Origin of the sequence: Streptomyces sp. NPDC005181, from assembly GCF_040608395.1 — a bacterium.
In the GTDB taxonomy this organism is placed as follows: Bacteria; Actinomycetota; Actinomycetes; order Streptomycetales; family Streptomycetaceae; genus Streptomyces.
In genome coordinates, this window is sequence record NZ_JBEXID010000016.1 from 1 (window position 1) to 57,671 (window position 57,671).

General features: G+C 70.0%; 39 protein-coding genes and 2 pseudogenes (1 of these 41 running past the window's edge). 23 read left to right on the forward strand and 18 right to left on the reverse strand.

The window, feature by feature from the left end:
* Window positions 1-142 precede the first annotated feature (142 nt).
* From ABZV38_RS13480 to ABZV38_RS13500, 5 genes are read right to left on the reverse strand one after another with little or no spacing between them, the layout of a single operon-like run.
* Window positions 143-1,453: a DUF58 domain-containing protein gene (locus tag ABZV38_RS13480; protein WP_356327043.1), complete on the reverse strand. Its 1,311-nt coding sequence runs from the start codon at window positions 1,451-1,453 to the stop codon at window positions 143-145.
* Window positions 1,454-1,463: 10 nt separating this feature from the next.
* Window positions 1,464-2,465 (reverse strand): MoxR family ATPase, encoded by a 1,002-nt coding sequence (locus ABZV38_RS13485; protein WP_356326950.1) that lies wholly within the window; start codon window positions 2,463-2,465, stop codon window positions 1,464-1,466.
* Window positions 2,462-3,679: a DUF4350 domain-containing protein gene (locus tag ABZV38_RS13490; RefSeq protein ID WP_356326951.1), complete on the reverse strand. Its 1,218-nt coding sequence runs from the start codon at window positions 3,677-3,679 to the stop codon at window positions 2,462-2,464. Before ABZV38_RS13490 ends, ABZV38_RS13485 begins: the two co-directional genes overlap by 4 nt.
* Window positions 3,676-4,365 (reverse strand): DUF4129 domain-containing protein, encoded by a 690-nt coding sequence (locus tag ABZV38_RS13495; protein ID WP_356326952.1) that lies wholly within the window; start codon window positions 4,363-4,365, stop codon window positions 3,676-3,678. Before ABZV38_RS13495 ends, ABZV38_RS13490 begins: the two co-directional genes overlap by 4 nt.
* Window positions 4,366-4,369: 4 nt before the next feature.
* Entirely contained in the window at window positions 4,370-5,569 is a 1,200-nt protein-coding gene (locus tag ABZV38_RS13500) for a hypothetical protein (RefSeq protein ID WP_356326953.1), read from the reverse strand.
* 140 nt (window positions 5,570-5,709) lie between these two features.
* Between ABZV38_RS13500 and mtnA the strand changes: the two genes are divergently transcribed.
* The 7 genes from mtnA (at window position 5,710) to ABZV38_RS13535 (ending at window position 14,208) form a co-directional block, all read left to right on the forward strand.
* Window positions 5,710-6,855: an S-methyl-5-thioribose-1-phosphate isomerase gene (gene mtnA / locus ABZV38_RS13505; RefSeq protein WP_356326955.1), complete on the forward strand. Its 1,146-nt coding sequence runs from the start codon at window positions 5,710-5,712 to the stop codon at window positions 6,853-6,855.
* 4 nt (window positions 6,856-6,859) lie between these two features.
* Entirely contained in the window at window positions 6,860-7,549 is a 690-nt protein-coding gene (gene mtrA, locus ABZV38_RS13510; protein WP_007448372.1) for a two-component system response regulator MtrA, read from the forward strand.
* 1 nt (window position 7,550) lies between these two features.
* Entirely contained in the window at window positions 7,551-9,578 is a 2,028-nt protein-coding gene (mtrB, locus tag ABZV38_RS13515; protein ID WP_356326956.1) for an MtrAB system histidine kinase MtrB, read from the forward strand.
* Entirely contained in the window at window positions 9,568-11,433 is a 1,866-nt protein-coding gene (locus tag ABZV38_RS13520) for an LpqB family beta-propeller domain-containing protein (protein WP_356326957.1), read from the forward strand. The genes mtrB and ABZV38_RS13520 overlap by 11 nt, the downstream gene beginning before the upstream one ends.
* Before the next feature lie 93 nt (window positions 11,434-11,526).
* Window positions 11,527-12,252, forward strand: a complete 726-nt coding sequence (locus ABZV38_RS13525; protein ID WP_356326958.1) for a ComF family protein — start codon at window positions 11,527-11,529, stop codon at window positions 12,250-12,252.
* A gap of 327 nt (window positions 12,253-12,579) precedes the next feature.
* Entirely contained in the window at window positions 12,580-13,269 is a 690-nt protein-coding gene (gene raiA, locus ABZV38_RS13530) for a ribosome-associated translation inhibitor RaiA (RefSeq protein WP_356326959.1), read from the forward strand.
* 183 nt (window positions 13,270-13,452) lie between these two features.
* Window positions 13,453-14,208 carry a response regulator transcription factor gene (locus ABZV38_RS13535; protein ID WP_356326960.1) on the forward strand — a complete coding sequence of 252 codons (756 nt, stop codon included), beginning with the start codon at window positions 13,453-13,455 and terminating at the stop codon, window positions 14,206-14,208.
* Between the two features lie 13 nt (window positions 14,209-14,221).
* Here ABZV38_RS13535 and ABZV38_RS13540 read toward each other — a convergent pair whose 3' ends face one another.
* A complete protein-coding gene (locus ABZV38_RS13540; protein WP_356327044.1) occupies window positions 14,222-15,397 on the reverse strand; it encodes a crosslink repair DNA glycosylase YcaQ family protein in 1,176 nt (391 codons plus the stop codon).
* 37 nt (window positions 15,398-15,434) lie between these two features.
* Window positions 15,435-16,070, reverse strand: a pseudogene (locus ABZV38_RS13545) (GNAT family N-acetyltransferase); the annotation flags it as partial.
* 240 nt (window positions 16,071-16,310) lie between these two features.
* On the opposite strand from ABZV38_RS13545, the gene secA reads away from it, so the two are divergent.
* Window positions 16,311-19,136 carry a preprotein translocase subunit SecA gene (gene secA / locus ABZV38_RS13550; protein WP_356326961.1) on the forward strand — a complete coding sequence of 942 codons (2,826 nt, stop codon included), beginning with the start codon at window positions 16,311-16,313 and terminating at the stop codon, window positions 19,134-19,136.
* Between the two features lie 143 nt (window positions 19,137-19,279).
* On the opposite strand, the gene ABZV38_RS13555 is transcribed toward secA, so the two are convergent.
* Complete coding sequence (locus ABZV38_RS13555; protein WP_356326962.1) at window positions 19,280-19,780, reverse strand: Rv3235 family protein; 501 nt, start codon at window positions 19,778-19,780, stop codon at window positions 19,280-19,282.
* A gap of 287 nt (window positions 19,781-20,067) precedes the next feature.
* Between ABZV38_RS13555 and ABZV38_RS13560 the strand changes: the two genes are divergently transcribed.
* Together ABZV38_RS13560 and ABZV38_RS13565 are read left to right on the forward strand one after the other, a co-directional pair.
* Window positions 20,068-20,574 carry a hypothetical protein gene (locus tag ABZV38_RS13560; RefSeq protein ID WP_356326963.1) on the forward strand — a complete coding sequence of 169 codons (507 nt, stop codon included), beginning with the start codon at window positions 20,068-20,070 and terminating at the stop codon, window positions 20,572-20,574.
* Window positions 20,575-20,642: 68 nt separating this feature from the next.
* Entirely contained in the window at window positions 20,643-21,314 is a 672-nt protein-coding gene (locus ABZV38_RS13565; RefSeq protein ID WP_356326964.1) for an HAD family hydrolase, read from the forward strand.
* A 62-nt stretch (window positions 21,315-21,376) separates the two neighbouring features.
* Here ABZV38_RS13565 and ABZV38_RS13570 read toward each other — a convergent pair whose 3' ends face one another.
* Window positions 21,377-21,943: a DJ-1/PfpI family protein gene (locus ABZV38_RS13570; protein WP_356326965.1), complete on the reverse strand. Its 567-nt coding sequence runs from the start codon at window positions 21,941-21,943 to the stop codon at window positions 21,377-21,379.
* 374 nt (window positions 21,944-22,317) lie between these two features.
* Here ABZV38_RS13570 and ABZV38_RS13575 point away from each other — a divergent pair, with 374 nt between their 5' ends.
* Window positions 22,318-27,348 (forward strand): NAD-glutamate dehydrogenase, encoded by a 5,031-nt coding sequence (locus ABZV38_RS13575; protein ID WP_356326967.1) that lies wholly within the window; start codon window positions 22,318-22,320, stop codon window positions 27,346-27,348.
* A 188-nt stretch (window positions 27,349-27,536) separates the two neighbouring features.
* Here ABZV38_RS13575 and ABZV38_RS13580 read toward each other — a convergent pair whose 3' ends face one another.
* Window positions 27,537-28,313 carry an ABC transporter ATP-binding protein gene (locus ABZV38_RS13580; protein WP_356327045.1) on the reverse strand — a complete coding sequence of 259 codons (777 nt, stop codon included), beginning with the start codon at window positions 28,311-28,313 and terminating at the stop codon, window positions 27,537-27,539.
* Window positions 28,314-28,317: 4 nt separating this feature from the next.
* Window positions 28,318-29,271 (reverse strand): ABC transporter permease, encoded by a 954-nt coding sequence (locus ABZV38_RS13585; protein WP_356326968.1) that lies wholly within the window; start codon window positions 29,269-29,271, stop codon window positions 28,318-28,320.
* Window positions 29,272-29,404: 133 nt separating this feature from the next.
* On the opposite strand from ABZV38_RS13585, the gene ABZV38_RS13590 reads away from it, so the two are divergent.
* The 5 genes from ABZV38_RS13590 to ABZV38_RS13610 all read left to right on the forward strand — a co-directional run bounded on the left by ABZV38_RS13590 (window position 29,405) and on the right by ABZV38_RS13610 (window position 37,365).
* Window positions 29,405-30,013 (forward strand): TetR/AcrR family transcriptional regulator, encoded by a 609-nt coding sequence (locus tag ABZV38_RS13590; RefSeq protein ID WP_356326969.1) that lies wholly within the window; start codon window positions 29,405-29,407, stop codon window positions 30,011-30,013.
* A 307-nt stretch (window positions 30,014-30,320) separates the two neighbouring features.
* Complete coding sequence (locus tag ABZV38_RS13595) at window positions 30,321-33,887, forward strand: bifunctional glycosyltransferase family 2 protein/CDP-glycerol:glycerophosphate glycerophosphotransferase (protein WP_356326970.1); 3,567 nt, start codon at window positions 30,321-30,323, stop codon at window positions 33,885-33,887.
* Between the two features lie 126 nt (window positions 33,888-34,013).
* Window positions 34,014-35,369, forward strand: coding sequence for a hypothetical protein (locus tag ABZV38_RS13600; protein ID WP_356326971.1), 1,356 nt, complete (start codon window positions 34,014-34,016; stop codon window positions 35,367-35,369).
* A 30-nt stretch (window positions 35,370-35,399) separates the two neighbouring features.
* Window positions 35,400-36,917 carry a bifunctional glycosyltransferase/class I SAM-dependent methyltransferase gene (locus ABZV38_RS13605; protein WP_356326972.1) on the forward strand — a complete coding sequence of 506 codons (1,518 nt, stop codon included), beginning with the start codon at window positions 35,400-35,402 and terminating at the stop codon, window positions 36,915-36,917.
* A 73-nt stretch (window positions 36,918-36,990) separates the two neighbouring features.
* A complete protein-coding gene (locus ABZV38_RS13610) occupies window positions 36,991-37,365 on the forward strand; it encodes a hypothetical protein (RefSeq protein ID WP_356326973.1) in 375 nt (124 codons plus the stop codon).
* A gap of 46 nt (window positions 37,366-37,411) precedes the next feature.
* Here ABZV38_RS13610 and ABZV38_RS13615 read toward each other — a convergent pair whose 3' ends face one another.
* The 6 genes and pseudogenes from ABZV38_RS13615 to ABZV38_RS13640 form a co-directional block, all read right to left on the reverse strand.
* Window positions 37,412-39,607 (reverse strand): bifunctional glycosyltransferase family 2 protein/CDP-glycerol:glycerophosphate glycerophosphotransferase, encoded by a 2,196-nt coding sequence (locus ABZV38_RS13615; RefSeq protein WP_356326974.1) that lies wholly within the window; start codon window positions 39,605-39,607, stop codon window positions 37,412-37,414.
* A 337-nt stretch (window positions 39,608-39,944) separates the two neighbouring features.
* Window positions 39,945-40,121 (reverse strand): annotated as a pseudogene (locus ABZV38_RS13620) (glycosyltransferase); the annotation flags it as partial.
* 191 nt (window positions 40,122-40,312) lie between these two features.
* Window positions 40,313-41,236, reverse strand: a complete 924-nt coding sequence (locus ABZV38_RS13625; protein ID WP_356326975.1) for a carbohydrate ABC transporter permease — start codon at window positions 41,234-41,236, stop codon at window positions 40,313-40,315.
* 97 nt (window positions 41,237-41,333) lie between these two features.
* Window positions 41,334-42,719, reverse strand: a complete 1,386-nt coding sequence (locus ABZV38_RS13630) for a sugar ABC transporter permease (protein WP_356326976.1) — start codon at window positions 42,717-42,719, stop codon at window positions 41,334-41,336.
* Between the two features lie 4 nt (window positions 42,720-42,723).
* Window positions 42,724-44,088, reverse strand: a complete 1,365-nt coding sequence (locus ABZV38_RS13635; RefSeq protein ID WP_356326977.1) for an ABC transporter substrate-binding protein — start codon at window positions 44,086-44,088, stop codon at window positions 42,724-42,726.
* Window positions 44,089-44,336: 248 nt separating this feature from the next.
* Window positions 44,337-48,074, reverse strand: coding sequence for an FHA domain-containing protein (locus ABZV38_RS13640; protein ID WP_356326978.1), 3,738 nt, complete (start codon window positions 48,072-48,074; stop codon window positions 44,337-44,339).
* A 512-nt stretch (window positions 48,075-48,586) separates the two neighbouring features.
* Between ABZV38_RS13640 and ABZV38_RS13645 the strand changes: the two genes are divergently transcribed.
* The 4 genes from ABZV38_RS13645 (at window position 48,587) to ABZV38_RS13660 (ending at window position 54,206) form a co-directional block, all read left to right on the forward strand.
* Complete coding sequence (locus ABZV38_RS13645; protein WP_356326979.1) at window positions 48,587-50,254, forward strand: serine/threonine-protein kinase; 1,668 nt, start codon at window positions 48,587-48,589, stop codon at window positions 50,252-50,254.
* A 170-nt stretch (window positions 50,255-50,424) separates the two neighbouring features.
* The gene (locus ABZV38_RS13650; protein WP_356326980.1) at window positions 50,425-51,663 is read left to right on the forward strand and encodes a serine/threonine-protein kinase; all 1,239 of its coding nucleotides are present in this window, start codon (window positions 50,425-50,427) and stop codon (window positions 51,661-51,663) included.
* Window positions 51,664-51,840: 177 nt separating this feature from the next.
* Window positions 51,841-52,947, forward strand: a complete 1,107-nt coding sequence (prfB, locus tag ABZV38_RS13655; protein WP_356326981.1) for a peptide chain release factor 2 — start codon at window positions 51,841-51,843, stop codon at window positions 52,945-52,947.
* Between the two features lie 404 nt (window positions 52,948-53,351).
* A complete protein-coding gene (locus ABZV38_RS13660) occupies window positions 53,352-54,206 on the forward strand; it encodes a hypothetical protein (RefSeq protein WP_356326982.1) in 855 nt (284 codons plus the stop codon).
* A 143-nt stretch (window positions 54,207-54,349) separates the two neighbouring features.
* On the opposite strand, the gene ABZV38_RS13665 is transcribed toward ABZV38_RS13660, so the two are convergent.
* A complete protein-coding gene (locus ABZV38_RS13665; protein WP_356326983.1) occupies window positions 54,350-54,553 on the reverse strand; it encodes a hypothetical protein in 204 nt (67 codons plus the stop codon).
* A 269-nt stretch (window positions 54,554-54,822) separates the two neighbouring features.
* Between ABZV38_RS13665 and ftsE the strand changes: the two genes are divergently transcribed.
* The 3 genes from ftsE to ABZV38_RS13680 all read left to right on the forward strand — a co-directional run.
* A complete protein-coding gene (gene ftsE, locus ABZV38_RS13670; RefSeq protein WP_014046319.1) occupies window positions 54,823-55,512 on the forward strand; it encodes a cell division ATP-binding protein FtsE in 690 nt (229 codons plus the stop codon).
* Between the two features lie 51 nt (window positions 55,513-55,563).
* Window positions 55,564-56,481, forward strand: coding sequence for a permease-like cell division protein FtsX (gene ftsX / locus ABZV38_RS13675; RefSeq protein WP_356326984.1), 918 nt, complete (start codon window positions 55,564-55,566; stop codon window positions 56,479-56,481).
* 68 nt (window positions 56,482-56,549) lie between these two features.
* On the forward strand, window positions 56,550-57,671 hold the 5' portion of the coding sequence (locus tag ABZV38_RS13680) for a S41 family peptidase (RefSeq protein WP_356326985.1). 72 nt of this gene lie beyond the right edge of the window; 1,122 of the gene's 1,194 nt are visible here — the first part of the coding sequence; its start codon is at window positions 56,550-56,552; the stop codon falls past the right edge of the window.

Genomic DNA, 57,671 nt, shown 5'->3' on the forward strand with positions numbered 1-57,671 from the left:
GGGGGGACCCTGTGGGAGAGTAGGACGCCGCCGAACAATTATTCCGGGAAAGCCCCGCACCTCTGGTGCGGGGCTTTCCTGCGTTCACGGGCAGATCGGAAACCATGGCGCCTCGGCGTGAATCCATGGTTGCCGAGTGGGATCAGAGACGGCCTGCTGCCTTGAGGGAGAGATAGGCGTCGGCGAGAGCCGGGGCGAGATTGTCCGGTGTGGCATCGACGACCACTACGCCCTGGCGTTGGAGCTGTTCCGCAGTGCGACGTCGCTGGGCTTGGGCCTGTGTCGCCGCTGCAGCTTCGTAGACCGCGTCCACTGTCCCTCGGGCGCCTGCCATCTCCTCGATGTGCGGGTCGGCCACCGCGGCCACCAGGACCGTGTGGCGCTGGGTCAGCCGGGGGAGGACAGGGAGCAGGCCCTCTTCGATGGGGGCCGCGTCCAGACTGGTGAGAAGCACGATCAGAGACCGACGAGGGGCACTTGCCAGGGCAGTGGCGCTGAGAGCCCGAGCGTCTGTTTCCACGAGCTCCGGTTCGAGGGGGGCCAGCGCCGTGACCATGGCCGACAGGACCTCTCCTGCGGCGCGACCCTGGACCTGGGCGCGGGTGCGGCGGTCGTGGGCCAGTAGGTCGACGCGGTCGCCGGCGCGTGTCGCGAGAGCGGTGAGGAGCAGAGCCGCGTCCATGGCTGCGTCGAGCCGGGGCACATCACCGACCCGGCCCGCCGAGGTACGGCCCGTATCGAGAACGATGAGGATATGGCGGTCCCGCTCAGGGCGCCACGTACGGACGGCGACAGCGGACTGACGTGCTGTTGCCCGCCAGTCGATGGATCGGGTGTCATCGCCAGGGACGTAGGCGCGCAGACTGTCGAACTCCGTGCCTTCGCCGCGGGTGAGGGCACTGGTGCGGCCGTCTAGTTCGCGGAGTCTGGCAAGGCGGGACGGCAGATGCTTGCGGCTGGTGAAGGGCGGAAGGACGCGCACCGTCCACGGGACGTGGTGATTTCCCTGCCGGGCAGCCAGGCCCAGTGGCCCGTAGGAGCGGACGGTGACGCGTTCGGCTCGGCGGTCGCCGCGACGCGTGGGGCGCAGAAGCGTGATGACGCGACGGCGTTCGCCGGCCGGGATGTCCAAGGTGTGACGGGACGCGGCCTGCTCGGTGCCGGTCAGCCAGCTGCTGGGGGGCCAGGCGTCACGGAGATGCGCGCGCAGCCGGCGACGTGAGGGATTGGTTACGGTCAGTTGTACTTCTGCGCCGTCACCGAGTCGAACGGTTGTGTCACCGGATCGGGTGAACTGGAGCGTTCGTACTGGCGTCGCCAGGGCGTAGTCGCACAGAATTGCTAGAGAGAGCGGGGCATTGACCGCGAGCATGCCTGTCCAGCTCGGGGCCAGGATGCCTACAGGGAGTGACCCCAGAGCGGCGAGCAGCGCGGTTCGTCCGGTGAGGGCCACGGTCACCGCCTCATCGGGGTACGGGGACGTGGGCGAGGACCGCGGTGATGACGGAGTCGGGGGTGACTCCTTCCATCTCCGCCTCGGGCCGCAGCTGGATGCGATGGCGGAGCGTGGGGAGTGCCAGGGCTTTCACGTCATCCGGAATGACGTAGTCACGGCCGGTGAGCCAGGCCCATGCGCGAGCCGTGGAGAGCAGGGCGGTTGCGCCTCGGGGGGAGACACCGAGGGAGAGCGAGGGGGATTCACGCGTGGCACGGCAGATATCGACGACATAGCCAGTGATCTCGGGGGAGACCGTGGTCCTGGCGACCGCGGTGCGGGCGGCCTCCAGGTCGGCGGGGCCTGCGACGGGGCGCACGCCTGCTGACGTCAGGTCGCGGGGGTTGAAGCCATCGGCATGGCGGGTCAGGACGTTGATCTCCTCGTCGCGGGACGGCAGCGGCACCGTCAGTTTGAGGAGAAAGCGGTCCAGTTGGGCCTCGGGGAGCGGGTATGTGCCCTCGTACTCGACGGGGTTCTGGGTGGCGGCGACCAGGAAAGGGTCCGGCAGAGGGCGAGGGGTTCCGTCGACGGTGACCTGGCGCTCCTCCATTGCCTCCAGGAGGGAGGACTGCGTTTTGGGGGGCGTGCGGTTGATCTCGTCGGCCAGAAGGAGGTTGGTGAAGACCGGCCCGGGCTGGAAGGAGAACTCGGCCGTGCGGGCGTCGTAGACGAGGGATCCGGTGACGTCGCTCGGCATCAGGTCGGGGGTGAACTGCACACGCTTGGTGTCGAGTTCGAGTGAGGCGGCCAGGGCGCGGACCAGGAGGGTCTTGGCTACGCCGGGAACGCCTTCGAGCAGGACGTGGCCTCGGCAGAGCAGTGCGACGACCAGCCCGGTGACGGCCGGGTCCTGGCCGACGACGGCCTTGGCGATCTCGGAGCGCAGAGCTTCCAGGGATGCGCGGGCTGTGTCGTCGTCCCCGACGGTCTCGGTTGTCCCGGCGGGCACTGGGGGCGGGGCGCTCATGAAGTGCGTACCTCTCTTTCGAGGGTGTCGAGTTGGTCTGCCAGACGGACAAGGGTGGCGTCGTCGGCCGGAGCCGGGCCGAAGAGCAGGGTGTCCAGGCCGCCTTCAGCGGTGCTGAGGCGCGCGGAGACGGCGGGGAGGAGCACGGAGGGGGAGTGTGCATCGCGTGGGGAGACCCCGATGAGGGGTGCGATACGGGTGCGGGTGGCGGAGCGCAGTGAGGAGGCGGCCCGGTCGCGGGCGTTCGCCTTGCGGTAGAGGCGGGCACGGCCCTCGGTGGATTCGGAGGCGCGAATGGCCACGGGCAGCCGTTCGGTGACCAGGGGGCCCAGTCGGCGGGCGCGCCAGATGGCGGCGAGCGCTGCGGCGACTGCGAGCTGCAGGGTGCCCCAGAGCCAGCCCGACGGGATGAGGTCGATGAAGCTGCGGTCGTCGCCCGTGCCGTCGCCAGCACTGCCGCTGTTCCGGGCGGCGGAGGGATCAGCGAGCGAGGGGAGGTACCAGACCAGATGCGGGCGGGAGCCGAGGAGTTGAAGGGCCAGGGAGGCGTTGCCCTGGCTGGCGAGCCTGTTGTTGTAGAGCAGATCGGGCGAGCCGAGGAGGACGGTGTCGGCGGCGCCCTTCTCCTGGACGAGGAGCAGGGTGGGGAGGTTGCCACTGGGGTAGCAGCCGATGGTGTCGAGTCCGTCCGCCGTGTAGCGGAAACCTCCCGTGTCGGCGTCGCCCGCTGTGCGGGCTGCGGGCAGGGAGCACTGCGGTGTGCGGGTTGTTACCGGGCCGGAGGAGTTCGCGCGGACGCCGGGGGCCAGTGCGTCCGTGGACAGAGGGTCTGCCGCGAGGAGGACGGTGCGGCCGGCCGAGTCGACGGTCGCGGCCCGGAGTTCGTTCTGCTGATGCGGCGTCAGCAGGTTCGGTGCGGTGACGAGCAGGGTGGTGTCGGGGCCGGTTGCCCCAGTGGCCTCGTCGAGCGTGGTGGCCACGCGGACGGAGACACCGCGGTCCTTGAGGAGTTCGGCGACGGCCCGACTGCCGTGCTGGTCGGCCGAGCGGGGGTCGAGTCGGCCGTGCTGGTCGCCGGAGCGTGCGGTGGCCAGCACGATTCCGGCCGCTACGAGAAGGAGGAGGGCGAACAGCAGACCGCGGGTGCGGGTCCAGACCTGGCGGGCAGAGAGGGAGGCCGAGGTGGGGGACGCGGTGGTGGCGACTGCGGTCACTCGGCGGCCCCCCGGACCGCGGTGGTCAGCAGGGGCTTGGCGTCCTCGAGGTCGAGGTCGAGGGCCTGCACGGTCAGATACGTCTGCTGGCCGGCGCTCCGGCCGCCGTATGTGACGTCGTCGAAGTCTCGGGCGGCGGCGCGGAGCGGTATCTCGTGTCCGGGCAGTGAGCGGCCCGCCTCGGCGGCGGCCTCGTCGGCCGTGCGGCCGGGGCGTGGGTCGAGGAGTGCGCGTTCCTCGAGGGAGCGCACGATGGCCCGCATGCGCTCCTGGACGGCCTCGTTCCAGTGCTGGGCGGCAGCGTGCGCCTCGGCGGCCGTGCGGTGTTCGGCTGCGCTGCGCGGGCTGTCGTCGAAGAGGGCGTCGGTGGTGCGGGAGGTGCGTTGCGGGGTGCCCAGTCGCCACCAGAGCGCGACGACCAGGCCGATGACCACCAGTACGAGGACGATCAGTCCGAGCGGTCCGCCCGGGGCGGCGTTCGAGGCCGTGGCGAAGAGGTCGCCGAGCCACCCCCACAGGCGGTCGAGGCCGCGCTGGAGGAGGTTCGGGTCGTTCTCGTGGTACATCGGATGGGACAGCTCGTGCTTCGCCGCCTCACGAGCGGGGACGCGCGGGGTGTCCACCGGTACGTCGCTGCTCGCGTGGATCAGTAGCTGTGCTGTTGTGGTGCCCCCCGCCCCCGACACGGCATCAGCTCCTGGTGTTGTAGCCGGGCAGGCCGGCGGCCCGGGCGAGTTCGAGGTCGAGTGCCTCGCGGCGGATGCGCTGGTCCACGTAGAGCAGAGCCATCACACCGGCGGACAGCGGGTAGGTGATCGTCGAGATGATGACCTCGCCGATGCCCGAGATGATCAGGAACGGCCAGCCGAATTCGGTGGACTCGCCGGTGAGGAAGGTGCTCAGTCCGTCGCCGTCCACGATCATCGCGATGATGCCGAACGGGACCGCGATGATCAGGGTCACGATGAGCGTCAGGAGCCAGGTGAGGAGCAGGATGCCGAACATCCGCCACCAGGCGCCCCGGACCAGCTTTGCGGACCGGCGCATCGAGACGATGATCGACTGCCGTTCCAGCATCAGCGCGGGCGAGGCGAGGCAGAAGCGGACCATCAGCCAGATGACGACGGCACAGGCGGCCATGAAGCCGATGAGGACGAGGCCGACGCCTGCGGTGGAGCCCATCAGCGCACCGGGCAGCACACCCACTGCCATGATTCCGGCGGCCATCAGGGCCAGCAGCAGGGTCAGGCCCAGCAGCTGGAGCAGGCGGGGCCGGGCCTCGGCCCATGCCTCGGAGAGCGTCACGGAGCGGCCCAGCACCGAGCGGCTGATCACCACGGTGAGCATGGATGTGGTGAAGAGTGTCGCGATCAGGGTGATGAGCGTGGATGGGGCGCTGTAGATCACGGTGGACTGGGCGGAGTCGGCGGCCTGGCGGAGTGCTTCCGCGCCGGTCGCGTTCGGGTCGACCGACGCCGGCTTCGGCAGCAGGTAGCGCTGCACGAGGATGATGGCGATCTGGGCGATCACGGAGACGGTGAGCGTGATGCCGAGGACTGTGCGCCAGTGGGCGCGCATGGCGGACACCGCACCGTCGAGGATCTCGCCGACGCCGAGCGGACGGAGCGGGATGACACCGGGCTTTGCCGCGGGTGGCCGACCCCAGCCGGATCCCTGCGGCCTGCTGCCCCAGCCGGGGACGGGTGGTGGTGCGCCGTGGCCGGTGCCGTGGCTGCTCGGTGGGGACCACTGCCCTGTGGGCGGCTGCGTGGGAGACCAGTTCCCGGCGTGGCCGCTGCCGTCCACGGGCGCGGAAGGCCGGGGGACGCCCGCCTCCTGGCCGTCGGAGGGGGCAGATCCGGGCGAGGCCCAGCCCGGAGTGTCGTTCATTCTCGCTCCTTCACGGTCCTGTCCGCTCATCGGGGCGGCAGGTTGGCAGCCATCGTGCCACGCGTTGGTCCGGTACGGGCCGGGTGCTCGATCTCCTTCGCACCTTCATTTGTGGGCGGCTCACCGGGCAGACTGGGCGGATGGCTGATCAGGACGCGCAATCGCCGGTGGGCATCGAGCCTTCCGCGCTTCCCTCCATCCGTTGGGACGAGCCTGCGGAAGGCGCTGCACTGGTGCTCCTCGACCAGACGCGGCTGCCCGTCGAGGAGGTCGGGCTGGTGTGTGCGGATGTGCCCGCGCTGGTGCGGGCGATTCAGACGCTGGCTGTGCGCGGGGCGCCGTTGCTGGGCATCGCCGGGGCCTACGGGGTGGCGTTGGCTGCTGTCCGGGGCGATGACGTCGGGGAGGCTGCGGGGCTGCTGGAGCGGGCGCGACCCACCGCCGTGAACCTCGGATACGGGGTGCGCCGTGTGGCGGGGGCGTACTGGGCGGCCCTCGACAAGGGCGCGGATTCGCAGCGGGCGGCCGCGGTGGCGCTGGCGGAGGCCAAGGCACTTCACCGGGAGGACGCCGAGGCCAGTCGGCGCATGGCGCAGTACGGACTCGCGCTGCTCGACGAGCTGCTGCCGGGCAGTGGGCATCAGCTGCTGACCCACTGCAATTCGGGAGCGCTCGTCTCGGGCGGTGAGGGCACGGCCTTCGCGGTGGCGCTCCGCGCGCACCGGGAGGGGCGGCTGCGAAGGCTCTGGGTGGACGAGACGCGTCCGCTGTTGCAGGGGGCTCGGCTGACCGCTTATGAGGCGGCGCGCAACGGGATGGCGTACAGCCTGCTCACGGACAACGCGGCGGGTTCGCTGTTTGCCGCGGGGGAGGTCGATGCCGTGCTCATCGGCGCCGACCGCATCGCGGCGGACGGGTCCGTGGCGAACAAGGTCGGGAGTTATCCGCTGGCGGTGCTTGCCAAATACCACCATGTGCCGTTCATTGTGGTGGCGCCGACCACGACCGTGGATCTGGGGACCGCGGACGGGGCGTCGATCATTGTGGAGCAGCGTCCCGGCCGGGAGGTGACGGAGTTCACATCTCCGCAGCTCGGGTCGGGCGGCGGCGAGGCGGGCGGACTGCTCGTGGCACCGCTGGGAACCCAGGCGTACAACCCAGCATTCGACATCACGCCGCCGGAACTGATCACGGCGATCGTCACGGAGGAGGGCGCAGTTTCCCCGGTCACGGGGGTCGGACTGGCAGAGCTGTGTGCCAGGTCATCGCAGATAACGATTAGCTAATGGGATGATGTCGATTATGAAGGGACGCGTCCTTGTCGTCGACGACGACACCGCACTGGCCGAGATGCTCGGGATTGTGCTGCGTGGTGAAGGGTTCGAGCCGTCGTTCGTAGCGGACGGCGACAAGGCACTTGCCGCATTTCGTGAGGCCAAGCCGGACCTGGTTCTCCTGGATCTCATGCTGCCCGGACGGGACGGCATCGAGGTCTGCAGGCTGATCAGGGCCGAGTCGGGTGTGCCGATCGTCATGCTCACGGCTAAGAGCGACACGGTCGATGTGGTGGTGGGCCTGGAGTCCGGGGCCGACGACTACATCGTCAAGCCGTTCAAACCTAAGGAGTTGGTTGCCCGGATCAGGGCACGTTTGCGCAGGTCGGAGGAGCCGGCACCGGAACAGCTGACCATCGGGGACCTGGTCATCGATGTCGCTGGTCACTCGGTGAAGCGGGAGGGGCAGTCCATCGCCCTGACCCCGCTGGAGTTCGACCTGCTGGTCGCGCTCGCCCGCAAGCCGTGGCAGGTCTTCACCCGTGAAGTACTGCTCGAGCAGGTGTGGGGATACCGCCATGCCGCCGACACCCGCCTGGTGAATGTGCATGTCCAGCGGCTGCGTTCCAAGGTCGAGAAGGACCCGGAGCGGCCGGAGATCGTGGTGACCGTCCGAGGTGTCGGTTACAAGGCCGGACCGAGCTGACATGTCCCTGGGTAGCGCTGCTCCGAAGCCCGGGGAGCCGGGAGTCCGTACGGGGCGGGCTGCCGGTTCGGGACGTGGACCTTCGCCGTTGGGGAGGTTTCTGCAGGGCGGCCGGTTGTTCCACGACCGGGCGCCCGGCGGTCCCGTGCCGCGACTGCTGATGCGCTGGGTGCGGCGTCCGCTGCTGCCCGCCGTCCGGCTGTGGCGGCGCAACCTCCAGCTGCGGGTCGTCGCGGGCACGCTGCTCATGTCGCTCGGTGTGGTGCTGCTGCTCGGCCTGGTCGTGATCGGGCAGGTGCGCAACGGCCTGCTCGACGCGAAGGGCAAGGCTGCCCAGACACAGGCCGCGGGTGGTTTCGCGGCGGCCCAGGACAAGGCGAACGCTCCGCTCACCACCCCCGGCGGGCAGGGCGGCGATGCCGGTGACGGGGCGACCGCCAACAACTCGTGGCGGACCGAGCTCGTCGATCAACTTGCCAGTGGCGGCAAGAACGCCTTCAACGTGGTGGCGCTCAGCGCCGACGACGGCACCCGTGCGCCGCGCGGCTCGGGCAGCGTGGAAGCGGCCAGCGTCCCGCAGAGCCTGCGGGAGGCCGTGGACAAGGGGCCGGGTGCGTTCCAGACGTACTCACTGATCCGGTACGCGAACGGGCAGGAGTCGCAGCCCGGGCTCGTTGTGGGCAAGCGCCTGTACGACATCGACCACAATCCGTACCAGCTCTACTACCTCTTCCCGCTCACGCAGGAGGAGAAGTCACTGACCCTGGTCAAGGGCACCCTGGCGACCGCGGGACTGTTCGTGGTCGTGTTGCTCGGGGCCATCGCCTGGTTCGTGGTGCGGCAGGTCGTCACACCCGTGCGGATGGCGGCGGGGATCGCCGAGCGGCTTTCCGCGGGCCGGCTCCAGGAGCGGATGAAGGTCACCGGCGAGGACGACATCGCCCGGCTGGGTGAGGCCTTCAACAAGATGGCGCAGAACCTCCAGCTGAAGATCCAGCAGCTGGAGGAGCTCTCCCGGATGCAGCGGCGCTTCGTCTCGGACGTCTCGCACGAGCTGCGGACACCGCTGACGACCGTACGGATGGCCGCCGATGTCATCCATGAGGCGCGCGTCGACTTCGACCCCGTGACGGCGCGCTCCGCCGAGCTGCTCGGGGACCAGCTCGACCGGTTCGAGTCGCTGCTCTCCGATCTGCTGGAGATCAGCCGGTTCGACGCGGGCGCCGCAGCGCTGGAGGCCGAGCCGATAGACCTGCGGCAGGTCGTACGACGGGTGATCGGCGGCGCCGAGCCGCTCGCCGAGCGCAAGGGCACCCGGATCCGGGTGGTCGGGGACGAGCAGCCGGTGATCGCGGAGGCCGACGCGCGGCGGGTCGAGCGTGTGCTGCGCAACCTGGTCGTCAACGCCGTCGAGCACGGCGAGGGCAGGGATGTCGTGGTGCGGATGGGGGTGGCCGGAGGAGCGGTCGCCGTCGCCGTCCGGGACTACGGCGTGGGTCTCAAGCCGGGGGAGGCGACCCGGGTCTTCAACCGTTTTTGGCGCGCCGACCCGGCGCGGGCCCGGACGACGGGCGGCACCGGTCTCGGGCTGTCGATCGCCGTCGAGGACGCCCGGCTGCACGGCGGCTGGCTGCAGGCGTGGGGCGAGCCGGGCGGCGGCTCGCAGTTCCGCCTGACCCTGCCGCGCACGGCGGACGAGCCGCTGCGCGGATCGCCGATACCACTGGAGCCCGAGGACTCGCGCCGCAACCGGGAGAACCGGGAGCGGGCCGCGGACGGCGTCACGACCGGCAGTGAGCACCGGCTGGCCGCTGTACCGGCCCAGCAGTCCGGCCCCGACCGGTCGCCACTGCCCGTACCGGCGCGTGCCCCCTTGGCTCCCCTTACGGCGCCCGCTTCGGTGCATCCGGCGGCTCTGCCGGGCAGCGGCGCCCGGGTGGTCGCACGCCCCGCCGACGAGCGGCCGGGTGGCGACATCGAATCTGCTGCGCACCACCCGGAGCGGGAGGACACGACTCGTGGGCACTGACCGTCGTCAGGACGGCCGTGGACGGGCGGTGGGGCTGACCGCGTTGCTGGGGTGCGGCATCGTGCTGCTGTCCGCGTGCGGCTCGATGCCCGTCACCGGGGACGTCAAGGCGGTCGACGCCTCACAGCTGGGTGACTCCCAGGTCCAGGTGTACGCAGTGGCGCCGCGCGACAACGCCACCCCCAACGAGGTGGTCGACGGCTTCCTGGAGTCCATGACCAGCGATGACCCCGGATTCAGGACCACCCGCAAGTACCTGACGAAGAAGGCGGCCGGCATCTGGAAGCCGAGCGCATTCACCACAGTGCTCTCCAAGGCGCCGAACCGCAGCGACCGCACGGTCCGCGACAGCGACCGCAGCAGTACGGAGCTCAGCTACACCCTGACCGGCGAGAAGGTGGCGACGGTCGACGCGCAGAGCGCCTACCAGCCGGTCGCGCCCACGGAGTTCAACCGGACCCTGCACCTTGTGCGGCAGAACGGGCCGGACGGCAAGGAGTGGCGCATCGACCTCGTGCCGGACGGTCTGCTGCTCGGCCAGTCCGACTTCAAGCGTCTCTACCGCTCCGTCAACAAGTACTACTTCGCCGCGGGGCGGGCGGCTGGACAGTCCACGCTGGTTGCCGACCCCGTCTACGTACGCAACCGCACGGATCCCGTCACGGGAATGGACACCGTGACGCAGACGGTCCGCAGTCTTGTCGAGGGGCCGACCGACTGGCTGCGGCCGGTGGTCGACACCCGTTTCCCCACCGGTACGGCGCTGCGCAGGGGCGTCACCTCGCTGGCGCCCGACGACCGCAGTGTCCTGAAGGTTCCGCTGAACAAGAAGGCGGACAACGTCGGGCAGCGCTCCTGCCGCATGATGGCCTCTCAGGTGCTGTTCACCGTGCGGGACCTGACGTCCGCCCGGGTCGAGCAGGTGGAGCTCCAGCGGTCCGACAACTCCCCGCTGTGTGTGCTGGGCGCCGATCAGGCGGAGGAGTTCGCTCCGGACGGTTCGTCGGGCGGGCCCGACAGCCAGTACTTCGTCGATGCCAAGGGGCATGTCCAGAGCATCCCGGGATCCAACAGGGGCAGCGGCGATCCGGTGCCGGTGACCGGCCCCTTGGGTGACGGGCCGGTGCAGATGAGCACGGTCGGCGTGGCCCGTGACGAGCAGCTGGCGGCGGCGGTCTCGCAGAACAACGAGTCTCTGTACGTGTCCTCCATCGTCGCGGAGGGCGAGCTGCCCGCGCCCGCGGTGACCAGCAACGGCAAGAATCTGAACGACCGTCTGTCGGCGCCCAGCTGGGACGGCCGGGGCGATCTCTGGGTGGCCGACCGGGACCCGGACAACTCCCGGCTGCTGCGGCTGGCCGGCGGTGCCGGTAAGCCGTCGGAGGTCACGGTGCCGAGCCTGGACGGCGCGCGACTGGAGGCGTTGCGGCTGTCGGCGGACGGGGTGCGGATCGCGCTGCTGCTGACCAAGGACGGGCACACCACGCTGAAGATCGGCCGGATCGAGCGTCAGGCACCGGCCTCGAAGCAGGAGGTCTCCGTCGTGGAGTTGCGGCAGGCCGCGCCGCAGCTGGCGGACGTGACCGCGATGTCCTGGTCGGGCCGGAGCCGTCTCGTGGTGGTCGGTAAGGAGCAGGGCGGCGTGCAGCAGGTGCGCTATGTGCAGGCGGACGGTTCGGCACCGGCCTCGGGGGTGCTGCCCGGGGTGAACCAGGTGTCGGCGGTCGCGGCGGCGGACGACGAGCAGTTGCCGCTGATGGCGGACACCGAGGGTGACGGGATAGTGAAGCTGTCGCCGGGTGACAACTGGCAGACGGTGCTCAAGGAAGGCTCGTCGCTGGTCTACCCGGGCTGAGGCCTGCGCGCGTCGGTGAACGGGCCTTGCGCAAGGGCGCCTGCGTTTTCCACAGGGGTGGCCGGGTTCGTGAGCCGGGGGCACAGTGGAGATATGCGGGGGTGGTGGCGGGAGATTGCCGGGCTGGTGCTGCCGGTGGCCTGTGGTGGCTGCGGCAGGCCGCGCAGCGAGCTGTGCGAGGAGTGCAGGGCGGCGCTGTACGGCGTGGTGCCGCAACGGGTGAGACCCACGCCGGAGCCCGCCGGACTGCCGGTGGTGCATGCCGCCGCCGCGTACGAGAACGCCGTACGGGCGGTACTCCTGGCACACAAGGAGCGTGGCGCGCTTCCTCTGTCGAGGGCGCTCGGCAAGGCGCTGGCGGGTGCCGTGCGGGACGGGACGGGGCACGTGGGCGGTCCGGGGCCGCTGTTGCTCGTACCCGTGCCGTCGGCGCGGCGGGCCGTTGCGGCGCGCGGGCACGATCCGGCGCGCCGGATCGCGTTGGCCGCGGCGGGGGAGCTGAGGCGTGGCGGGGTGCCGGCCAGGGTGGTTCCGGTGCTGCGGCAACGGCGCCCGGTGGCCGATCAGTCGGGGCTCGACGCCCGGCAGCGGCAGGCGAATCTGGCGGGTGCGCTGGAGGTGGTGGCCGGTGGTGAGCGGCTGCTTGCGGCCGAACGGGTAGTGCTCGTGGACGACCTTCTGACGACCGGGGCCTCGCTGACGGAGGCTGCACGGGCGGTCGAAACCGCGGGCGGGCGCAGAGGACCGGGTTCCGGATCGGGGCTGGCGGCCGTTGTCGCAGCGTCGCCGTCTGCCTTCGAAATAAACCGGAACTGCTAGTCAGCCTGCATCGTTGCAGGTAGTGAGTGGGTAAAGGGCCCTGAACGGAGGTACGTGCGAGTAGCGGGTGCCGACATCCGGCCGATCAGGCTATGTTCGGTTGTGAGGAATGGTGAATGCCAGACCTCGACGAGTGCACCACGAGGTTTCGGGCAGGCGACTCACCGGTAGTCCAGGCGTTCAAAAAGATCGGTGGGGTGGAGACCTCCCCGACGGGGGAGGAGGAGGTGGAAGTCACCGAGTCCGCGGCTCCGGCGACCACCGGGGCCTGGTGCAAAAGGGAGATGCTCCGCCGCTGAGCGGAGCGATCCGGGAACGGAGTTCTGCGTGGACATCGTCGTCAAGGGCCGCAAGACCGAGGTGCCCGAGCGGTTCCGCAAGCACGTGGCCGAGAAGCTGAAGCTGGACAAGATCCAGAAGTTCGACGGCAAGGTGATCAGCCTCGACGTCGAGGTGTCCAAGGAGCCAAACCCCCGTCAGGCAGACCGCTCCGACCGGGTGGAGATCACGCTCCGCTCGCGTGGGCCGGTCATCCGCGCTGAAGCGGCCGCAGGCGACCCGTACGCAGCGCTGGACCTGGCCACCGGGAAGCTGGAGGCGCGGCTGCGCAAGCAGCACGACAAGCGCTTCAGCCGCCGTGGCAACGGCCGGATTCCCGCTGCCGAAGTCGCCGAGACCGTGCCGGGTACGGCGTCCTTCAACAGCGAGGGCGACCTGGCCGGCGACGGCGCCGGCCCGTCTGTACCCATCACCAGGATCGGCTCGCTCGAGGTACAGGGCGAAGGACCGCTGGTGATGCGCGAGAAGACGCACGTCGCGGCACCGATGACGCTCGACCAGGCGTTGTACGAGATGGAGCTGGTCGGGCACGACTTCTATCTGTTCGTCGACTCCGAGACGAAGGAGCCCAGTGTCGTCTACCGGCGGCATGCTTACGACTACGGTGTCATTCATCTGAGGACCGACCCGCTGGCCGCTGACGAGGCGGGCGGCGCGGGCGGTGCGCTCGGCGGCTGACGCCCCGCATCGGCGGTGCCCCTGGGGCGTAAATCGCGCCAGGGGCACCCGCGTGCGACGACAGGACCACCGTTCTGACGTCCAGGCATGAAATCATGGCGTCCCAAGCCAATCGGTGTTCTGTGAAATGCCGTTGGCGGAGTGTTTGTGAACTTCAGGCCATGGCCTTCAGGGGGAGGAACGATGGCGGACACCTTCGGGCCCGTGCGCGATGCGAATGACGGAGACGACGCTGCCGGTGCCGATACCGGCGCGGACACGGACAGCGGTTCCCACAAGGAGCCGATCCGCGTTCTGGTGGTGGACGACCATGCGCTCTTCCGCCGAGGCCTGGAGATCGTCCTCGCCCAGGAGGAGGACATCCAGGTCGTCGGCGAGGCGGGTGACGGGGCGGAGGCGGTCGACAAGGCGGCCGATCTGCTGCCCGACATCGTGCTGATGGATGTGCGCATGCCCAAGCGGGGCGGCATCGAGGCCTGCACGTCCATCAAGGAGGTGGCCCCCAGCGCGAAGATCATCATGTTGACGATCAGCGACGAGGAGGCCGACCTCTACGACGCGATCAAGGCGGGCGCCACCGGCTATCTCCTCAAGGAGATCTCCACGGACGAGGTGGCCACGGCAATCCGTGCGGTAGCCGACGGACAGTCCCAGATCAGCCCGTCCATGGCGTCCAAATTGCTCACCGAGTTCAAGTCGATGATCCAGCGGACCGACGAGCGCCGACTGGTGCCGGCGCCGCGGCTGACCGACCGGGAGCTCGAAGTCCTCAAACTGGTTGCCACGGGCATGAACAATCGCGATATCGCGAAGGAGCTGTTCATTTCCGAGAACACCGTGAAGAACCACGTCCGCAACATTCTGGAGAAGCTGCAGCTGCACTCCAGGATGGAAGCAGTGGTCTATGCCATGCGGGAGAAGATCCTCGAGATCAGGTAAAGCAACGGCATGGTCAATTGAGGGCGCGGGCGATTTCCTGGGCGAGCGGCTCGCGCAGCTCCGGTGCGTCGACCCGCTCCAGCCGTACGTCCGTACAGCCGACCCAGGACGCCGCCTCCACCAGGGCCTCGGCCATCGGCGCCACGGCCTTCCTGCCCGCCAGGGAGACCTGCCGGGCGACCAGCGTCGTGCCCTCGCGCGCTGGATCGACCCGGCCCTGCAGCTTGCCGCCGGCCAGCAGCGGCATCGCGAAGTAGCCGTGGATCCGTTTGGGCTTGGGGACGTACGCCTCCAGGCGGTGCGTGAAGCCGAATATCCGCTCCGTCCGGGCCCGCTCCCAGATCAGTGAGTCGAACGGCGACAGCAGCGTCGTACGGTGCCGTCCGCGGGGCTCCGATGCCAGCGCCGCCGGGTCGGCCCAGGCGGGCTTCGCCCAGCCCTCCACCGTCACCGGCACCAGACCGGAGTCCGCCACCACCGCGTCGAACTGCTCGCCCTTGAGCCGGTGGTAGTCCGCGATGTCCGCGCGGGTGCCGACCCCCAGCGACTGCCCCGCGAGCGCGACCAGCCGGCGCAGGCACTCCGTGTCGTCCAGATCGTCGTGCAGTACGGCATCGGGCAGGGCGCGCTCCGCGAGGTCGTACACCCGCTTCCAGCTGCGCCGCTCGGTGCACACCACCTCGCCGTACATCAGGGCCCGCTCGACGGCGACCTTCGACGCCGACCAGTCCCACCACTCTCCGCCATTCTTCGCGCCGCCCAGCTCCGTCGCCGTCAGCGGACCCTCGGCGCGCAACTGCTTGATCACCGCGTCGTAGGCCCCGTCCGGCAGGTCGTGGTGCCAGTGCGGGCGCGAGCGGTAGGCGCGGCGGCGGAACGCGAAGTGCGGCCACTCCTCGACCGGCAGGATGCACGCCGCATGCGACCAGTACTCGAAGCTGCGGCCGGCCGACCAGTACGCGTCCTCGACCGTGCGTCGGCCGACGGCGCCGAGGCGCGCGTACGGAATCAGTTCGTGCGACCGGGCCAGCACCGAGATCGTGTCGAGCTGTACGGCACCGAGGTGCCGCAGCACGCCCGGCACCCCGGCCCGGCGGTCCGGCGCGCCGAGGAAGCCCTGGGCGCGCAGGGCGATTCTGCGGGCCTGGTCGGCGGAGAGTTCGGCGGCGGGAGGCGGCACTGGCGTCATGCCTCGCACCCTAGAGGGCGGCACTGACATCCGTTCACGGAGCGGTGGACAGATCTGTGGGGAGCCCGGGGGCCATGCCGGAGGAGAGGCCGGCCGAGGTGGCCGTGGCCGGGAGATACGGGTGCGCGCCCGGCAGGCCCAGGTCGGACGGGAGCAGCGCGCCGACCCAGATGTCCCGCCGTACTCCCTTGTTCAGCAGCCCCGACCGCTGGTCGCCCTCCATGCGGAAGCCCGCCCGCCGCGCCACGGCCCGCGAGGGTTCGTTGCCGACCTCGGCCCGCCACTCCAGCCGGTCCCCGCCGAGCGAGGTGAAGGTCCAGTGGGCCGCGGTCCGTACCGCCTCCGTCATGTAGCCGAGACCGCGGTGCTCCTTCGCGGTCCAGAACCCCACCTCGTACGTGCCGTGCAGGTTGCGGCGGTTGATGCCGAGCGCGCCTGTCATGGCCCCGCCGTCGCGCAGGACCACCGCGAAGTTGTACATCGAGTCGTCCTGCCAGCCGCCGGGGGACAGCTTCAGGGCGAAGAGTTCAGCGTCGGCGTGGGTGTACGGGGACGGGACAACCGTCCAGCGCTGGATGTCCGGGTCCTGACAGGCGGCATGCACCTCGTCCGCGTCGCCCGCGTGGAAGGGGCGCAGCAGCAGACGCTCGGTGGTGAGAGTGATCGGCTCCATGTACGGATTCTGGTCAGGCGCCGACGGTGATGCGAACACTTTTCGGGGTTCTCGGCACCTTCGGGGCCCTCTGTCCGTTGACTCGGAAGGGCACAGTGGTGGCAACGCGGCGGCAGCCCTCCCGACGAGGCGGGGTCCTCGCTTACGATGGCCGTTGCGGTGGGGCCCACCTGCCGTGCCCGCGCCAGCGTCCGTAACACGACCCAGTGCCAGGCCCGACCGGCAAGGAGACCAGCCTCAGTGTCCGTCTTCAACAAGCTCATGCGTGCAGGCGAAGGCAAGATCCTGCGCAAACTGCACCGCATCGCGGACCAGGTCAGCTCCATCGAAGAGGACTTCGTCAACCTCTCCGACGCCGAGCTGCGGGCGCTCACCGACGAGTACAAGGAACGGTACGCGGACGGCGAGAGCCTGGATGACCTGCTTCCCGAGGCATTCGCAACGGTCCGAGAGGCCGCGAAGCGTGTCCTCGGACAGCGCCACTACGACGTCCAGATGATGGGCGGCGCGGCCCTGCACCTCGGCTATGTGGCCGAGATGAAGACCGGTGAGGGCAAGACCCTCGTCGGCACCCTGCCTACGTACCTCAATGCGCTCTCCGGCAAGGGCGTGCACCTGATCACGGTCAATGACTATCTGGCCGAGCGCGACTCCGAAATGATGGGCCGGGTCCACAAGTTCCTGGGCCTGACCGTCGGCTGCATCCTGGCCAACATGACTCCGGCCCAGCGCCGCGAGCAGTACGCCTGCGACATCACGTACGGCACGAACAACGAGTTCGGTTTCGACTACCTCCGCGACAACATGGCGTGGTCCGCGGACGAGCTCGTCCAGCGCGGCCACAACTTCGCCGTGGTCGACGAGGTCGACTCGATCCTCGTCGACGAGGCCCGTACGCCGCTGATCATCTCCGGCCCGGCCGACCAGGCCACCAAGTGGTACGGCGACTTCGCCAAGCTGGTCACCCGCCTGACCAAGGGCGAGGCCGGCAACCCGCTCAAGGGTATCGAGGAGACCGGCGACTACGAGGTCGACGAGAAGAAGCGGACCGTCGCCATCCATGAGCCCGGTGTCGCGAAGGTCGAGGACTGGCTCGGCATCGAGAACCTCTACGAGTCGGTGAACACCCCCCTCGTCGGGTACCTCAACAACGCCATCAAGGCCAAGGAACTCTTCAAGAAGGACAAGGACTACGTCGTCATCGACGGCGAAGTCATGATCGTCGACGAGCACACCGGCCGTATCCTCGCCGGCCGCCGCTACAACGAGGGCATGCACCAGGCGATCGAGGCGAAGGAAGGGGTGGACATCAAGGACGAGAACCAGACGCTCGCCACGATCACCCTGCAGAACTTCTTCCGCCTATACGGCAAGCTCTCCGGCATGACCGGTACGGCGATGACCGAGGCCGCCGAGTTCCACCAGATCTACAAGCTGGGCGTCGTGCCGATCCCGACGAACCGGCCGATGGTCCGCCAGGACCAGTCCGACCTGATCTACCGCACCGAGGTCGCGAAGTTCGCCGCGGTCGTCGACGACATCGCGGAGAAGCACGAGAAGGGCCAGCCGATTCTGGTCGGCACCACCTCGGTCGAGAAGTCCGAGTACCTCTCGCAGCAGCTCTCCAAGCGCGGTGTGCAGCACGAGGTCCTCAACGCCAAGCAGCACGACCGTGAGGCGACGATCGTCGCCCAGGCCGGCCGTAAGGGTGCGGTCACGGTCGCGACGAACATGGCCGGCCGCGGTACGGACATCAAGCTCGGCGGCAACCCCGACGACCTCGCCGAGGCGGAGCTGCGCCAGCGCGGTCTCGACCCCGTCGAGCACGTCGAGGAGTGGGCGGCCGCGCTGCCCGCCGCGCTGGAGAAGGCCGAGCAGGCCGTGAAGGCGGAGTTCGAAGAGGTCAAGGAGCTCGGCGGGCTGTACGTGCTCGGTACCGAGCGGCACGAGTCGCGGCGTATCGACAACCAGCTGCGCGGTCGTTCCGGCCGTCAGGGCGACCCGGGCGAGTCCCGCTTCTACCTGTCGCTGGGCGACGACCTGATGCGGCTGTTCAAGGCGCAGATGGTCGAGCGCGTCATGTCGATGGCGAATGTGCCGGACGACGTCCCGATCGAGAACAAGATGGTGACGCGGGCCATCGCGTCCGCGCAGTCGCAGGTCGAGCAGCAGAACTTCGAGACGCGTAAGAACGTCCTGAAGTACGACGAGGTGCTCAACCGGCAGCGTGAGGTCATCTACGGCGAGCGCCGTCGCGTCCTGCAGGGTGAGGACCTGCAGGAGCAGATCCGCCACTTCATGGACGACACCATCGACGACTACATCCGGCAGGAGACCGCCGACGGCTTCGCCGAGGAGTGGGACCTCGACCGGCTGTGGGGTGCGTTCAAGCAGCTCTACCCGGTGAAGGTCACCACCGACGAGCTGGAGGACGCGGCCGGGGACCGGGCCGGGATCACCGCCGAGTTCATCGGCGAGTCCATCAAGGACGACATCCACGAGCAGTACGACGAGCGCGAGAAGCAGCTCGGCTCGGACATCATGCGTGAGCTCGAGCGGCGTGTGGTGCTGTCCGTCCTGGACCGCAAGTGGCGTGAGCACCTCTACGAGATGGACTACCTCCAGGAGGGCATCGGCCTGCGGGCCATGGCGCAGAAGGACCCGCTGGTCGAGTACCAGCGCGAGGGCTTCGACATGTTCAACGCCATGATGGAGGGCATCAAGGAGGAGTCCGTCGGCTACCTGTTCAACCTGGAGGTCCAGGTCGAGCAGCAGGTCGAGGAGGTTCCGGTGCAGGATGCGGCCGCGCGGCCGTCGCTGTCCAAGGAGGACGCCGCGGTTCCGGCCGGGGCGCGTCCGGAGATCCGCGCCAAGGGGCTGGACGCTCCGCAGCGTCCTGACCGGCTGCACTTCTCCGCTCCCACGGTGGACGGGGAGGGCGGCATCGTCGAGGGCGACTTCTCCAACGGTGACGGTGGAGCGGTGTCGGAGTCGGACGGGCTGACCCGGGCGGAGCGGCGCAGGGCGCAGAAGAGCGGTGGGGGCGGGCGGCGCCGCAAGAAGTAGTTCACGGTTGCGGTAGCGCCTGCGGCTTTTCGGCGTGGGTTTGTCTTGCAGGGCGGCTGGGGCCGGACACCGAGGGGTGTCCGGCCCCAGCCGTGTGTGGGGGGCGGGACGGGGGCCGGGGGCGCCCGGCGGGCGCTTTGCCCTCAATCGCCGGACGGGCTCGGAGTGGCGGACGGGGTTACTCCGGGGGAGCGGCTCGGCGTGCTGGACGGGTGTGTGCGGGGTGCGGTGGGATGTGGTGTGGTGCCGAGTTCTACCGCCGCGCAGCGCCAGCGCAGGTCGGGGCCCTGTTCCAGGCGGAAGGCCATGGCTCGTACCTGTTCGCCCGCCGCGATGCTCGCGCAGGCCTCCACCACGCCCGGGGCAGGCTGCGCGCCGTGGCACTGGCGTACCACCGGGCGGGCGCCGCGTGCCCTCAGTGGGGTGGTCGGGGCCAGTTCGGCGAGCTGGTCGTACGCCTCGCCGATCGTGTGGCCGAGCATCCAGTGCACCGGGCGCTGGCCGCTGAGTACCGCCAGGAGGCGCTCCGCGAACCAGTGGTGCGGGCGCAGCATCCGCTGAGGGGCCCGGCGGCGCTGCGACGGTACGGTCTCGGGCCTGCGCTGGTCGTGGCGTCCGGCGGGCCGGGTCCTGTTCACGCTCATTGTTGATCGCCCCCGTGATCCGAGGCCCGGCTTCATACCGGGCGGTAACTTCTGCTGTGGATCTTCTACGGCGGTGGCGGATGCGGCCGCAAGTGCCGAAGGGCCGCCGGCCGCGGTGCGTGAAGTTCACCTATCCGGGTGACGGGCCCGGTGCCACAAGGCTCTGGGAGGGCGTGGGGAGGGTGACAGGCGGTTGCCGGGTGGACGAGTCGGGGGCCGTACTCGTAACCCCGAAGGGGGACGCGCACGTATCCTGAGGGCGTCTCCGACTACGAAAGCGGCCAGCCATGCGCGTGTACGTCCCCCTGACCCTCTCCGGTCTCGCAGCGGCGCACCGGGCGGGCGAAGTCGGCCCCGGTCCGCTGACCGCGTACGCGGTGACTCCCGCACTGCGTGAGTGGTACGTCTCCGACGACATCGAGGAGCTGGAGTACGCGGCGCTCAACCGGGCCGCGGCCGCCTCGCTGCGTCTGATCGCGGGGGATCCCGGTGCGGTGCGCAGGCGGGTGGTCGTCGCCGTCGACGTGCCGGACGGGCAAGCAGTCGCCGACCCCGACCACAGCCTGGACCCGTCGTCGCTCGGCGAGGTGCGCATCGGTTCCGCGGTGGCGCTGGTGAAGGCGGCCGCGGTGCATGTCGACGCGGACGACGCGGAGAAGGACGTGGCGGCGGCCGCGTCGGTGCTCGGCGCTGCGGACCTCGGCGACGACGACGCGCAGTTCGTCGTGGACGGCGCCGAGGATCATGAGCTGCTCTGGTTCGGGGTGCAGGAGATTCCCAACCTGATCGGCTGACGGCGCAGGTCGAGCGCGCAGGCGCAGGGCGCGGGCCCGTTGTCGTACCCGGCGGGTATTTTCATTCCATGGGGACGAACGGGAAGCACCGCACGCATCTGGTCTGGGACTGGAACGGCACACTGCTCGACGACAACGCCGCGGTCGTCGGTGCGACGAACGCCGCGTTCGCCGAGGTCGGCATGGAGCCGATCACGCTTGAGCAGTACCGCGAGATGTACTGCATCCCGATCCCGCGCTTCTACGAGCGGCTGATGGGCCGGCTGCCCACCGAGGCCGAGTGGGAGCGGATGGACGGGATCTTCCACCGGTACTACATGGAGCAGCGGGCCGCCTGCGGGCTCACCACGGGTGCCGAGGAGCTGCTCGCGCAGTGGCAGCTGGCCGGCCGCAGTCAGTCGCTGCTGAGCATGTACGTCCACGAGCAGCTGGTCCCGGTGGTGCGGGGGTACGGAATCGAGCGGCACTTCACGCGGGTCGACGGCCGCACCGGGCCGTCCGGCGGCAGCAAGGCGCAGCACATGGAGCGGCACTTTGCCGCGCTGGACGGAGTGTCTCCCGATTGCACGGTGGTGATCGGTGATGCGGTGGACGACGCGGTGGCCGCGGCGCATGTCGGTGCGCGCGCAGTGCTCTACACCGGGGGGTCGCACAGCCGGAGCAGCCTGGAGGCGGCCGGGGTGCCGGTGGTGGACAGCCTGGGCGAGGCTGTGGCGCTCGCCGAGCGGATGGCCGGCTGAGGGATGGGGCTGCCGGGCCCGGCAGGATCCGAAACGGCCCGGAACGATCCGTGTGGGAGGGCCTAGTCCGCGGGAGCCTTGGTACGCAGGACCTTCAGGAACTCGCGCATCCAGGCCGAGTGGTCCGGCCAGGCGCGGGACGAGATCAGGGTGCCGTCGACCACCGCTTCGTGGTCCTCGAAGGTGGCGCCCGCCGTCTGCATGTCGAGTTCCAGCGCGGGGTACGCGGTGACACGGCGGCCGCCCAGCTCGCCGATCGCCGCCGTCAGCAAGGGGCCGTGGCAGATCTGCGCCACCGGCTTGTCCGTGTCGAAGAAGGCCTTGATGATCTTGCGGAGTTCGGCGTCGTTGCGCAGGTACTCGGGGGCGCGTCCGCCGGGGATGACCAGGGCTACGTAGTCACCGGCGTCCACCTCGGAGAATGCCAGGTCGGCCGGCCAGGTGTAGCCGGGCTTCTCGGTGTACGTGTCGAAGCCGGGCTCGAAGTCGTGGACCACGAAGCGGAGTGTCTTGCGGGCGGGGGCCGCGATGTGGACGTCGTACCCCTCCTCGCGCAGCCGCTGGTACGGGTAGAGGACCTCCAGGGATTCGGCAGCGTCGCCGGTGACGATCAGGATCTTCGGTGCCATGGTGCGGCTCCCCTCGCGCGGACGTCTCCCATAAGCGTGCATCTGTCCGTCGCGCGCTGTCCAGAGTGTCAAAGTTCGGGACCATCTTTTGTACACATACGGCTCATGACGGTTCCGGGTGCGGGCGAGATAGCCTGGACCCGTGATCAGCGCGATACGCCTCGGGGGCAGTGAAGCCCCCGGCCTGCGCCCGGAGTGCCAACGTGCCCGGGCTGATCCCCTCGTCCCGGACCCACTGCCAAAAATGGCCAATAAGGTCCCGGGCATCTCTCATAGCGGCATAGCGTCGTCTCAGACCGGAAACCCCGTGTCGTGGCGGTACGTCGCCTTTTTCACCTACGTCACGCAACGGCGCGCGACAGGAGCCAGAGGACATGCAGACCAAGCTGGACGAAGCCAAGGCCGAGCTGCTCGCACGGGCCGCCAAGGTAGCTGACAACAGCCCGGGCGGTGGTGTCGGCGGCCCGGGCGGTACCACCCGGGTGCACGTGGCAGGCACCGGGGCCGGTGGCTCCAAGGCCGGGCAGGACGAGCGTCCCGGCCAGGACGTGCTGCTCTCCTACCTCCAGCGCTACTACCTGCACACCGCTCCGGAGGACCTCGCCGGCCGCGACCCGGTCGATGTCTTCGGCGCCGCTTCCTCCCATTACCGGCTCGCGGAGATCCGCCCGCAGGGCACCGCGAACGTGCGGGTGCACACCCCGACCGTCGAAGAGAACGGCTGGACGTCCAGCCACTCCGTCGTCGAGGTCGTCACGGACGACATGCCGTTCCTGGTCGACTCCGTCACCAATGAGCTGTCCCGGCAGGGGCGCGGCATCCATGTCGTGATCCACCCGCAGATCGTTGTCCGGCGCGATGTCACCGGCAAGCTCATCGAGGTCCTCGCCGAGGGCAACGGCCTCTCGGTGGGCCCGCAGGCCCGCAAGGGCGCCGACGGGGCCAAGGACACCAGGACCGCACTGCCGCACGACGCGCTCGTCGAGTCCTGGATCCACGTCGAGATCGACCGCGAGACCGACCGCTCCGACCTCAAGCAGATCGCCGAGAACCTGCTGCGGGTGCTGTCCGACGTACGGGAGACCGTCGAGGACTGGGAGAAGATGCGCGACGCAGCGCTGCGCATCGCCGACGACCTGCCCGGCGAGCCGCTCGATGCCCTCGCCGACGAAGAGGTGAACGAGGCGCGGGAGCTGCTGCGCTGGCTCGCCGCCGACCACTTCACCTTCCTCGGGTACCGCGAGTACGAGCTGAAGGAGACCGACGCGCTGGCCGCCGTCCCCGGCACCGGCCTCGGCATCCTGCGCTCCGACCCGCACCACAGCGAGGACGAGGCGCACCCGGTCAGCCCGTCCTTCGGCCGGCTGCCCGCCGACGCCCGCGCCAAGGCCCGTGAGCGCAAGCTGCTCATCCTGACCAAGGCGAACAGCCGGTCGACCGTGCACCGCCCCAGCTACCTCGACTACGTCGGGGTGAAGAAGTTCGACGCCGACGGCAACGTCATCGGTGAGCGCCGCTTCCTCGGACTGTTCTCGTCCGCCGCCTACACCGAGTCCGTGCGCCGGGTGCCCGTCATCCGCCGCAAGGTCGCCGAGGTGCTGGAGGGCGCGGGCTTCTCGCCCAACAGCCACGACGGCCGCGACCTGCTGCAGATCCTGGAGACGTACCCGCGCGACGAGCTCTTCCAGACGCCCGTCGACCAGCTGCGCTCCATCGTCACCTCCGTGCTCTACCTCCAGGAGCGGCGCCGGCTGCGGCTGTACCTGCGCCAGGACGAGTACGGGCGCTACTACTCCGCGATCGTCTACCTGCCGCGCGACCGCTACACCACCGGTGTGCGGCTCCGGCTGGTCGACATCCTGAAGGAGGAGCTCGGCGGCACCAGCGTCGACTTCACCGCCTGGAACACCGAGTCGATCCTGTCCCGGCTGCACTTCGTCGTCCGTGTCGCGCCCGGCACCGAGCTGCCCGACCTCACCGACACCGAGACCGACCGCGTCGAGGCCCGCCTCGTCGAGGCCGCCCGCTCCTGGGCCGACGGCTTCCAGGAGGCGCTGAACGCCGAGTGCGGTGAGGAGCGCGCCGCCGAGCTGATGCGGCAGTACGGTCACTCGTTCCCCGAGGGCTACAAGGCCGACCACTCGCCGCGCTCCGCCGTCGCCGACCTGGTCCACCTCGAAGCGCTCAAGCACGACGGGAAGGACTTCGCGCTCAGCCTGTACGAGCCGGTCGGCGCCGCCCCCGGCGAGCGCCGCTTCAAGATCTACCGGACCGGCGAGCAGGTCTCCCTCTCCGCCGTCCTCCCGGCGCTCCAGCGGCTCGGTGTCGAGGTCGTCGACGAGCGTCCGTACGAGCTGCGCTGCGCAGACCGTACGCACGCCTGGATCTACGACTTCGGTCTGCGGATGCCGGAGGTCAACGGCAGTGGCAACTACCTCGCCGACGACGCCCGCGACCGCTTCCAGGACGCGTTCGCAGCGGTGTGGACCGGTGGGGCCGAGAACGACGGCTTCAACACCCTGGTGCTCGGCGCCGGTCTGAACTGGCGGCAGGCGATGGTGCTGCGCGCCTACGCGAAGTACATGCGTCAGGCCGGTTCGACCTTCAGCCAGGACTACATGGAGGACACCCTCCGTAACAACGTCCACACCACCCGGCTGCTGATCTCCCTCTTCGAGGCACGGATGTCGCCGGGCCGGCAGAGCGCCGGCACCGAGCTGACCGACGGTCTCCTCGAGGAGCTCGACGGGGCGCTCGACCAGGTCGCCTCGCTCGACGAGGACCGGATCCTGCGGTCCTTCCTCACTGTCATCAAGGCCACCCTGCGCACCAACTTCTTCCAGGAGGCGGACGACGGGAAGCCGCACTCGTACATCTCGATGAAGTTCGACCCGCAGGCCATCCCGGACCTGCCGGCGCCCCGCCCGGCGTTCGAGATCTGGGTGTACTCGCCGCGAGTCGAGGGCGTCCACCTGCGCTTCGGCAAGGTCGCCCGTGGTGGCCTGCGGTGGTCGGACCGGCGGGAGGACTTCCGTACGGAGATCCTCGGCCTGGTCAAGGCGCAGATGGTGAAGAACACCGTCATCGTGCCGGTCGGAGCCAAGGGCGGCTTCGTCGCCAAGCAGCTGCCGGACCCGGCCGTCGACCGTGACGCCTGGCTGGCCGAGGGCATCGCCTCGTACCGGACGTTCATCTCGGCGCTGCTCGACATCACCGACAACCTGGTGGCCGGCGAGGTCGTGCCGCCCGTCGGCGTCGTCCGCCACGACGAGGACGACACGTATCTCGTCGTCGCCGCCGACAAGGGCACCGCGAGCTTCTCCGACATCGCCAACGAGGTCGCCGTCGCGTACGGCTTCTGGCTCGGCGACGCGTTCGCCTCCGGCGGCTCCGCCGGGTACGACCACAAGGGCATGGGCATCACCGCCCGCGGCGCCTGGGAGTCCGTCAAGCGGCACTTCCGCGAGCTCGGCCACGACACCCAGACCGAGGACTTCACGGTCGTCGGCGTCGGCGACATGTCCGGTGACGTGTTCGGCAACGGCATGCTGCTCTCCGAGCACATCCGGCTCGTCGCAGCCTTCGACCACCGGCACATCTTCCTCGACCCGACCCCGGACGCCGCCACCTCGTACGCCGAGCGGCGTCGCCTCTTCGACCTGCCGCGCAGCTCCTGGGCCGACTACAACAAGGAACTGCTCTCCGCGGGCGGCGGCATCCACCCCCGTACCGCGAAGTCGATCCCGGTCAACGCGCACGTCCGCGAGGCGCTCGGCATCGAGTCCGGTATCACCAAGATGACGCCTGCCGACCTGATGAAGACCATCCTCAAGTCCCGCGTCGACCTGCTGTGGAACGGCGGCATCGGTACGTACATCAAGTCCTCCGCCGAGTCGAACGCCGACGTCGGCGACAAGGCCAACGACGCGATCCGCGTCAACGGCGAGGACCTGCGTGCCAAGGTCGTCGGCGAGGGCGGCAATCTCGGCGCCACCCAGTTCGGCCGGATCGAATTCGCCCGGGGCGGCGGCCGGATCAACACCGACGCGATCGACAACAGCGCCGGTGTGGACACCTCCGACCACGAGGTGAACATCAAGATCCTGCTCAACAGCCTGGTCCGGGACGGCGACATGACCGTCAAGCAGCGCAACAAGCTGCTCGCCGAGATGACCGACGAGATCGGGCGTCTGGTGCTGCGCAACAACTACGCGCAGAACACCGCGCTCGCCAATTCCGTCGCCCAGTCCGCCTCCCTGCTCCACGCCCAGCAGCGCTTCATGCGCCGTCTCGGCCGCGACGGACACCTCGACCGGGCGCTGGAGTTCCTGCCCACCGACCGGCAGATCCGCGAGCTGCTGAACGGCGGTAAGGGGCTCAGCCAGCCCGAGCTAGCAGTACTGCTCGCCTACACGAAGATCACCGCGTCCGACGAGCTGATCAAGACCAGCCTGCCGGACGACCCGTACCTGCAGAAGCTGCTGTACGCCTACTTCCCCGCGCAGCTGCGCGCGCAGTTCCCCGAGGCGGTCGACGGGCACGCGCTGCGCCGCGAGATCATCACCACGGTGCTGGTCAACGACACGGTGAACACCGGTGGTTCGACCTTCCTGCACCGGCTGCGGGAAGAGACCGGCGCGTCGATCGCGGAGATCGTGCGGGCCCAGACCGCGGCCCGCGAGATCTTCGGCCTCGGCCAGGTGTGGGACGCCGTCGAGGCGCTCGACAACAAGGTCGCCGCCGATGTGCAGACCCGGATCCGGCTGCACTCGCGCCGGCTCGTCGAGCGCGGCTCGCGCTGGCTGCTCGGCAACCGGCCGCAGCCGCTGGAGATCGCCGAGACGATCGGCTTCTTCAAGGACGGCGTCGACCAGGTCTGGGCCGAACTGCCCAAGATGCTGAGGGGCGCCGACCAGGAGTGGTACCAGTCGATCCTGGACGAGCTGACCGAGGTGGGCGTCCCGGACGAACTGGCGCAGCGCGTCGCAGGATTCTCGTCCGCCTTCCCGGCGCTCGACATCGTGGCGATCGCCGAGCGCATCGGCAAGGACCCCCTTGCCGTCGCCGAGGTCTACTACGACCTCGGCGACCGGCTGGGCGTCACCCAGCTGATGGACCGGATCATCGAACTGCCGCGGAACGACCGCTGGCAGTCCATGGCCCGCGCCTCCATCCGCGAGGACCTGTACGCAGCGCATGCCGCGCTCACCGGGGATGTGCTGAGTGTGGGCAACGGGACGTCGACGCCGGAGGAGCGGTATGCGGCCTGGGAGGAGAAGAACGCGGCGATCCTGACGCGTTCGCGCTCCACGCTGGAGGAGATCCAGGGGTCGGACTCGTTCGATCTGGCGAACCTGTCGGTGGCTATGCGCACGATGCGGACGCTGCTGCGTACGCACGGGTAGTGGTCCGAGGACGAAGCGGCTGCCGGGTGCGTCCGGCAGCCGCTTCGTCCTCAGATGCCGGACGGGCCGGAACGGGTGCCTGACCGTCCGGCGACGGAGGTGTCCTCCATCGCCGGACGGGCTTGACGGTGCCGGCCGGGCTCGGCCCGGCCGGAGTGATCAGAGCAGGCGGGTCTCGGCGGCGGACTTCACTTCTTGGTGGTGAACTTCTCGTACGCGGCGACGACTTCCTCCGCCGGACCGTCCATCCGCAGCGTTCCCGACTCCAGCCAGAGCGCCCGGTCGCAGGTCTCGGTGATCGACTTGTTGCTGTGGCTGACCAGGAACACGGTGCCCGCCTCCTTGCGCAGCTCGATGATCCGCTCCTTGCTGCGCCGCTGGAACTTGGCGTCGCCCGTGGACAGCGCCTCGTCGATCAGCAGGACGTCATGGCTCTTGGCGGCGGCGATGGAGAAACGCAGCCTGGCACCCATGCCCGACGAGTACGTACGCATCGGCAGCGTGATGAAGTCGCCCTTCTCGTTGATGCCGGAGAAGTCGACGATCCGCTGGTAGCGCTCGCGGATCTCGTCGCGCGTCATGCCCATCGCCAGCCCACCGAGGATGACGTTCCGCTCGCCGGTCAGATCGCTCATCAGCGCCGCGTTCACGCCGAGCAGCGACGGCTGCCCCTGGGTGTGCACCCGGCCCTTCGACGGCGGTAGCAGACCGGCGATGGCTTTCAGCAGCGTCGACTTCCCCGAGCCGTTGGAACCGATCAGGCCGATCGCCTCGCCCTTGTACGCGGCGAAGCTGACGCCCTTCACGGCGTGCACCTCGCGCACGCCGGGGGTCTGCCGCCGGGAAGCGATCCTGCTGAGGGCCGAGGTGGCGCTGCCCTTCCCGGTGCGCGCGCCGTTGACCTTGTAGGTGATGTGAACGTCGTCCACGACGACGGTCGGCACCCGCTCCTTGTTGTCCGTCATGTTCTCAGCCACGTCCGTACAGCTCCTCGGCCTTCCAGAAATACACGAAGCCGCCCACCCCGCACACGAGCGCCCAGCCCGTGGCGACGGCCCACACATGCGGGGGCAGCTGCGCCCCGCTGAAGCTGTCGATGAGTGCGAACCGCATCAGGTCGATGAAGACGGCGGCCGGATTGCACTCCAGCGCCACTTTCACGAAGTGCGGAACCCTGTCGTCCCCCTTCAGGTGGTCGTCGATGCTGAACATGACACCCGACGCGTACATCCAGGTGCGCAGGACGAACGGCGTCAGTTGCGCGATGTCCGGGGTCCGGGCGGCCAGCCGCGCCACGACCATCGAGACGCCGGTGTTGAAGACGGCCTGAAGAGTCAGCGCCGGGATCGCCAGCAGCCACGACGGCCGGGGGAACTGCCCGAACCCGATCAGGATCAGGACCAGTGCACCCATTGAGAACAGCAGCTGCTGGAGCTGCTGCAGCGCCAGTGCGATGGGCAGCGAGGCGCGCGGGAAGTGCAGGGCCCGGACGAGGCCGAGGTTGCCGCTGATCGCGCGGGTGCCCGCGGTGATCGAGCTGCTGGTGAAGGTCCAGATGAACACGCCCGTGACGAGGAACGGAACGAAGTCCTCGACGTTCTTCTTCGTGTTCATCAGGATGCCGAAGATGAAGTAGTAGACCGTCGCGTTGAGCAGCGGGGTCATGATCTGCCAGATCTGGCCGAGCTTCGCCTGGCTGTACTGGGCGGTGAGCTTGGCGGTGGCGAATGCCGTGATGAAGTGCCGGCGGCCCCACAGCTGCCGGACGTACGCGCCGAGCGTCGGCCGGGCCCCGCTCACGGTCAGCCCGTGCCGGGCCGCGAGCGCGGCGAGCTCGCCCGGTCCGTGGACCGGGAGGAGGTAGGCGGGGGCTGCGTCGGTCACCGCCGGGGTGGTCGGCGGGGCTGTTGTCTGGCTCACCACGATCGCTTTCGACGGGAGGACAGGAACCATCGTCGCGGACGCCGGAACGGAACCGTATCGTCGCAACGCCGAGAGTAGGACGTGACCACGTCGCAACGCAACCGTTTCGTCGTTACGGACTATCATTCGGACCATGACCACCGACCCGGGAACCCGCCGCCGCGTCCCCGCCGGAGCCGCTGTGCTGCGCGAGGACGTCACCGATGCCATCCGCAGCGCCGTCTTCGAGGAGCTGGCGGCGGTCGGCTTCGCCCGGATGTCGATCGAGGGCATCGCCCGGCGCGCGGGGGTCGGCAAGACCGCCGTCTACCGCCGCTGGAAGTCCAAGCTGGCCCTCGTCCTCGACCTGGTCTCCGCCGTCGCGGTCCAGGGCATGCCGGCGCCGGCCACCGGTTCGCTGTACGGGGATGTCCGCGCTGTGCTCCAGCTGGCCGCCTACGCGCTGCGCCACCCCGTCGCCTCGCAGGTCATCCCGGATCTGCTGGTCGAGGCGGCGCGCAACCCGGAGATCTCCGACACGATCAAGTCGGCCCTGCTGGACCCGCAGCAGGGCATCGCCGCCGTGGTCGTCCGGGACGCCGTCGCCCGCGGCGAGCTGCCCGAGGACAGCGACCCGGACCGCGCCCTGGACCTGATCGTCGGCCCGCTGTACTGGCGGCTCGCCGTGGTCCGCGGCGCGCTGCCCAAGGGCTATCTGGACGATCTGGCCGAGTCGGCCGTCGCCGCCCTCAACAAGAACTGACCGCCTGCCCAGGGGGTGGATGTGACCCGTTATCCGTCCATCGGGTAACTCCGCACCGAGCACGAGATGCCGGAGATCGTCCTGCGGATCGGGGGGCGGAGGTCGCAGCGGGCGGCCCGGCTGAGGGTCGTGTTCCGGGAGCGGTTCTGTCCGTACGATGTCGGGCACGCCGCCGACCGTGTGATGCGATGGTGTTCCTGAACGGCTTGTGATGTCACTCATTCGAGGCCGTAACCGGTGACCCCCGGTCGTTCACGCGGTTGAGCCATACGGACAACCAGGCCCCCGATGAACGGACGTGCTCAACATGCCGCCACGGCTCAGTGTCGTCGTCCCCGTCTACAACGTGGAGCTCTACCTGACGGACTGCCTGAAGTCCCTCGCGGAGCAGACCATGGCCGACCTCGAGGTGGTGATGGTCGACGACGGGTCCACCGACGACAGTGCCGCCCTGGCCACTGCCTTCGCAGAACAGGACAGCCGGTTCCGGCTGGTGAGGCAGAAGAACGGCGGCCTCGGGCACGCCCGCAACACCGGTGTCCGCAACTGCGACCCGGGCAGCGGCTACGTCGCCTTCGTCGACAGCGACGACATCCTGCCGCCCCGGGCGTACGAACTCCTCGTCGGCGCACTCGACGAGACGGGATCGGACATCGCAACCGGCAATGTGCTCCGGCTGCGGGCCTCCGGCAAGCTCCAGCAGTCGCCCAACTTCCGCAAGCCCATGGCGACCACCCGGCTGCGCACCCACATCTCCCGCGACTGGGACCTCGCCGCCGACCGGATTGCCTGCAACAAGGTCTTCCGCCGGTCCTTCTGGGACGAGCACGCCTTCGCCTTCCCGGTCGGCACCCTCTACGAGGACATCCCCGTCGTCCTCCCCGCTCACTTCTTGGCCCGCTCCGTCGACGTCGTCAAGGACGCCGTCTACCACTGGCGGGACCGCGTCGGCTCGATCACCGCCCGCCGTGCCGTCGTCCGCGGCATCCAGGACCGGGCCTCGCACGTACTGGGCGTCTCCACCTTCCTCGAACAGCACCGCAGCGCCGCCGACAAACGCCACTACGAGGCGCATGTCCTCGCCAACGACCTCTGGTACTTCATGGAGGCCCTGCCCGACGGCGACGACGAGTACCGCCGCGCCTTCCTCACGTACGCCAACGAGTTCACCGACCAGGTCGACCCGGCCGTCCTCGACGGGCTGCCGCTGCGGCTGCGGGTGATGTGGCATCTCGTACGCGAGCGGCGCACCGACGAACTCCTGGAGCTGCTCGCCCACGACAAGGCCGAACCCGGCGCCTTCGCCGTGCGGGGCGTGCGGCGCCGCAGCGCCTCGTACCCGGCCCTCACCCAGCCGGTACCGCGCTCGGTGCTGCGGATCGGCGACCGGGACCTGCCGCTCACCGCCCGGCTGCGCGAGGCGCACTGGCAGGGCGGCAAGCTGCACCTCAAGGGGTACGCGTACATCCACAACCTGCCCGCCGGCTCGCGGCACAGCGAGTTCCGGGCCGGCTGGCTGCGGGCCGGGCGCCGGCATGTGGTGCCGCTGCGGCTGCGTACGGCCGATGAACCGGAGGCCACCGCCCGCTCCCGGCAGAGCCTGCACGACTACGACCGGTCCGGTTTCGAGACGGTCATCGACCCGGCCCGGCTCCGGATCTCCGCCGACGGCGACACCGAACGGCTCACCTGGCGCCTCGAAGTCGGCATCGCCGGACACGGGATGCTGCGCCGCTCCGACGTCTCCACCGACGAGTCCGCGGCGGCGCCGCCCGTGCACCGGCCGGACGGCGACCACCGGATCGTGCCCGCCTTCGAGGGCGGCAAGCTGGTGGTGCACGCGGAGCGGATCGACGCCCGGTTCGAGACGCACCGGGCGGGCGACGCGGGAGACGGGACCGCCACCGTGGTGATCGGCGGCATGATCCGCGACCGCCTTGGCAAGGAGCCGCTGCGGATCGGCCTCACCCACCGTCCCTCCGGCACCTCCTTCGACTGCCCGGCGACCGTCCACGAGGGCGCTGTGCCGTCGGCGTCGGGCTGGCGGCGCTTCTCCGCCGTGATCCCGCTCGCAGCGGTCACCGACGCGCGGCCGACGACGGGAGCGGGCGCCGTCGCGTACAGCCTGCATCTGGTCGGACCGGACGGCCGCAGGACACCGATCGACGTGCCGGGCCCTGTTCCGCCGGGCCGCTACCCGATCGGTTCGTCCGCACCCGAAGGGCGCGACGACGAGCGGCGCGAGCTCGCGCTCACCGCCACCTCGCGAGGCAATCTGCTGATCAGCGACCGGCCTGTGCAGCCCGCCTGCGAGCTGGCGACCTGGACGGAGGACGGGCTGCTGCTCCTGGAGGGCTCCTTCCCCGACGACCCCGACCACCCCGTCGAGCTGGTGGCCCGGCACAGCGGTCACCACGAGGAGGCCGTCTTCCCGGTGGCGTTCTCCGGGCCGGCGCAGGCCCGGAGGTTCCGGGCCGAGCTGCGGCCCGACGCCGTAGAAGCGCCCGGCGGCCCGCTGCCCCTGGGTGAGGGCCACTGGTACTTCTTCCTCCGCCCGAAGGGCGCCGCCGACGACACGGGCGACATGCCGCTGCGTATCCCGGCCGCCGCCCACCGCACCCTCCCCGCCGCCCGTACGCTCGCGGGCCGCACCTACGTCATCGAGCGGCGCTACCACGACCAGCTGCTCGTCAACTGCGCGTCCATGCTCACCGCGGCGGAGCGCGGCGCCCGCGGCAAGCGGCTGCTGCGCGAGGCGTACGCCGGACAGCGCACCGCCCCGCTGCGTGACACCGTCCTGCACAGCAGCTTCGACGGGCGCCAGTACTCCGACTCGCCGCGCGCGATCTACGAGGAACTGGCCGCCCGCACCACCGCGTTCGAGCATCTGTGGGTCGTACGCGATCAGCAGGCCCGGATCCCCGCGGGCGCCACCGCCGTGGTCCACGGCTCCGCCGCCTGGCACGAAGCGCTGGCCCGCAGCCGCCACATCGTCACCAACACCCAGCTGCCCGAGTGGTTCGAACGGCGCGACGGCCAGACCGTCGTCCAGACCTGGCACGGCACTCCGCTCAAGCGCATCGGCCTCGACCTCGCGGGCACCGCCCAGGCCAACGCCGCCTACATCGCCACCATCGAACAGCGCGCAAGCCAGTGGAGCGTCCTGGTCTCCCCGAACAGCTTCTCCACCCCCGTTCTGCGGCGCTCCTTCGGCTACCGGGGGGAGATGCTGGAGTGCGGCTATCCCCGCAACGACCTCTTCCACGCCTCGGACCGGACCAAGGTCGCCGCCGCGGTACGGGAGCGGCTGGGGATCCCCAGAGGCAAGCGGGTCGTGCTGTACGCGCCGACCTGGCGCGAGGACCGGCCGCAGGGCGGCGGCAGATTCGCCCTCGACCTCCAGCTCGACCTGGCCGCGGCCGAACGCGAACTCGGCTCCGATACAGTGCTGTTGGTGCGCCGTCACTATCTGGTCGCCGACCGGCTCCCGGACTCCGGCAGCGGCGTCGTGCGGGACGTCTCGCGCTACGGGGACGTCGGCGAGCTGATGCTGATCAGCGATGCGCTGGTCACCGACTACTCCTCGCTGATGTTCGACTTCGCCCAGACCGGTCGTCCGATGCTGTTCCACACGTACGACCTCGCCCACTACCGCGACACCCTGCGCGGCTTCTGTTTCGACTTCGAGAACCGCGCCCCCGGCCCGCTGATCCCCGACTCCGCCGCTCTCATCGAGGCGCTGCGCGACCCGGTTCGGGCCACCGCGGGACACGCGCAGGCGTACGAGGCATTTCGGCGGGACTTCTGCGACCTCGACGACGGGCATGCGGCGGAGCGGGTGGTCGACCGGATGGTGCAGGCCGCGCCCCGGTAGTCCACGCCGGTGTGTTCCCCGGTTCCGGTCCCCGTGCCCGCGCGGGACCGGGGACCGGAACCCGGGGTGAAGCGGTGGTGAACGAGAAGGGTCACACCGGCAATGCGGGATGTGTGAACCGTTCGAGTGATTTGTGCCTCCGGTGTACGTGCAGATGGGCAGGGAATCGATTCCCTCGTGCGCTTAAGTGTGTTGATCGGTGCACTGAATAGCGGCTGCGGGTTGCTACGTTCTGTTTTCATGGGTATCCGAATGTGGTGCGACGCCTGGAACGTGCGACGCGCAAGAGCTGTCGTGCTCGTCGCCGCGACCATCGGGCTGCTTGTCAGAATGCTGGTAGCGGTGAACACGCCGGGCCCTGCCGACGTGCGCATTTTCCAAGGTTTCGCAAAGGCCGTCACCGTTTACGGTCCCGTTCGCATTTATGAACAGCCGTTGCCGGGTCTGCCCGTCTACAACCATCCACCGCTGGCCGGCTGGATGCTCCTGGGGCTGAATGAGCTCGCCGAAATCGGAATTCCGTTCGGGGTGCTGATTCGATCACCTGCCTCGATCGCCGACTTTTTCTGCACACTCATCGTGTTCGAAATTGCCCGGCGGCGCCGCAGCCTGCGTACCGCGGTCGCCTGCGGGATCGGCGTGGCCCTCTGCCCGGTCCTGATCGCCACCTCGGGCTACCACGGCAACACCGACGCGGTTGCCATCGCCTTTGCGTTCGCCGCCGCGTATCTGCTGGCCGACCGGAGGTCGCCGCTGGCCGCCGGGGTGGCCGCCGCGCTGTCGATCAGCGTCAAGTTCATCCCGGTCGTGGTGATTCCGGCGCTGTTCGTCGTCGCACTGCGGGGCGGCAGGCCGGTGTTCGTCCGCTTCACCGCGGGGTTCACCGCGCTGGTCGCGCTCGTCTGGGGACCCGTCCTGGTGGCCGTGCCGGAGAACCTCAAGGAGAACGTCCTGGAGTACGCGGGCGGCGGCTATCGCCTCTGGGGGCTCGTCCGGTTCGCCGATGCGCTGGGTCTGCCGGAGGCGTTCATCGCCTTCATCCGCGGCGAGGGCCACTACATCTCCGTCGTGATCTGCGTGGCCGTCGGCGTCTGGCTGGCCCTGGTCCGGCCCGCGCAGCTGCCCGGCGCCGTCGCCGTGACGATGGGCCTGCTGCTGCTCCTCACCACCGCATCCGGCCTGCAGTACCTGACCTGGGCCGCGGCCGGGATGTTCGTCATCGGGTTCTGGGAGGGGCTCGCATACAGCTGCGTACTCGGCTGGACGGCCGTCCTCGGCTACCAGGGACGCTCTGCCGTGCGCTGGAGCGAAACGGTGCTGCAGCTGGGCACTGCCGGCTGGTTCGTGCTCGCGATCTGTCTGGTCACCGGCGTCCGCAAGATCCTCGCCACCCCGCCGGACTGGCCTTCGTCGTCCCCCGCCGAACCGGCATCGGTCACGGCGCCCCGTACCTCGCATCCGTCCGGTTCCGCCGTCAACTGACCACACCCGAGCACAACTGGAGAACCTTCCGTGAAGGAAAGCACGAACCCCAGGATCGGCATCCTGGTGGTCGCGTACAACGCCGAGTCGACGCTGGAGAACACCCTCGACCGGATTCCGGAGGATTTCCGGTCCCGGCTCTCCGAGATCCTCATTCTCGACGACGCGAGTCATGACGCGACCTTCACCGCAGGATGCCGCTGGTCACTGGCGGAGGGAATGCCGCGGACCGTCGTGATGCGGCACACCAAGAATCTCGGATACGGCGGAAACCAGAAGGCCGGATACGCGCTGGCCGCCGAACACGGACTGGACATCATCGTGCTGCTGCACGGTGACGGGCAGTACGCCCCCGAACTGCTGCCCGAGATGGTCGGACCGATCGAACGCGGTGAATGCGAAGCCGTGTTCGGTTCGCGGATGATGAAGTCCGGCGGCGCCCTCAAGGGCGGCATGCCGATGTACAAGTGGCTCGGCAATCGCATTCTCACCCGCCTGGAGAACGGGCTCCTCGGCTCGCAGCTCACCGAATTCCACTCCGGCTACCGCGCCTACAGCGTCGAGGCGCTCAAGAAGCTGCCCATTGCCCGGAACACCGACGCGTTCGACTTCGACACCCAGATCATCGTCCAGTTGCTCAACGCAGGGATGCGGATCAAGGAGATCCCCGTCCCGACGTACTACGGCGACGAGATCTGCTACGTCAACGGCATGAAGTACGCGAAGGACGTCGTCAAGGACGTCCTCGAATACCGCCTCGCCATCAAGGGGTTCGGCACCTGCGCCTGGATCCCCAAGCCCGTCGAGTACGCCTTCAAGGAAGGCGACGGCTCCTCGCACGCCGTCATCCTGGAGAAGATGCGAGCACTGCCGCCCGGCCGCGTCCTCGATCTCGGCTGCTCCGGCGGCCTGTTCGCGCAGCGCCTGGAAGCGCTCGGCCACGAAGTGACCGGCGTCGACTACATCGAGGTCCCGGGCGTCCGCGAGAGTTGCACGCACTTCTACCTCGCCGACCTGGAGGAGGGGCTGCCCGACGAGATCGGTACCGACTTCGACTATGTGGTCGCCGGAGATGTCATCGAGCACCTCTCCCGTCCCGAACGCGTCCTCGCCGAGGCCGCGACCGTGCTCCGGCCGGGTGGCCATGTGCTGCTGTCCGTGCCGAACTTCAGCCACTGGTATTCACGGCTGCGGGTCGCGTTCGGAGTCTTCGACTACGACCGGCGCGGCATCCTCGACGAGACGCATCTGCGTTTCTTCACCCGGGCCAGCCTGCGCCGCACCGTCCGGAACGCCGGCTACGACGTGCTCGACATCGCGTCCACCGGGGCGCCGTTCTGGTCGCTGCTCGGCGGCCGCGGACCGCTCGCCACGATTCTCGGCGGCCTGTCGAAGCTGCTGACCAGGGTCCGGCCGACGCTGTTCGGCTATCAGCACGTCGCACTGCTCACCCCGCATGCGGCCGAGACGATCATCGCTGGAGAGCACGTCGATGTACAGGACATCCTCAACCGACAGTACGCCCCTGCCGGCCAGGTCGGGGTCTGAGACCGCGGGCTCCGTGCCCACCCTCACACGCGCCCCCGGGCCCGTGCCCGCCGCCGCAGTCAGGAGCAAGACCTTGACCCTGCCCAGTCTGACGCTGCTCCTGTTCGCCGTGTTCGCGTCGGCGGGCGGCCAGATCATGCTCAAGCACGGGATGAAGGGCGCCGCGGCGGCCGCCGGGCGCGAGGGCGGATCCCTGGCGATGCGTGCAGCGACCAGCCCGTGGGTCGTCCTCGGGCTGGTCGTCTTCGCGGTGTCCGCGCTCGCCTGGATGGCGACGCTGGCCAAGGTGCCGCTGAGCATCGCGTACCCGTTCAATGCGCTCGGCTACCTGCTGATCGTGCTGGCCGGATCGACGGTGCTGCACGAGCGGACCTCGATGTGGACCTGGGGCGGCTCGCTGCTCGTGGTCATCGGGCTCGCCACGGTCATGGCGGGCCAGCAACGCTGAGGAGCTTCGTGGGAGCGGGTGCGCGATCGATCGCCGGGCGGGAAGATCAAGCCCGTCCGGCGGTTGAGGACAAACGCCCGCCGGGTGCCTCCGCTTCCCCCAGCAGGACCGCCCGAACCACTCGCTCCGACGCCCGCCCGTCGTCGTGCGGACAGAACCTCGCCCGGAACGCGGCCCGCAGCGCCTCGCTCTCCGGGCTGTTCCAGCTGCCGTCGAGGAAGATCCGGGCCAGCTCGCCCGTGCTGGTGGAGACGGCCCCCGGGGTGTCGCCCGGCTCCCCGGACACCAGGTCGAAGCAGACCCCGCGCACCGTGCGGTACGTCTCCCAGTCCGGGGCGTGCACCACGATGGGCCGGTCCAGCGCCGCATAGTCGAACATCACCGACGAGTAGTCCGTCACCAGTGCGTCGGCCGCCAGGCACAGCTCCTCGATCCGCGGATGGTCGCAGACATCGAGGATCGACGGACGGTCCGGCAGCCCGGCGCCGTCGTAGAAGTAGTGCGCCCGGACCATGATCACGGTGTCGGGGCCGAGCGCCTCGGCGAGCCGTTCCAGATCGATCCTGCTGGTGAACGATGCCTCGTAGTCGCGGTGGGTCGGCGCGTACAGTACGCTCCGCTGACCGGGGCGGATGCCCAGCCCGGCCCGGATCTCGGCGATCTGGCCGGCCGTCGCCGTGGTGAAGATGTCATTGCGCGGGTAGCCAGTTTCGAGCGAGCGCGCGGCGGTCGGGTAGGCGCGGGCCCACACCTCCGTGGAGTGCGGGTTGGCGGAGATGCTCCAGTCCCACCGGTCGATGCGCTGCAGCAGCCGGTCGAAGTTCAGCCCCTGTGCCGCCGCCGGATACTCCTGCTGGTCCAGACCCATGATCTTCAAGGGAGTGCCGTGGTGGGTCATCACATGGACCTGACCGGGGCGTTTGACCAGGTGGTCGGGGAAGTTGACGTTGTTGATGAAGTACGTGGCACGGGCCAGCGTCGCCCAGTAGCGGCGGGTGCCCGGCACCACATGGTCGATGCCGGGCGGCACCGTGTCCACCTGGTTCTTCGACACCACCCACACCCCGCGTACCTGCGGGGCCAGCTCCTGGGCCTTGCGGAAGATCGCCTCCGGGTTGCAGCTGACCCCGCGGTTCCAGTACGCGGCGTAGACGGCGAGCCCGCGGTCCAGCGAGCGCCTGCGCTGCCACCAGTAGTAGCGCGCGGACAGCGTGCGCTTCGCCTGTGCCCGGAGTGCGGCGGGCACGGAGCGCATCCTCCGACGCAGGGCGAGGGCGGTGTCGAGGGCGCCGAGTGCGGCGAACCGGCCGTCGCCGATCAGCCGCGGCCGCAGCCCCTTTGCGCCGCTGGGAAACCGGTGCCCCTCGGGCCGGTGCGTACGGTGGAACGCGGCCACGGACCGCACGTACCGCCTGCGCCGCCGCTCCACCGACGGGTATCCGGCCAGGAGTTCCTGGACTGCCCGCTCGAAGAGCATCGGCAGCAGCGGATGCAGGGCCGGCCGGTCCTGGAGGAACGTCATCAGCCCCGCGTACGCCTCGACGAGCTGGAGCGGTGTCGTGCCGTCGGTCGGCTCCGACTCGTCTGCGAGGCCGGGCAGATAGCGCTGCTGGCGGTGCTCGACGCAGGCGACCGGCAGGACGGCGACGGATTCGGCGACGGCCAGCGTCTGGAGCGCGTACATCCGCTCGCCGTGCGGTCCGGGGCCGAAGGTCAGCTTCTCGGACTCGTGGAGGGTGCGGCGTACGGCCCGGTTCCAGGAGACCGGTGCGATGTCGAGGAGCTCGGGGTGTCCGGCGAGAGTGAGGGGACCCGCGGGCAGTTCGTGCAGCAGCTCCAGCGACCGGGTCGGCCGTGGCCTGCCGCGGAACGACCGCTTGTGATGGCCGAACAGCAGCAGTTCCGGGTCGCCCGCCCCGTCCAGCGCGTCGGCGACGGCCTGCAGTGCGCCCGGCAGCAGGACGAAGTTCCCCTCCAGGAAGAGGAGATGGTTCCCGAGGGCCCGCTGGGCCCCGGCGTTGCGCCGTCCGGCGGGGCCCTCGCCCGCCGGGAGACGGATGGCCTGCACTCGCTCGTCCCGGGCTGCGAACTCGTCCAGCAGCAGGCCCGAGCCGTCCGGCGCCCCGTCGTCGACACCGATCACCTCGATATCCGTGAACGACTGCGAGAGCACCGACTCCAGGCACTCGCGCAGGTGTCCTCGGGCGCTGCGGACGGGGATGATGACACTCAGGCGGGGCATACACGCTCTTTCTCGGTCACTGGCGCACGTGGGCGCGGACAGCGGGGGCGACGGGGGACACATGGAAGTCGGAAGGCCGGGAAGTCAGGTGGTCGGGCAGTCAGGTCCGGTTGACGGACTGCGTCCCGGCGAGGTCCCGCCCGACAGCGCCGGTAGGGGGACGGACGCAGGGGCCGGCACGGGTTCCGGCTGCCGCTTTGCGAGGGACACCGCAGGCACCGCGGGCCTGCACGGTCGTGTCGCCCAGGAACCCCCGGCGCACCACTCGCCCCGCCGCGTGCCCGTCGTCGTACGGGCAGAACCGCGCCCGGAACGCCGCCCGCCGCAGCTCCTGGCCGACCCGGCTGCCGCGGGCGGCGAACCCCTCGGTGATCGCGCCGCAGGAATCGGGGGAACAGTCATCGACCGCGATGATCTCGAAGTCCTCGAAGGACTGGCTCAGCACCGAGTCCAGGCTCTCGTGCAGATACGCCTGAACCCGGTACGCGGGCACGATGACACTGAACCTGGGCACAACACATCCATGGGTCGTTCGCTGGTGCGGGCGGGTGGTCCGCAAACGGCCGATGGGGTGCATTGGTTACGCCGAAACGTGGCATTCGCGCGTAGTGCCAGGTGGGGCGCACCCGTTGGGAGTAACGGGATGCGCCCCAGGTTGACGTACATCTGGTCGACGTACAGCTGATGGATTTCTGTGTGGTGCTGCTACTTGACCGCGCCCGCCATCACGCCGGAGACGAACTGGCGCTGGAAGGCGAAGAACACGGCGAGGGGAATCACCATCGACACGAAGGCGCCGGGCGCCAGCACATCGATGTTGTTGCCGAACTGCCGTACCTGCTGCTGCAACGCCACGGTGATCGGCGGCGAGTCGGAGTCCGCGAAGATCAGCGCGACCAGCATGTCGTTCCACACCCAGAGGAACTGGAAGATTCCGAGCGAGGCGATCGCCGGACCGCCCAGCGGCATCACGACCCGGGTGAAGAGCCGGATCTCGCCCGCCCCGTCGAGCCGGGCCGCCTCCAGGAGTTCGCGCGGGATCTCCGCGAAGAAGTTCCGCAGCAGGAAGATCGCGAAGGGCAGTCCGAACGCCGTGTGGAAGAGGACCACACCGAACGTCGTCTCGAAGATCCCGATCTCGCCGAAAAGCTTGGAGACCGGGACGAGAGCGACCTGCACCGGGACCACCAGCAACCCGACGACCAGCAGGAACCACCAGTCGCGGCCCGGGAAGTCCATCCAGGCGAAGGCGTACCCGGCGAGCGAGCCGATCACCACGACCAGGACCGTCGCCGGGACGGTGATCATCACCGTGCTCAGGAGGGAGTGGGTGATGGTCGAATTGTCCAGCAGCCGGGAGTAGTTGTCGAAGGTGAGCTGGGACGGGGCGGTGAAGACCTTCCACCAGCCGGTCGCCGCGATCTCCTCGCCGCTGCGCAGCGAGGAGAGCAGCAGTCCGATGGTCGGCATCAGCCAGAACAGGCCCACCAGGATGAGGAAGACCCGCATCACGCCGCCGCCGGCGCGGGCCGCGATCCGTGAACCGAGGGACTGCTTCGCCCGCACCGCGCCGGTCCCGGAAGCCGGGGCCGTGCGGGTGGCCGCGGCCGTCGTCGACGGGGTTGTCATCGGCGCCCCTCCTTCCGTGTCCGGCGGACATTGCTGTGCTTTCCCGGGGGACAACCCCCGGACCCCCGGCTGGAGGTGAACATGGCCGACGGAGTGGTCATCGGCGCCCCTCCCTCCGTATCCGGCGGACATTGAAGATCATCACCGGGATCACCAGCAGCAGCAGGAGTACGGCGATGGCGCTGCCGATCCCGAGGTCCGCGTCCGTGCCGAACGAGGACCGGTACAGCTGGAGGGCCAGGACGTTCGCATCGTCCTGGGAGGAGCCCGGGGCGATGATGAAGACCAGGTCGAAGATCTTCAGGACGTTGATCATCAGCGTGACCAGCACGACCGCGAGCACGGGCGCGAGCATCGGCACCGTGATCCGGCGGAACACCTGCCACTCGTTCGCGCCGTCCACCCGGGCCGCTTCGAGGAGTTCACGCGGCAGCCCGGCAAGTCCCGCCGCGATCAGCACCATGGCGAAGCCTGCCCACATCCAGACGTAACTGCCGATGATCCCGGGTGTCACCAGAGTCGGGCCGAGCCAGTCGACCCCGTTGTACGGCTCCTTGAAGTTCGATGCGGGGAGCCGGAGCAGGGCGCCGTCGGCCGAGGCGGGCAGGGTGAACGTACCGTCCGCGGCGGCCTTCGCCGACGCGACCACCTTGCCTTTCCTGACCGCCTCGACCTCGATGCCCTTGAGCCCGAGCTCCTTGGTGTCGATGACATTGGGCTTGCCGCCGCCGCCCCTGGTGAAGTCCAGCCACGCCGTGCCGGTGATCTTCCCGGCCTCCGTCGGGGCGGCCTTCGCGGGCTTCGCATCGGTCGGCATCTTTGCGGGCGCCACACCCACCAGCGGCAATTGGACGGGTTCGCCGGTCCGTACCGGCACCTTTGTGACGAACGATCCGCCGCCGCCCGCCCTGAGCGGATGGACGGGCAGCGGATGCGCCTTCGGGAAGCCGGCCGACTCGGCGAACGTGTCGTGCACACCCACCCATACGGCGTTGGCGACCCCGCGCTCCGGGGCCTGGTCGTACACCAGCCGGAAGATGATGCCCGCGGCCAGCATCGAGATCGCCATCGGCATGAAGACGATCAGCTTGAACGCCGTACCCCAGCGGATCCGCTCGGTCAGCACCGCGAAGATCAGCCCGAGCGCGGTCGAGATCGTCGGCGCGAAGACGACCCAGATCGCGTTGTTCTTGACCGCTGTACGGATGGTGTCGTCCGTGAACAGCGCCTTGTAGTTGTCGAGACCGGCGAAGCCCGTACCCGACTGGTCGAAGAACGACCGGTAGACGGAGTACCCGATCGGATAGAGCACGAGCGCGCCGAGCAGCACCAGCGCGGGCAGCAGGAACGCCGTCGCGACGATCTTCCGGGTGCCGGTCACGCTCCTGCGGGGGCGTGGCTGCTCAGGGCGCTCGGAGCGCTCAGGGGGACGCTTGTCGGCGGGGGGCACCGCGTCGGCGCCCCCCGCTGTCGCTGTCGTCATCCCGTCAGCTCTTGTACGCCTTGGCCGCGTCGGACTCCAGTTTCGCCTGGGTCCCCGCGATGTCCTTCGGGTTCTTCAGGAAGTCCTGGAGGGTCTTCCACTCGCCCTTCCCGGGCGTCCCGCCGAACGACTGCGGGGCCTGGTCGGACATGTCGAAGCGGACGGCGTCACCGGCCGCGATCAGCGCCTTCGCCATCGTGCGCTGCACCTCGTTCGGATACGCGGCGGTGTCCAGGGACTTGTTCGGCGAGATGAACCCGCCCTGCTCGGCCCAGATTTTCGCCGCGTCCGTCGAGGCCAGCCAGGTCAGCAGGGCCTGGGCGCCCTTGCTGTCCTTCAGGGCCACCGCCGCGTCACCGCCCGTCACCACGGGGGACTCGGCGCCGACCGCCGGGAACGGGAACACCTTGGCATCCGTACCGATCTTCGCCTTGGTCTGCGCGATGTTGACGCCGACGAAGTCGCCCTCGAAGACCATGGCGCCCTTGGGCTGGTCGCCGCCGGTGAACGTCTGGGTGACCGAGACCGGGAACTCCGTCTGCAGCGCACCGTCGGCGCCGCCCGCGATCAGGGACGGCTTGCCGAAGAGCTCGGCGAGCGTGGTCAGCGCATCCTTGACGGACGGGTCCGTCCACTTGATCTTGTGCTGGGCCAGCTGGTCGTACTTCTCCGGGCCCGCCTGGGAGAGGTAGATGTTCTCGAACCAGTCGGTGAGGGTCCAGCCGTCCGCCCCGCCGACCGAGACCGGGGTGACACCCGAGGCGGAGACCGTCTCGGCCGTGGCCAGGAAGTCCTTCCAGGTCTTCGGTTCGCTCGCCCCCGCGTTCTCGAATGCCTTGGCGTTGTACCAGATCAGGGACTTGTTGGCGGCCTTGAAGTAGACGCCGTACTGGGTGCCGTCCACCGCGCCGAGGTCCTGCCAGACCTTCGAGTAGTTCTTGTCCAGCTGGGCCTTGGCGTCGGCGCCCACCGGCTTGGCCCACTTCTTCTCCACGGCCTGCTTGATCGCGCCGACCTGCGGGATCATCGCGACATCCGGCGGCTGACCGCCCGCGATCTTCGTACCGAGGAAGTTGACGATCGGGTCCTGCGCAGGGACGAAGGTGACCGTGGCGCCCGTGCGCTTCTCGAACTCCTTGAGGACCTTGACGAAGTTGGCCTGCTCGGGGCCGGTCCAAACGGCCGCGACCGAGATCTTCTCGCCGTCCAGCTTGGGCAGTGCGACGCCCGAAGGCGTCTTCTCGGAGCTGCTGGAGCCTCCGCCCGCCTTTCCCTTTCCGCTACCGCCGTCACCGCAGCCGGTGAGGGCCAATGCGCCGATGGCGGTGAACACCATGGCGGCCCTGCGAATCCGAAGCGTTGTGCGCATCCGTGCCCCGTCTCTCCTGTGCGCCTGCCTGTACATGCGGGTGTCTGCTCCTGTGCGCACAGTCCTACGCCGGGTGCACGGGCGCCGCAATACCGCTTTCGGTGTCAACTTGTTGATCGTGATGGGCTCGTGACGTGATGTCAGTCGTCTTCGGTCGCCGGAGGGCCCGATGTCCCAGCCCGTCCGGTGATCGAGGGCGAAATAACGAAATAGCCGAACAAGGCAAGGGCGACCGGGGTGAGAACGCCTCAGGATTGGTGGGCCACGAGCGGAGCTATTCGCTCGGCGTTCACCGAACGGGCCGCCCGCTCCAGCGCACTGGCCAGCAGCGCCAGGTCCGTCGGCCCGTTGCCCAGCTCGCGGACCGGGCGCCGGGTGGGCGGATCTCCCATCCGCTCCCACTCCAGCGGGACGACGGTGGGCCGCAGGGTCGCGGTACGCGGAATGCGGCCCGTCACCCGGCCGCCCTGGAACGGCGTCACCCGCCCGTCCGGATGCCCCAGCCTTCCCCGGCCGGGCAGCGGGTCCTCCGGCGACGGCGGCACGACGGGTGCGTCGAGCACCACCCGCAGCCGCGCGCCACGGGCCAGCTCCGTGTCCTCCGTACGGTCGGCGCGGGCGGACGTCGCGACCAGATGGACACCCAGCCGGCCGCCGTCCCTCGCGACGGCCTCCAGCGCCCGGACGACCGAACCGGCGGCGGGCCGGCCCGGGCTGCCGAGGGCGGGTGCGACCAGCGCATCGAAGTCGTCGACCAGGACGACGAGCCGGGGCAGGGGAGACGGGCCGGGATCCACGGACCGCGCGGCGGCGGGCCGCAACCGGAGCGTGCCGCTCATGGCCGGGTCCAGATCGCCGCGCTGCTCGGCGGTGCTCGGGGCCCGCTGGCCGACCATCCGCTGCGCCACCTCGTGGCGGACGTGCCAGTCGTCGAAGTCGAGCCGCCCGAGCAGCTCGGACCGCCGCTTCAGCTCGCCGCCCAGGGCCTGGGCGAACTCACGCATCCGCAGTGGATCGGAGGCCGCCAAGTACATGAATGCATGCGGGAGTTCGGTGCAGGGCCGCAGGCTCTCGCCGCGCTCGCCACCGGCGCCGTCGACGAGCAGGATGCCGAGCCGGTCGGGCCGCGCCGCGGCGGCGAGCGAGGCGGCGACGGCGCGCAGCAGCTCGGTACGTCCACTGCCGGCCGGGCCCTCGATGAGGAGGTGGGGCCCTTCGTCCGCAAGATCGACGCTGAGCGCACCCCGGGGTCCGGCGCCGAGAACGACGACGGGCCGGGCGGCGACTGCGGCGGCGGTCGCCTCGGGGGCCGGGGCCGTGGAAGCTGCAGCAGCCCGGGCCGAGCTCGCGCCCTCGGCCACCCGGGCAGCAATCTGCGGCGCATCGCCGCCACGGAGCCCACTCACTCGGCTCGCGGCACGCTCGGCGGACTCGGCACCAGGACCGGTCCGAGAGCTGGAGGAGTCGCCGATCGCACCGTCATGGCGCTGCGCGCCGATGCGGGGGGTGGCGGGGTACGGGGTACGGCCCGAGCTGGGGGTGTCCGTGCCCGGGTACGGGGTGCGGCCCGAGCCCGGGTTGTCGGTGCCCGGGTACGGGGTGCGGCCCGAACCGGACGCATCCGCTCCCGGGTACAGGGTGCGTCCCGACCCGGTGCCCGACAGGGTGCCGTCACCGCGAACCGACGTATGCCGTGGTGTGCCCGCATGGGTGTCGTTGCTCGTGCCGGGGTACGGCGTACGCCCCGACCCGGATCCGTACACGTCATCCGTCCCCGGGAAACCGGCGGCACTCGCACGAGTCGGGCGCGAGGACGGCAAGGGGGCGCCTTGCCCGCCGCCGGCCGTGCGCTGCGCGCCCACGCGGGGGCCCGCGCTGCCCGGGTACTCCGTGCGGCCCGAACCGTGGGTGTCGACGGCCGGCACCGCCATGCTGCCGAGCCCATACACCGTCGCCCCCGGCTGGCCGTCCGACGCCGACGCCCAGCGGGCCATCAGCGAGGCCGGGGTGGCCCTGGCCAGGCCCAGTTCGTCCAGCAGGCGGGCGGACGGCGGAAGGGACGCAGCTGTCGGGCGGCCCGGCGCCGTCGCCGAACCCTCCGTACGCAACGGGGTCAGCGCCCGCCCGAACCGCTCCGCCCAGGCCGCCGACACCGCGTCCACCGCGGCCACCGTGCCGTGGCCCGCGGCCTGTCCGCCCGCCGTGCGCAGCAGCCGCAGTGCCGTCGCCACATCGCCGCTCAGCATCGCCACCACCCCGCACTCGCGGAACGCGATCGACGCATGGCAGGCCGCCTCGTACGTCGCCGCGACCGGCGAGGTGGGCGTCGCGGCCGGCGTCTCGGCCAGACAGATCAGGTGGATCCCGGCGGCCGCACCCGCGGCGGCCAGCCGGGCCGTGCTCTCGCGCAGCACCGCGGAACCGGGGTCGCCGTCGACGATCACCACGGTGTGCGGCCCCTCGTACCGCCGGGCGGCCTCGGCGACCGTGCCCCGGTCGACGCTGGCCCAGCCGGTGCCGAGCGGCCCGTCGTCCAGTCGGCGCACCAATTCCGTCGTACGGGCGGTTGCCTGCTCCCGGTCGTAGGCGAGCAGCAGCCGGCAGTCCTGGCCGTGCATCGGCCGCAGATGGGGGAGCCAGCCGAGCCACGCCCACTGACGCCTGCGCTCGTCCGCGCTGCGGGCGCGGTCGGTACTGATGAGCACGATCTCCAGGTCGGCCGGGGAGTGCAGCGCGGCGAGCTGCGCGACCGTCGAGCGGGCGAGCCCGGCCAGCCGCTCCCGCGGCCCGGCGAGCCCGAGCGAACCGGCCTCCCGCAGCCCCACGGTCACCGGCACGGCGGGCAGCTCGGCCCGCTCGGTGGTGCCGAGCCGGACCACCAGCGCCTCCGGGTGCGCGGCGTCGCGCTCCCACAGCCGGGGGCCCGGTCCGAGGGCGGTCAGCAGCACGGTCGCCGGATCGGGCCATGTCTCCTCGACCGACGAACCCGGCGGGCGTGAAGCCGCGACGGAGGACGGCGCGGCGGGGACCGGTCGGCCCACCGGCCCCGCCTCGTCGGGTGCGGCCTCGTGCACGGGCTCGCCCTTGTTGCCCGCCAGTCTGCGGGCCCAGGCCCCTATCCCGCCGCGCCGCGGCGCCTCGTCGTCCGTGAACCGGCCCGTCGAGCCCCGCCCGCCCCGGTCACCGGCCTCGGCCGGTGCGCCACTCCCATACGCATACGCGACACCCTCGCCGGACCCGGAGCCGGGCGAGACACCCGCGCTGTACGCATGACCGGAGTCGTACTCTTCCGGCCCCGACTTCTCCGGGAAGGCCCCGTCCTCGCCGAGTCGGCCCGCCGCCCGCGCCACCCGCAGGTGACCCTCGCCGTCCGGCGCCGTGGCCAGCGTCGGCGTACGCGCCCCCGACGCCAGCCGGAGCGTCGATTCGCCGAGCCGCAGCAGCGCACCCGGCTTCAGCCGGACCGGGTGGCCGTGGACCTCTCTACCGTCGACCGAGGTGCCGTTCGTGGAGCCCAGGTCGGCGACCGAGACCCGGCCGTCCTCGGAGACCGTCACCGTGCAGTGCAGCCGGGACACATCGGGGTCGTCGAGAGGGACATCCGCGTCGGCGGAGCGGCCGATGCGGATCTGCCCGCCGTGCAGCAGATGGACACCGCCCGCGTCGGGCCCCGCCACCACATGGAGCTGCGCCGGAACGGCATCGTCCACCGCCTCGTCCTCGCCCGGGACCTGGAGCGACAGCACCGCCCCGTCGACCAGGGGCGGCTCACCCATCGCGCACCGCTGCGCGTCGAGCCTCTCTCGCCCGGCGAACAGCACCACTGCACCGCTGCCGAGTGAGCCGTCCGGCCCGGTGACGGCGGCGGCGAGGTTGGAGGCCACGGTGGCGAGCGCCGTCCCTGCGGGGGCGGTGACGAGCACGTCACAGGCGCGCGCGGGGGTCTGGCCGCTGGGCGGCGCGAGGACGGTCAGCCGGATCTGCATCGCCGTCAGCGGTCCCTTCTGCGCGGGGTGCCCGGCAGGGGAAACGCCCTGTGATTCCCCCCACCCGGCACGGACGCGTCGTCCGGTACAGGTCGTCACGTACTGCGAGGCTCCCGACCCCACAGTTCCGTGCTGGAGGCATCCTCGCACCTGCCACTGACAACACGCCCGGGGGCCACCTGAAATTGATCTTGGAGCGTCGGCTGTGGTCCCAAAAGTGCCTGCTTGGGGCGTTCCTCGGAGCTGGGCGTTGGAGGAGGGCGCTTTCCCTGAACCAGCCATGGGCACGTTTGTGCGGCTCCTGTGCGGCAACCATCCGCCCGGCGCACGCGTCTTCTTCCGGACACGACGAATCGCACGTTCCGGACACGACGGCTCACTCGCCGTCCACGGCCGGAGGATGACCGGCCGGTGTCCCGTTCGAAGGCCACGGAGCGGCACTAGAGTGGGCCGGAAACTCCCGGGCGACCCCGGGAGACCGCAAGCACCACGATCAGCAGGGAGCGCATGACGTGCGGCCGGTAGGCAGCAAGTACCTGCTCGAGGAGCCGCTGGGACGCGGCGCCACGGGCACCGTCTGGCGTGCCCGCCAGCGGGAGACCGCAGGTTCCGAGGCGGCCGTCGCGGGTCAGCCCGGCGAGACCGTGGCGATCAAGGTCCTCAAGGAGGAGCTCGCCAACGACGCGGACGTCGTCATGCGGTTCCTGCGCGAGCGCTCTGTGCTGCTGCGGCTCACCCACGAGAACATCGTCCGCACCCGAGACCTGGTCGTGGAGGGTGACCTCCTCGCCCTCGTGATGGACCTGGTCGATGGCCCCGACCTGCACCGCTACCTCCGCGAGAACGGCCCGCTCACCCCGGTCGCCGCCTCGCTCCTCACCGCCCAGATCGCGGACGCGCTCGCGGCCAGCCATGCCGACGGTGTCGTCCACCGCGACCTGAAGCCGGCCAACGTCCTGCTCTCCGAGCGTGACGGCCAGATGCATCCGATGCTCACCGACTTCGGCATCGCGCGGCTCGCCGACTCCCCGGGGCTGACCCGGACCCATGAGTTCGTCGGCACGCCCGCCTATGTGGCGCCGGAGTCCGCCGAGGGCCGCCCACAGACGTCCGCGGTCGACATCTACGGTGCGGGCATCCTTCTGTACGAGCTGGTCACCGGGCGACCGCCGTTCTCCGGCGGCAGCGCCCTCGAAGTGCTGCAACGACACCTCAGCGAGGAGCCCCGCCGCCCCACCACCGTCCCGGCGCCGCTGTGGACAGTCATAGAGCGCTGCCTGAGCAAGGACCCGGACCACCGGCCCAGCGCCGAGAACCTGGCCCGTGGACTGCGTACCGTCGCGGCCGGCATCGGCGTGCACGCCAACTCGGCCCAGATCGCGGCCGCCGACGGGGTGGGCGCCCTGCTCGCCCCCGACCCGGCGCCCGCGGCGGTCCCGGGGACCCAGGGTGCGGCCGACCCGACACAGGTGCTGCCGAGCAATGCGGGTGCGTACGACCCGAACGCGGCGACCAGCGTCATGCAGCACCCCCCCGGCCAGGGATACGGGCAGGGCCAGGGCGGGTACGCCGACCCGACCGCGGTCATGCCGCCCGTCCCGACGCGCCCGGAAGGCCCGCCGCAGCCCGAGGGCCCGCACCCGTGGCAGTCCCAGCTGCAGGCGGCCCGCGACCGCAACGAGCAGACGCAGGTCCAGTACCTCGACCCGAGCCAGGACCCGCTGCGCCGCCGCCCCCAGCGCCAGCAGCCGCGGCCCCAACAGCCCCAACAGCCCCAGCAGCAGCGGCCGCAGCACCAGCAGTACGCGCAGCAGCCCCAGCAGCAGCAGTACCCCCAACACCGGCAGCAGCAGCACTACCCGCAGCAGCAACCCCAGCAGCAGCCGCAGCGCCAGCAGTACGCACCTCCGCAGCAGCAGCCGCCCCAGCAGCCGGCCCCGCGCCAGCCCCGTGAGCCGAGGCAGCGCAGCGCCAGCCCGATGAAGATCCCGGGCCTCGGCTGCCTCAAGGGCTGTCTGTTCACCGTGGTGCTGCTGTTCGTCGCGGGCTGGCTGATCTGGGAACTGACGCCGCTGCAGGACTGGGTGGCCCAGGGCAAGAGCTACTGGCAGGCGATCGGTGACGGGATCTCGGCCGCCACGGACTGGCTCTCCAAACTGGGCGGCAGCAGCACCAACTGAGCGAGCGCGCACCACCGACTTCGTGGCTTTGTCGACTTCTGCGGGGCTATTTCGACCGCAGAAGTGAAGGTTGGCGCCATCCAGGGCACGCAGCACCCCGATCGACGCGTAACTTTGGCGACCGGGGGTTAGTGAGCGACGGTCCATCGCCAGCCGCTGAGGGAGCAGTCTTGGCACGGAATATCGGCAGCCGGTACACCGCCCACCAGATCCTGGGGCGCGGCAGCGCCGGCACGGTGTGGCTCGGCGAGGGTCCTGAGGGCCCCGTAGCCATAAAGCTCCTCCGTGAGGACCTCGCGTCCGACCAGGAGCTGGTCGGACGCTTCGTCCAGGAGCGCGCCGCTCTGCTCAAGCTCGATCATCCGCACATCGTCGGCGTCCGCGACCTCGTCGTGGACGGCAACGACCTGGCGCTGGTGATGAACCTGGTGCGCGGCACGGATCTGCGCACCCGCCTCGACCGCGAGCGCCGGCTCGCCCCCGAGGCGGCGGTCGCGATCATCGCGGACGTGGCCGACGGCCTCGCCGCCGCGCATGCCGCCGGCGTGGTGCACCGTGACGTCAAGCCGGAGAACATCCTGCTCGACATGGAGGGCCCGCTCGGCCCCGGCGGCTCGCATCCGGCGCTGCTCACGGACTTCGGCGTCGCGAAGCTGATCGACACCCCGCGTCGCACCAAGGCCACGAAGATCATCGGTACGCCGGACTATCTGGCCCCCGAGATCGTCGAGGGTCTCCCGCCGCGCGCTGCCGTGGACATCTACGCCCTCGCGACGGTGCTGTACGAGCTCCTCGCGGGCTTCACGCCGTTCGGCGGCGGCCACCCCGGCGCGGTGCTGCGCCGCCATGTCACGGAGACGGTGGTGCCGCTCCCCGGCATTCCCGAGGAACTCTGGCAGCTCCTGGTCCAGTGCCTGGCCAAGGCCCCGGCCTCCCGGCTGCGCGCCTCCGAGCTCGCGGCCCGCCTGCGCGAACAGCTTCCGCACCTGGCCGGCATCCCGCCTCTCGACGTCGACGAGCCGGACGCCGAACCGGAACCGCAGCTCTACGACGAGCAGCAGTACACCCCCAACCCCGACGAACCCCGCCGCCGCGGCGCGGTCCCGCTGGTCCCCGGCGCGTCCCCCGACTCCAACCGTGACACCCACACGAGCATGCGCGTCCCGGCGCCGGACGAACTCTCCGGCGGCCCCAGGGGCACGGCCCGGGCCCCACGGGCCCCCGGCCAGCCCCGCCCCGGCTCGGCCCGCAACAATTCGGCGGCCATCCGCAAACGCCGCATCACGCTCGGCGCGGTGGCGATAGTGCTGTGCGCGGCACTGGGCGTCGGCGGCTGGCTGGCCCTGAGCGGCAACGACGCGGACGCGACACCACAGGACTCGGGGAGCTCGGCACCGGCGGTGCCATAGGCCCCTGGAAGATCGAACGGGTCCGGCCACTGTGGTCCCGGACACCCTGAGTCCGTCCGCCGGGCGGCCCTGTACACAAGGATGCCGGGCGGCCCGGCGGCCCCGTACCCAAGGATTCCGGACCCGTGATCAAGCAGCCCGGGGCAGGTCCGCGCCGACAGCCGTTACGCTGGACCCGTGGCAGTCGTCGATATTTCCGAAGAGCTGAAGTCCCTCTCCTCGACCATGGGGTCGATCGAGGCCGTCCTGGACCTGGATGCGCTGAGGGCGGACATCGCCGCGCTCGAGGAGCAGGCGGCGGCGCCGTCCCTCTGGGACGACCCGGACGCGGCACAGAAGATCACCAGCAAGCTTTCGCACCTCCAGGCCGAGGTGCGCAAGACCGAGGCCCTGCGCGGCCGCATCGACGATCTTGCGATTCTCTTCGAGCTCGCCGAGGACGAAGGCGACGCCGACACCCTTGCCGAGGCCGAGACGGAGCTGGAATCCGTCAGGAAGGCGCTCGACGAGATGGAGGTCCGTACCCTCCTCTCCGGCGAGTACGATTCCCGTGAGGCGCTGGTCAACATCCGGGCCGAGGCCGGTGGCGTCGACGCCGCCGACTTCGCCGAGAAGCTCCAGCGCATGTACATCCGCTGGGCCGAGCGGCACGGTTACAAGACCGAGGTCTACGAGACGTCGTACGCGGAAGAGGCCGGCATCAAGTCGACCACCTTCGCCGTCCAGATTCCCTACGCCTACGGCACGCTCTCCGTCGAGCAGGGCACCCACCGGCTCGTCCGGATCTCGCCCTTCGACAACCAGGGCCGCCGTCAGACGTCCTTCGCGGGTGTCGAGGTGCTGCCCGTGGTCGAGACGACCGACCACATCGAGATCGACGAGTCCGAGCTGCGCGTCGACGTGTACCGCTCCTCCGGCCCCGGTGGCCAGGGCGTCAACACGACCGACTCCGCGGTGCGCCTGACCCACCTGCCGACCGGCATCGTCGTCTCCTGCCAGAACGAGCGCTCGCAGATCCAGAACAAGGCGTCCGCGATGAACGTCCTCCAGGCGAAGCTCCTTGAGCGCCGCCGCCGGGAGGAGCAGGCCAAGATGGACGCGCTCAAGGGCGACGGCGGCAACTCCTGGGGCAACCAGATGCGTTCGTACGTCCTGCACCCGTACCAGATGGTCAAGGACCTGCGTACGGAGTTCGAGATCGGCAACCCGGAAGCGGTCTTCAACGGCGAGATCGACGGCTTCCTGGAGGCGGGCATCCGCTGGCGCAAGCAGCGGGAGAAGTAGCAGCCAGTTCGCGCGTACGGCGGTGCCGGGCCCCACGGGGTTCCGGCACCGCCGTTTTCGTACCCGGCGACGGCCGTGGCGCGTGCGGAATCCCGTCGCCCGAAAGGGAGTTGGGGCCGTGAGTTGCGTAGGCCCCGTGGTGGGTGCGTCACAGTCGTGATTCTGAATGACGGTCAACTGCTCGCAAAACGGTGCACATTGCACGGAACAGGCTTGACGTAGTCCTTAACTGTGGACAGGGTGCTAGTGCAGCATGCGTATGTCTGGGACGGGTGTGGGCGGGGGAGGGCGGCTTGGCTACGGCACTACGTGGCCCGGCAGGCCGAGAGCGCAACCCCCGGCAGAGCCGTGAGCCCGCATATGGCTGCTCCATTGACGAGAACAGCTACTGGGGGTAGCAGCAGATGACCAAGAAGACGCGAGTCCGCGTCGCGCGGATAGCCGCGGGTGCGGTAATCGCCGCGGGTGCTTCGCTGACCGCTGCCGGTGCGGCGCAGGCCGTCGGCATCGGCGTCAACATCGGCGGGCTCTCGGCCACGGCCGAGGCCAACGAGGACGGTCTCGATGTCGGCCTGGGTATCCAGGGAGACAACGAGGGCGGCGACCCGGGCGGTGTCGACGCCGGCACGGATGCGGGTACGGATGCCGGTACGGACGCGGGCACGGATGCGGGTACGGACGCGGGCACGGATGCGGGTACGGACGCCGGTACCGATGCGGGCACGGACGCGGGCACGGACGCCGGTACGGACGCGGGCACGGATGCCGGTACCGATGCGGGCACGGATGCCGGTACCGATGCCGGTACGGACGCGGGCACCGATGCCGGTACGGACGCGGGCACGGACGCCGGTACCGATGCGGGCACGGACGCGGGCACGGACGCCGGTACCGATGCGGGCACGGACGCGGGCACGGACGCCGGTACCGATGCGGGCGCCAACGGCAACGGCGGTGGCAACGGCAACAACGGCGGCAATGGCGGCGCCTCCGGCGACGTCACCGGTGGCGGCGACGGTGGCGACGACGGTGGTGCCAACACCTGCACCGTCGACCTCGACGGTGCCGAGTGCGCGGACAACACCGACACCGACAGCGTCGGCAACCAGCCGGTCGAGCAGGGCAAGGGCAAGGACGAGCTCGCCGAGACCGGTGCGGCCGAGACCACGTTCCTGCTGCTCGGCGCCGCGACGATGATCGCCGGCGGCATCGGCTTCCGGATCCTGCCGCGTCTGGTGAACGGCCGTACGGTCGCCTAAGGCCCCTGTGGCCGGTATGCGCGCCTGCGTACACAGAAGGGCCCGGGACGGCCGATCCGATCGGCCGTCCCGGGCCCTTCTACGTACGCACACGGTCACGTACTCACTCCGCCATGCGGGGGCGGCTACAGACAGCTACACGGTCATACGGTCTGGTGCGCCAGCAGTGCCAGCGCCGCCAGCAGTACCACCAGCAGCGCGATCAGCATCGCCGGGCTCAGGCCCGCGAAGGGTCCCTGCTGCTGTTCCTGCTGCTGCAGCCGTGCGCGGCTGGCCCGGCATACGGGGCACCGGCCCTCGTTCACAGGCGCCGCGCAGTTTGCGCACACCAATCGGTCATAGGTCATGCGCTTTCCTCCTCCCGCGCGGCGGAGCCGCATACGCGTTCTCTCCGCACAACGCTCATGGAAACGCATCCGTTCCCCCTCCACTGTGCCAGCTCGCGCGGATTTCGGCGCGGCCCGCCGGACAACACCCGGTCCATTCCGGGTCCGGTTGCGCTCCGGCACAGTTCCGTTCCGCCATAAATCGCCCATCAGCGGACGCGCGCCTGCACGCCTCAGCCCGGTTCGCGTATGGTCACGCACACCTACTCCCGGCCGACCGTGGTGCATCCGTGATCCGATTCGACAACGTCTCCAAGACCTACCCGAAGCAGAGCCGTCCCGCTCTACGGGATGTGTCTCTCGATATCGAGAAGGGCGAGTTCGTCTTCCTGGTGGGCTCCTCCGGCTCCGGCAAGTCCACCTTCATGCGACTCATCCTCCGCGAGGAGCGTGCCAGCCAGGGCATGGTCCATGTCCTCGGCAAGGACCTCGCGCGCCTGTCCAACTGGAAGGTGCCGCAGATGCGCCGCCAGCTGGGCACGGTCTTCCAGGACTTCCGGCTGCTCCCCAACAAGACTGTTGCGGAGAACGTGGCGTTCGCCCAGGAAGTCATCGGCAAGCCGCGCGGCGAGATCCGCAAGGCCGTACCGCAGGTCCTCGACCTCGTCGGTCTCGGCGGCAAGGAGGACCGGATGCCCGGTGAGCTCTCCGGTGGTGAGCAGCAGCGCGTGGCGATCGCGCGGGCGTTCGTGAACCGTCCCATGCTGCTGATCGCGGACGAGCCGACGGGCAACCTCGACCCGCAGACCTCCGTGGGCATCATGAAGCTGCTGGACCGGATCAACCGGACCGGGACCACCGTCATCATGGCGACCCACGACCAGAACATCGTCGACCAGATGCGCAAGCGCGTCATCGAGCTCGAGCAGGGCCGTCTCGTACGCGACCAGGCCCGCGGCGTCTACGGCTACCAGCACTGAGCGGATCCGGCCGCGCCGGACCCGCTGAGCATCGAGTACTGAAAGGACGCCATGCGCGCCCAGTTCGTCCTGTCGGAGATCGGCGTCGGTCTCCGTCGCAATCTCACGATGACCTTCGCCGTCGTCGTCTCCGTCGCCCTCTCGCTCGCCCTGTTCGGCGGCGCGCTGCTGATGCGCGAGCAGGTCAGCACGATGAAGGACTACTGGTACGACAAGGTCAACGTCTCGATCTTCCTCTGCAGCAAGAACGACGCGGAGTCGGCGGCCAACTGCTCCAAGGGCGCCGTCACCGCTGAGCAGAAGAAGGAGATCGAGACCGACCTCGGGAAGATGAGCGCCGTCGAGAAGGTCGAATACGAGTCGGCCGACCAGGCGTACAAGCACTACCAGGAGCAGTTCGGCGACTCGCCGATGGCCGGCAACATCACGCCGGACCAGATGCAGGAGTCGTTCCGTGTCAAGCTGCACGACCCGAAGAAGTACAAGGTCGTCGCCACCGCCTTCGCGGGCCGCGCCGGGGTGCAGTCCGTCCAGGACCAGAGATCCATCCTGGACAACCTCTTCGGGCTGATGAACGGCATGAATGTGGCCGCGCTCTTCGTGATGGCGCTGATGCTGGTCATTGCGCTGATGCTGATCGTGAACACCGTGCGGGTATCGGCGTTCAGCCGGCGCCGCGAGACGGGCATCATGCGGCTCGTCGGCGCGTCCGGGTTCTACATTCAGATGCCGTTCATCATGGAGGCCGCGTTCGCCGGGCTCATCGGTGGCGTGCTTGCCTGCGTCATGCTGCTGGCCGGGCGGTACTTCCTGATCGACGGCGGCCTGGCCCTCCAGTCGAAGCTGAATCTGATCGACTTCATCGGCTGGGACGCGGTCTTCACCAAGCTGCCGCTGGTCCTTGCGATCGGCCTCCTGATGCCCGCCGTTGCCGCGCTCTTCGCGCTCCGCAAGTATCTGAAGGTGTGACAAGCGCCCCGTGGGGCGTGCGGTGAACCAGCCGTGCGCCCTCGGAGTGTTGTCCTAGACTCATCGCCATGTCGGGCCCTACGCACGGTTTCGGGCCCCGCGGTCTCTGCCGCGGGGCGGCGCTGACATTGGTCTTCGCTAGCGTCCTGGCCACCGCGGCGGCCACGGGATCGCTGCCGCACGGGGACGGAGCGAGCGCCGCGATAAAAGCCCGCGCCGTCGCCTCCACCGCCGACCGCGACGAGGTCGCCCACGCCGCCGCCGAGGCGCTGGCCGACGGCAAGTCCGCCACGGCGGCGGCCGAGGAGGTCGTCAGTCGCAGCGGGGACCGCTGGGGCGCGGTGTACGACGAGCGGGAGTACGAGGAGTTCGAGCAGGCCCTCGACGGCTCGTACACGGGCGTCGGACTGGCCGCGAGGCGCTCGGCCGACGGGCTGGTCGCCGTGGCTCGGGTCCAGCCGGGCGGCCCCGCCGACCGGGCCGGTATCGAGCGGGACGACCTGCTCCGTACGATCGACGGCCACCGGGTCGACAGACGCCCCGTCTCCGAGGTCGTCGCCCTGCTGCGCGGGGACCGTACGAGCGCTGCCGCGGGTACCACCGTCGTACTGGGCGTCCAGCGCGGCGCCACCGGCCCGACGAGGGCGCTGACGCTGACCCGGGCCCGGCTCACCACCGAGGCCGTCACCGTCCAGAAGCTCGGACCGGACCGTTCCGATTCCTCCGCAGCTGTACTGATCAAGGTCGACTCGTTCACCAAGGGTTCCGGCGCCAAGGTGCGCGACGCCGTCCGGAGCGCACCCGCGGGCGCCGGGGTGCTGCTCGATCTCCGCGGGAATCCGGGCGGCCTGGTCACCGAGGCCGTGGTCGCCGCCTCCGCGTTCCTCGACGGCGGGCTTGTCGCCACGTACGACGTGCACGGCGAGCAGCGCGCCCTCTACGCCGAGCCGGGCGGCGACACCGTACGGCCCCTCGTCGTCCTCGTCGACGGCGGCACCATGAGCGCGGCCGAGCTGCTCACCGGCGCCCTCCAGGACCGGGGCCGCGCTGTCACCGTCGGCTCGCGGACCTTCGGCAAGGGCTCGGTCCAGATGCCCAGCAAGCTCGCGGGCGGCTCGGTCGCCGAGCTGACCGTCGGCCACTACCGCACCCCGGCGGGGCGCAGCGTCGACGGGCACGGCATCACGCCG

What these genes read in the sequence shown, in the direction of transcription:
- ABZV38_RS13485 (WP_356326950.1), bottom strand. Translation starts at nt 2,465, where the DNA reads ATGAGCGCCCCGCCCCCAGTGCCCGCCGGGACAACCGAGACCGTCGGG.
- ABZV38_RS13500 (WP_356326953.1), bottom strand. Translation starts at nt 5,569, where the DNA reads ATGAACGACACTCCGGGCTGGGCCTCGCCCGGATCTGCCCCCTCCGAC.
- mtnA (WP_356326955.1), top strand. Translation starts at nt 5,710, where the DNA reads ATGGCTGATCAGGACGCGCAATCGCCGGTGGGCATCGAGCCTTCCGCG.
- mtrA (WP_007448372.1), top strand. Translation starts at nt 6,860, where the DNA reads ATGATGTCGATTATGAAGGGACGCGTCCTTGTCGTCGACGACGACACC.
- mtrB (WP_356326956.1), top strand. Translation starts at nt 7,551, where the DNA reads ATGTCCCTGGGTAGCGCTGCTCCGAAGCCCGGGGAGCCGGGAGTCCGT.
- ABZV38_RS13525 (WP_356326958.1), top strand. Translation starts at nt 11,527, where the DNA reads ATGCGGGGGTGGTGGCGGGAGATTGCCGGGCTGGTGCTGCCGGTGGCC.
- ABZV38_RS13535 (WP_356326960.1), top strand. Translation starts at nt 13,453, where the DNA reads ATGGCGGACACCTTCGGGCCCGTGCGCGATGCGAATGACGGAGACGAC.
- ABZV38_RS13540 (WP_356327044.1), bottom strand. Translation starts at nt 15,397, where the DNA reads ATGACGCCAGTGCCGCCTCCCGCCGCCGAACTCTCCGCCGACCAGGCC.
- ABZV38_RS13555 (WP_356326962.1), bottom strand. Translation starts at nt 19,780, where the DNA reads ATGAGCGTGAACAGGACCCGGCCCGCCGGACGCCACGACCAGCGCAGG.
- ABZV38_RS13560 (WP_356326963.1), top strand. Translation starts at nt 20,068, where the DNA reads ATGCGCGTGTACGTCCCCCTGACCCTCTCCGGTCTCGCAGCGGCGCAC.
- ABZV38_RS13565 (WP_356326964.1), top strand. Translation starts at nt 20,643, where the DNA reads ATGGGGACGAACGGGAAGCACCGCACGCATCTGGTCTGGGACTGGAAC.
- ABZV38_RS13570 (WP_356326965.1), bottom strand. Translation starts at nt 21,943, where the DNA reads ATGGCACCGAAGATCCTGATCGTCACCGGCGACGCTGCCGAATCCCTG.
- ABZV38_RS13575 (WP_356326967.1), top strand. Translation starts at nt 22,318, where the DNA reads ATGCAGACCAAGCTGGACGAAGCCAAGGCCGAGCTGCTCGCACGGGCC.
- ABZV38_RS13580 (WP_356327045.1), bottom strand. Translation starts at nt 28,313, where the DNA reads ATGACGGACAACAAGGAGCGGGTGCCGACCGTCGTCGTGGACGACGTT.
- ABZV38_RS13590 (WP_356326969.1), top strand. Translation starts at nt 29,405, where the DNA reads ATGACCACCGACCCGGGAACCCGCCGCCGCGTCCCCGCCGGAGCCGCT.
- ABZV38_RS13595 (WP_356326970.1), top strand. Translation starts at nt 30,321, where the DNA reads ATGCCGCCACGGCTCAGTGTCGTCGTCCCCGTCTACAACGTGGAGCTC.
- ABZV38_RS13615 (WP_356326974.1), bottom strand. Translation starts at nt 39,607, where the DNA reads ATGCCCCGCCTGAGTGTCATCATCCCCGTCCGCAGCGCCCGAGGACAC.
- ABZV38_RS13625 (WP_356326975.1), bottom strand. Translation starts at nt 41,236, where the DNA reads ATGACAACCCCGTCGACGACGGCCGCGGCCACCCGCACGGCCCCGGCT.
- ABZV38_RS13630 (WP_356326976.1), bottom strand. Translation starts at nt 42,719, where the DNA reads ATGACGACAGCGACAGCGGGGGGCGCCGACGCGGTGCCCCCCGCCGAC.
- ABZV38_RS13635 (WP_356326977.1), bottom strand. Translation starts at nt 44,088, where the DNA reads ATGCGCACAACGCTTCGGATTCGCAGGGCCGCCATGGTGTTCACCGCC.
- ABZV38_RS13640 (WP_356326978.1), bottom strand. Translation starts at nt 48,074, where the DNA reads ATGCAGATCCGGCTGACCGTCCTCGCGCCGCCCAGCGGCCAGACCCCC.
- ABZV38_RS13660 (WP_356326982.1), top strand. Translation starts at nt 53,352, where the DNA reads ATGACCAAGAAGACGCGAGTCCGCGTCGCGCGGATAGCCGCGGGTGCG.
- ABZV38_RS13665 (WP_356326983.1), bottom strand. Translation starts at nt 54,553, where the DNA reads ATGACCTATGACCGATTGGTGTGCGCAAACTGCGCGGCGCCTGTGAAC.
- ftsX (WP_356326984.1), top strand. Translation starts at nt 55,564, where the DNA reads ATGCGCGCCCAGTTCGTCCTGTCGGAGATCGGCGTCGGTCTCCGTCGC.